64 protein-coding genes (1 of these 64 only partly in view) are annotated in these 53,337 nt (G+C 64.9%); 40 read left to right on the forward strand and 24 right to left on the reverse strand.

Annotated features, from left to right (window positions below):
* Nucleotides 1-270: 270 nt before the first annotated feature.
* Nucleotides 271-729, forward strand: coding sequence for a helix-turn-helix domain-containing protein (locus LX81_RS17410; protein WP_111538643.1), 459 nt, complete (start codon nucleotides 271-273; stop codon nucleotides 727-729).
* Nucleotides 729-1,301 (forward strand): PIN domain-containing protein, encoded by a 573-nt coding sequence (locus LX81_RS17415; RefSeq protein ID WP_111538586.1) that lies wholly within the window; start codon nucleotides 729-731, stop codon nucleotides 1,299-1,301. The genes LX81_RS17410 and LX81_RS17415 overlap by 1 nt, the downstream gene beginning before the upstream one ends.
* Nucleotides 1,302-1,346: 45 nt before the next feature.
* On the opposite strand, the gene LX81_RS17420 is transcribed toward LX81_RS17415, so the two are convergent.
* From LX81_RS17420 to LX81_RS17445, 6 genes are all read right to left on the reverse strand, one after another.
* Nucleotides 1,347-1,691, reverse strand: a complete 345-nt coding sequence (locus LX81_RS17420; RefSeq protein WP_111538587.1) for a TSCPD domain-containing protein — start codon at nucleotides 1,689-1,691, stop codon at nucleotides 1,347-1,349.
* Nucleotides 1,692-1,749: 58 nt separating this feature from the next.
* Nucleotides 1,750-1,944 (reverse strand): hypothetical protein, encoded by a 195-nt coding sequence (locus LX81_RS17425; protein WP_111538588.1) that lies wholly within the window; start codon nucleotides 1,942-1,944, stop codon nucleotides 1,750-1,752.
* 424 nt (nucleotides 1,945-2,368) lie between these two features.
* Nucleotides 2,369-3,046, reverse strand: coding sequence for a helix-turn-helix domain-containing protein (locus LX81_RS17430; RefSeq protein WP_111538589.1), 678 nt, complete (start codon nucleotides 3,044-3,046; stop codon nucleotides 2,369-2,371).
* 316 nt (nucleotides 3,047-3,362) lie between these two features.
* Nucleotides 3,363-4,079, reverse strand: coding sequence for a hypothetical protein (locus tag LX81_RS17435; protein ID WP_111538590.1), 717 nt, complete (start codon nucleotides 4,077-4,079; stop codon nucleotides 3,363-3,365).
* 57 nt (nucleotides 4,080-4,136) lie between these two features.
* Nucleotides 4,137-4,412, reverse strand: a complete 276-nt coding sequence (locus LX81_RS17440) for a hypothetical protein (protein WP_111538591.1) — start codon at nucleotides 4,410-4,412, stop codon at nucleotides 4,137-4,139.
* Nucleotides 4,409-4,975: a recombinase family protein gene (locus LX81_RS17445; RefSeq protein WP_234822676.1), complete on the reverse strand. Its 567-nt coding sequence runs from the start codon at nucleotides 4,973-4,975 to the stop codon at nucleotides 4,409-4,411. Before LX81_RS17445 ends, LX81_RS17440 begins: the two co-directional genes overlap by 4 nt.
* Before the next feature lie 308 nt (nucleotides 4,976-5,283).
* Between LX81_RS17445 and LX81_RS17450 the strand changes: the two genes are divergently transcribed.
* From LX81_RS17450 to LX81_RS17565, 26 genes are all read left to right on the forward strand, one after another.
* A complete protein-coding gene (locus LX81_RS17450) occupies nucleotides 5,284-5,610 on the forward strand; it encodes a hypothetical protein (RefSeq protein ID WP_234822677.1) in 327 nt (108 codons plus the stop codon).
* A 100-nt stretch (nucleotides 5,611-5,710) separates the two neighbouring features.
* Complete coding sequence (locus tag LX81_RS17455) at nucleotides 5,711-6,238, forward strand: lytic transglycosylase domain-containing protein (protein WP_111538592.1); 528 nt, start codon at nucleotides 5,711-5,713, stop codon at nucleotides 6,236-6,238.
* On the forward strand, nucleotides 6,235-6,522 hold the full coding sequence (locus tag LX81_RS17460) for a TrbC/VirB2 family protein (protein WP_111538593.1): 288 nt from the start codon (nucleotides 6,235-6,237) through the stop codon (nucleotides 6,520-6,522). Before LX81_RS17455 ends, LX81_RS17460 begins: the two co-directional genes overlap by 4 nt.
* 39 nt (nucleotides 6,523-6,561) lie before the next feature.
* On the forward strand, nucleotides 6,562-6,837 hold the full coding sequence (locus LX81_RS17465) for a VirB3 family type IV secretion system protein (protein ID WP_036181923.1): 276 nt from the start codon (nucleotides 6,562-6,564) through the stop codon (nucleotides 6,835-6,837).
* Nucleotides 6,827-9,193 (forward strand): VirB4 family type IV secretion system protein, encoded by a 2,367-nt coding sequence (locus LX81_RS17470; RefSeq protein WP_111538594.1) that lies wholly within the window; start codon nucleotides 6,827-6,829, stop codon nucleotides 9,191-9,193. Before LX81_RS17465 ends, LX81_RS17470 begins: the two co-directional genes overlap by 11 nt.
* Nucleotides 9,190-9,384 (forward strand): hypothetical protein, encoded by a 195-nt coding sequence (locus tag LX81_RS21950; protein WP_146259469.1) that lies wholly within the window; start codon nucleotides 9,190-9,192, stop codon nucleotides 9,382-9,384. The genes LX81_RS17470 and LX81_RS21950 overlap by 4 nt, the downstream gene beginning before the upstream one ends.
* Complete coding sequence (locus LX81_RS23190) at nucleotides 9,359-10,483, forward strand: lytic transglycosylase domain-containing protein (RefSeq protein ID WP_272939499.1); 1,125 nt, start codon at nucleotides 9,359-9,361, stop codon at nucleotides 10,481-10,483. Before LX81_RS21950 ends, LX81_RS23190 begins: the two co-directional genes overlap by 26 nt.
* 4 nt (nucleotides 10,484-10,487) lie before the next feature.
* Nucleotides 10,488-11,309 (forward strand): type IV secretion system protein, encoded by an 822-nt coding sequence (locus LX81_RS17480; protein ID WP_211322809.1) that lies wholly within the window; start codon nucleotides 10,488-10,490, stop codon nucleotides 11,307-11,309.
* 4 nt (nucleotides 11,310-11,313) lie between these two features.
* A complete protein-coding gene (locus tag LX81_RS17485) occupies nucleotides 11,314-11,814 on the forward strand; it encodes a hypothetical protein (RefSeq protein WP_111538597.1) in 501 nt (166 codons plus the stop codon).
* A gap of 3 nt (nucleotides 11,815-11,817) precedes the next feature.
* Entirely contained in the window at nucleotides 11,818-12,852 is a 1,035-nt protein-coding gene (locus LX81_RS17490; protein ID WP_111538598.1) for a TrbL/VirB6 family protein, read from the forward strand.
* The gene (locus LX81_RS17495; RefSeq protein ID WP_111538599.1) at nucleotides 12,849-13,502 is read left to right on the forward strand and encodes a VirB8 family type IV secretion system protein; all 654 of its coding nucleotides are present in this window, start codon (nucleotides 12,849-12,851) and stop codon (nucleotides 13,500-13,502) included. The genes LX81_RS17490 and LX81_RS17495 overlap by 4 nt, the downstream gene beginning before the upstream one ends.
* Nucleotides 13,499-14,257: a TrbG/VirB9 family P-type conjugative transfer protein gene (locus tag LX81_RS17500; RefSeq protein ID WP_111538600.1), complete on the forward strand. Its 759-nt coding sequence runs from the start codon at nucleotides 13,499-13,501 to the stop codon at nucleotides 14,255-14,257. The genes LX81_RS17495 and LX81_RS17500 overlap by 4 nt, the downstream gene beginning before the upstream one ends.
* 2 nt (nucleotides 14,258-14,259) lie before the next feature.
* Nucleotides 14,260-15,819 (forward strand): TraB/TrbI/VirB10 family type IV secretion system protein, encoded by a 1,560-nt coding sequence (locus tag LX81_RS17505; protein ID WP_111538601.1) that lies wholly within the window; start codon nucleotides 14,260-14,262, stop codon nucleotides 15,817-15,819.
* A complete protein-coding gene (locus tag LX81_RS17510) occupies nucleotides 15,820-16,827 on the forward strand; it encodes an ATPase, T2SS/T4P/T4SS family (RefSeq protein WP_111538602.1) in 1,008 nt (335 codons plus the stop codon).
* Nucleotides 16,828-17,188: 361 nt separating this feature from the next.
* The gene (locus LX81_RS17515; RefSeq protein ID WP_444543922.1) at nucleotides 17,189-17,668 is read left to right on the forward strand and encodes an urease accessory protein UreH domain-containing protein; all 480 of its coding nucleotides are present in this window, start codon (nucleotides 17,189-17,191) and stop codon (nucleotides 17,666-17,668) included.
* Between the two features lie 803 nt (nucleotides 17,669-18,471).
* A complete protein-coding gene (locus LX81_RS17520; protein WP_111538604.1) occupies nucleotides 18,472-19,911 on the forward strand; it encodes a multicopper oxidase family protein in 1,440 nt (479 codons plus the stop codon).
* A 35-nt stretch (nucleotides 19,912-19,946) separates the two neighbouring features.
* Complete coding sequence (locus LX81_RS17525) at nucleotides 19,947-20,402, forward strand: DUF411 domain-containing protein (protein ID WP_111538605.1); 456 nt, start codon at nucleotides 19,947-19,949, stop codon at nucleotides 20,400-20,402.
* Between the two features lie 66 nt (nucleotides 20,403-20,468).
* Complete coding sequence (locus LX81_RS23195; RefSeq protein WP_272939500.1) at nucleotides 20,469-20,603, forward strand: hypothetical protein; 135 nt, start codon at nucleotides 20,469-20,471, stop codon at nucleotides 20,601-20,603.
* A gap of 145 nt (nucleotides 20,604-20,748) precedes the next feature.
* Entirely contained in the window at nucleotides 20,749-21,177 is a 429-nt protein-coding gene (locus LX81_RS17530) for a c-type cytochrome (protein WP_111538606.1), read from the forward strand.
* A complete protein-coding gene (locus LX81_RS17535) occupies nucleotides 21,174-21,770 on the forward strand; it encodes a DsbE family thiol:disulfide interchange protein (RefSeq protein ID WP_111538607.1) in 597 nt (198 codons plus the stop codon). Before LX81_RS17530 ends, LX81_RS17535 begins: the two co-directional genes overlap by 4 nt.
* On the forward strand, nucleotides 21,767-22,279 hold the full coding sequence (locus LX81_RS17540; RefSeq protein ID WP_111538608.1) for a TlpA family protein disulfide reductase: 513 nt from the start codon (nucleotides 21,767-21,769) through the stop codon (nucleotides 22,277-22,279). Before LX81_RS17535 ends, LX81_RS17540 begins: the two co-directional genes overlap by 4 nt.
* A 79-nt stretch (nucleotides 22,280-22,358) precedes the next feature.
* Nucleotides 22,359-22,637, forward strand: a complete 279-nt coding sequence (locus LX81_RS17545) for a hypothetical protein (protein ID WP_111538609.1) — start codon at nucleotides 22,359-22,361, stop codon at nucleotides 22,635-22,637.
* A gap of 40 nt (nucleotides 22,638-22,677) precedes the next feature.
* Entirely contained in the window at nucleotides 22,678-22,959 is a 282-nt protein-coding gene (locus LX81_RS17550) for a hypothetical protein (RefSeq protein WP_111538610.1), read from the forward strand.
* A 61-nt stretch (nucleotides 22,960-23,020) separates the two neighbouring features.
* The gene (locus tag LX81_RS17555) at nucleotides 23,021-23,716 is read left to right on the forward strand and encodes an SCO family protein (RefSeq protein ID WP_234822678.1); all 696 of its coding nucleotides are present in this window, start codon (nucleotides 23,021-23,023) and stop codon (nucleotides 23,714-23,716) included.
* The gene (locus LX81_RS17560; protein ID WP_111538612.1) at nucleotides 23,713-24,201 is read left to right on the forward strand and encodes a hypothetical protein; all 489 of its coding nucleotides are present in this window, start codon (nucleotides 23,713-23,715) and stop codon (nucleotides 24,199-24,201) included. Before LX81_RS17555 ends, LX81_RS17560 begins: the two co-directional genes overlap by 4 nt.
* A 2-nt stretch (nucleotides 24,202-24,203) precedes the next feature.
* Entirely contained in the window at nucleotides 24,204-24,941 is a 738-nt protein-coding gene (locus LX81_RS17565) for a cytochrome c biogenesis CcdA family protein (RefSeq protein WP_111538613.1), read from the forward strand.
* A gap of 58 nt (nucleotides 24,942-24,999) precedes the next feature.
* Here the strand turns inward: LX81_RS17565 and LX81_RS17570 are convergent, their stop codons facing one another.
* A complete protein-coding gene (locus LX81_RS17570; RefSeq protein WP_111538614.1) occupies nucleotides 25,000-27,321 on the reverse strand; it encodes a heavy metal translocating P-type ATPase in 2,322 nt (773 codons plus the stop codon).
* 166 nt (nucleotides 27,322-27,487) lie between these two features.
* Here LX81_RS17570 and LX81_RS17575 point away from each other — a divergent pair, with 166 nt between their 5' ends.
* The 3 genes from LX81_RS17575 (at nucleotide 27,488) to LX81_RS17585 (ending at nucleotide 31,099) form a co-directional block, all read left to right on the forward strand.
* Entirely contained in the window at nucleotides 27,488-27,880 is a 393-nt protein-coding gene (locus tag LX81_RS17575) for a MerR family DNA-binding protein (RefSeq protein WP_111538646.1), read from the forward strand.
* 173 nt (nucleotides 27,881-28,053) lie between these two features.
* Nucleotides 28,054-28,620, forward strand: a complete 567-nt coding sequence (locus LX81_RS17580) for a class I SAM-dependent methyltransferase (RefSeq protein WP_234822679.1) — start codon at nucleotides 28,054-28,056, stop codon at nucleotides 28,618-28,620.
* 115 nt (nucleotides 28,621-28,735) lie between these two features.
* Nucleotides 28,736-31,099 carry a heavy metal translocating P-type ATPase gene (locus LX81_RS17585; protein WP_111538616.1) on the forward strand — a complete coding sequence of 788 codons (2,364 nt, stop codon included), beginning with the start codon at nucleotides 28,736-28,738 and terminating at the stop codon, nucleotides 31,097-31,099.
* A 62-nt stretch (nucleotides 31,100-31,161) separates the two neighbouring features.
* On the opposite strand, the gene lnt is transcribed toward LX81_RS17585, so the two are convergent.
* Genes lnt through LX81_RS17600 form a run of 3 tightly spaced genes read right to left on the reverse strand, consistent with a single transcriptional unit; the run spans nucleotide 31,162 to nucleotide 34,018 of the window.
* The gene (lnt, locus tag LX81_RS17590; protein WP_111538617.1) at nucleotides 31,162-32,733 is read right to left on the reverse strand and encodes an apolipoprotein N-acyltransferase; all 1,572 of its coding nucleotides are present in this window, start codon (nucleotides 32,731-32,733) and stop codon (nucleotides 31,162-31,164) included.
* An 11-nt stretch (nucleotides 32,734-32,744) separates the two neighbouring features.
* Nucleotides 32,745-33,230, reverse strand: coding sequence for a signal peptidase II (gene lspA / locus LX81_RS17595; protein ID WP_111538647.1), 486 nt, complete (start codon nucleotides 33,228-33,230; stop codon nucleotides 32,745-32,747).
* Nucleotides 33,231-33,235: 5 nt separating this feature from the next.
* Nucleotides 33,236-34,018, reverse strand: coding sequence for a ZIP family metal transporter (locus LX81_RS17600; protein WP_111538618.1), 783 nt, complete (start codon nucleotides 34,016-34,018; stop codon nucleotides 33,236-33,238).
* Nucleotides 34,019-34,239: 221 nt separating this feature from the next.
* Between LX81_RS17600 and LX81_RS17605 the strand changes: the two genes are divergently transcribed.
* Nucleotides 34,240-34,911, forward strand: coding sequence for a L,D-transpeptidase (locus LX81_RS17605; protein ID WP_111538619.1), 672 nt, complete (start codon nucleotides 34,240-34,242; stop codon nucleotides 34,909-34,911).
* 148 nt (nucleotides 34,912-35,059) lie between these two features.
* Here the strand turns inward: LX81_RS17605 and LX81_RS17610 are convergent, their stop codons facing one another.
* The 8 genes from LX81_RS17610 to LX81_RS17645 are packed head-to-tail and all read right to left on the reverse strand — an operon-like array spanning nucleotide 35,060 to nucleotide 39,976.
* Complete coding sequence (locus LX81_RS17610) at nucleotides 35,060-35,335, reverse strand: hypothetical protein (RefSeq protein ID WP_111538648.1); 276 nt, start codon at nucleotides 35,333-35,335, stop codon at nucleotides 35,060-35,062.
* Between the two features lie 30 nt (nucleotides 35,336-35,365).
* The gene (locus LX81_RS17615) at nucleotides 35,366-35,821 is read right to left on the reverse strand and encodes a DUF411 domain-containing protein (protein ID WP_111538620.1); all 456 of its coding nucleotides are present in this window, start codon (nucleotides 35,819-35,821) and stop codon (nucleotides 35,366-35,368) included.
* 3 nt (nucleotides 35,822-35,824) lie between these two features.
* Nucleotides 35,825-37,198 (reverse strand): M23 family metallopeptidase, encoded by a 1,374-nt coding sequence (locus LX81_RS17620; protein ID WP_111538621.1) that lies wholly within the window; start codon nucleotides 37,196-37,198, stop codon nucleotides 35,825-35,827.
* Nucleotides 37,195-37,824 (reverse strand): SCO family protein, encoded by a 630-nt coding sequence (locus LX81_RS17625; protein ID WP_111538622.1) that lies wholly within the window; start codon nucleotides 37,822-37,824, stop codon nucleotides 37,195-37,197. The genes LX81_RS17620 and LX81_RS17625 overlap by 4 nt, the downstream gene beginning before the upstream one ends.
* Complete coding sequence (locus LX81_RS17630) at nucleotides 37,824-38,288, reverse strand: copper chaperone PCu(A)C (protein WP_111538623.1); 465 nt, start codon at nucleotides 38,286-38,288, stop codon at nucleotides 37,824-37,826. Before LX81_RS17630 ends, LX81_RS17625 begins: the two co-directional genes overlap by 1 nt.
* A 37-nt stretch (nucleotides 38,289-38,325) precedes the next feature.
* Nucleotides 38,326-38,985 carry a DsbA family protein gene (locus LX81_RS17635; RefSeq protein ID WP_111538624.1) on the reverse strand — a complete coding sequence of 220 codons (660 nt, stop codon included), beginning with the start codon at nucleotides 38,983-38,985 and terminating at the stop codon, nucleotides 38,326-38,328.
* The gene (locus LX81_RS17640; protein WP_111538625.1) at nucleotides 38,982-39,407 is read right to left on the reverse strand and encodes a disulfide bond formation protein B; all 426 of its coding nucleotides are present in this window, start codon (nucleotides 39,405-39,407) and stop codon (nucleotides 38,982-38,984) included. The genes LX81_RS17635 and LX81_RS17640 overlap by 4 nt, the downstream gene beginning before the upstream one ends.
* The gene (locus LX81_RS17645) at nucleotides 39,404-39,976 is read right to left on the reverse strand and encodes an SCO family protein (RefSeq protein WP_111538649.1); all 573 of its coding nucleotides are present in this window, start codon (nucleotides 39,974-39,976) and stop codon (nucleotides 39,404-39,406) included. The genes LX81_RS17640 and LX81_RS17645 overlap by 4 nt, the downstream gene beginning before the upstream one ends.
* Nucleotides 39,977-40,189: 213 nt before the next feature.
* Between LX81_RS17645 and LX81_RS17650 the strand changes: the two genes are divergently transcribed.
* The 6 genes from LX81_RS17650 (at nucleotide 40,190) to LX81_RS17675 (ending at nucleotide 44,043) form a co-directional block, all read left to right on the forward strand.
* Nucleotides 40,190-40,618, forward strand: a complete 429-nt coding sequence (locus LX81_RS17650; protein WP_111538626.1) for a MerR family transcriptional regulator — start codon at nucleotides 40,190-40,192, stop codon at nucleotides 40,616-40,618.
* Nucleotides 40,619-40,682: 64 nt separating this feature from the next.
* The gene (locus tag LX81_RS17655) at nucleotides 40,683-41,297 is read left to right on the forward strand and encodes a cation efflux transmembrane domain-containing protein (RefSeq protein ID WP_111538627.1); all 615 of its coding nucleotides are present in this window, start codon (nucleotides 40,683-40,685) and stop codon (nucleotides 41,295-41,297) included.
* Between the two features lie 32 nt (nucleotides 41,298-41,329).
* The gene (locus tag LX81_RS17660) at nucleotides 41,330-41,671 is read left to right on the forward strand and encodes a YnfA family protein (RefSeq protein WP_111538628.1); all 342 of its coding nucleotides are present in this window, start codon (nucleotides 41,330-41,332) and stop codon (nucleotides 41,669-41,671) included.
* A 56-nt stretch (nucleotides 41,672-41,727) separates the two neighbouring features.
* Nucleotides 41,728-42,693, forward strand: a complete 966-nt coding sequence (locus tag LX81_RS17665) for a cation diffusion facilitator family transporter (RefSeq protein ID WP_111538629.1) — start codon at nucleotides 41,728-41,730, stop codon at nucleotides 42,691-42,693.
* The gene (locus LX81_RS17670; RefSeq protein ID WP_111538630.1) at nucleotides 42,665-43,027 is read left to right on the forward strand and encodes a SpoIIAA family protein; all 363 of its coding nucleotides are present in this window, start codon (nucleotides 42,665-42,667) and stop codon (nucleotides 43,025-43,027) included. Before LX81_RS17665 ends, LX81_RS17670 begins: the two co-directional genes overlap by 29 nt.
* 227 nt (nucleotides 43,028-43,254) lie before the next feature.
* Entirely contained in the window at nucleotides 43,255-44,043 is a 789-nt protein-coding gene (locus LX81_RS17675) for a heparan-alpha-glucosaminide N-acetyltransferase (RefSeq protein ID WP_111538631.1), read from the forward strand.
* Nucleotides 44,044-44,325: 282 nt separating this feature from the next.
* Here the strand turns inward: LX81_RS17675 and LX81_RS17680 are convergent, their stop codons facing one another.
* The 5 genes from LX81_RS17680 to LX81_RS17705 all read right to left on the reverse strand — a co-directional run bounded on the left by LX81_RS17680 (nucleotide 44,326) and on the right by LX81_RS17705 (nucleotide 50,885).
* Nucleotides 44,326-44,985, reverse strand: a complete 660-nt coding sequence (locus LX81_RS17680) for a Fe2+-dependent dioxygenase (RefSeq protein ID WP_111538632.1) — start codon at nucleotides 44,983-44,985, stop codon at nucleotides 44,326-44,328.
* 3 nt (nucleotides 44,986-44,988) lie between these two features.
* The gene (locus tag LX81_RS21955) at nucleotides 44,989-45,954 is read right to left on the reverse strand and encodes a 4-helix bundle domain-containing protein (RefSeq protein WP_146259470.1); all 966 of its coding nucleotides are present in this window, start codon (nucleotides 45,952-45,954) and stop codon (nucleotides 44,989-44,991) included.
* Nucleotides 45,955-46,217: 263 nt separating this feature from the next.
* The gene (locus LX81_RS17695; protein ID WP_111538635.1) at nucleotides 46,218-48,449 is read right to left on the reverse strand and encodes a type IV secretory system conjugative DNA transfer family protein; all 2,232 of its coding nucleotides are present in this window, start codon (nucleotides 48,447-48,449) and stop codon (nucleotides 46,218-46,220) included.
* A gap of 17 nt (nucleotides 48,450-48,466) precedes the next feature.
* On the reverse strand, nucleotides 48,467-50,356 hold the full coding sequence (locus LX81_RS17700; RefSeq protein ID WP_111538636.1) for a relaxase/mobilization nuclease domain-containing protein: 1,890 nt from the start codon (nucleotides 50,354-50,356) through the stop codon (nucleotides 48,467-48,469).
* Nucleotides 50,349-50,885 (reverse strand): helix-turn-helix domain-containing protein, encoded by a 537-nt coding sequence (locus LX81_RS17705; protein WP_111538637.1) that lies wholly within the window; start codon nucleotides 50,883-50,885, stop codon nucleotides 50,349-50,351. The genes LX81_RS17700 and LX81_RS17705 overlap by 8 nt, the downstream gene beginning before the upstream one ends.
* 757 nt (nucleotides 50,886-51,642) lie before the next feature.
* On the opposite strand from LX81_RS17705, the gene LX81_RS17710 reads away from it, so the two are divergent.
* Nucleotides 51,643-52,461, forward strand: coding sequence for a nucleotide-binding protein (locus tag LX81_RS17710; protein ID WP_111538638.1), 819 nt, complete (start codon nucleotides 51,643-51,645; stop codon nucleotides 52,459-52,461).
* A gap of 301 nt (nucleotides 52,462-52,762) precedes the next feature.
* Nucleotides 52,763-53,206 (forward strand): hypothetical protein, encoded by a 444-nt coding sequence (locus LX81_RS17715; protein WP_111538639.1) that lies wholly within the window; start codon nucleotides 52,763-52,765, stop codon nucleotides 53,204-53,206.
* Here LX81_RS17715 and LX81_RS17720 read toward each other — a convergent pair.
* Nucleotides 53,203-53,337: the 3' portion of a hypothetical protein gene (locus tag LX81_RS17720; protein ID WP_111538640.1), read on the reverse strand. It continues 282 nt past the right edge of the window; the window shows 135 of its 417 coding nt (coding positions 283-417); the start codon falls outside the window, past its right edge — the gene reads right to left on this strand; its stop codon occupies nucleotides 53,203-53,205. The two genes, LX81_RS17715 and LX81_RS17720, sit on opposite strands and share 4 nt — an antisense overlap.

Here is a 53,337-nt window from a genome sequence, read left to right on the forward strand (position 1 = left end):
GCCGGGCGCCCGTCAGGCCGCAGGGAGGGCAGGGGGTCGGGGCTCGGGGAGGGCCGGACCCGGCCCGACTAGAGCGCGGTGCCGCCAGGCGATAGGCTGACGGCAGGGGCCCAGGTGTTCTTGCCGGATGTCTGCTGGTCTCGCTGAGAGGCCGGCAGCTGACCAGCAACCAACGACCACATCGGATGCACTTGTTGCACTTATTTAACTTATTGCGTTTATGGTATCGGAAGCCTACATATGTCGAACCACTCAAAGGAGGCTTTCGTCATGTCCGCGTTGCGCCAAAACCGGTTCGACGACCGGCTGCCCGACCAGATCGAGGTGCAAGGCGCCGAACAACTGCTGACCATCCTCGCCGCGCAGGCGAAGGAGAATGGCGAGGTCGAGCTCGAGTTGACTGATGCGAAGGGTCAGCGAACGCCGATCACGCTCGCGCCCGCCCTGTCCGCCTCGCTGCTCGAGCTCTTGCGCCTCGTCGCGGACGGTCGGGGCTTCACGCTTGTGCCGCTCGAGGCGGAGCTGACGACGAAGCAGGCGGCCGATCATCTCAACGTCTCGCGGCCCTTCCTCATTAAACTGCTGGATGAGGGTGAGATCCCGCACCACAAGGTCGGACGGCATCGACGCGTTCGCGCGGAGGATCTCTTCGCCTACCGGGCCAGGCGGGACGCCGAGCGCAGCAAGGCCCTTGATGAACTCGCGCGTTTGGATGCCGATTTCATCTGATGCGGCGCGGGGACCAGTTCACGGCGCTGGTCGACGCCTGCGTGCTCGGCGGCGCGCTGCGGCGGAACCTGATCCTCAGCCTCGCCGAGGCCGGGCTTTTCCGCCTTCGCTGGAGCGACGCGATCCTCGACGAGACGGAACGGACCATCGCGAGGATCACCGAAGGCAAGGCAGACACGGCACGGCAGCGCGCAGCGATGGTCGCCGCCTTCCCGGAGGCCATGGTGCTCCATGACCGCACAATCGAAGCGCATCTCGCCCTGCCTGATCCGGGCGATGTGCATGTCCTGGCCGCGGCGATCAACGCGAAGGTGGACGTGATCGTCACCGACAACGTGAAGGACTTCCCAGCCGACCCCCTCGAAGCTTGGGAGATCGAGGCCGTGACTGCCGATGCCTTCATCGCCGACTGCCTCGACCTCGACAGTGCGGCCGGGGTTGAAGCGATCCGCCGGATGCGAGAACGCCTGCGGCATCCGCAATTCGATGCCGACGGGCTCATACGCAAGATGGAAGGGCAAGGCCTGGTCCACGCGGCGGCCGCTCTGCATCGCTACAGGACATTCATCTGATGACGCGCGCGACTGGAATATCCGGACTTCCGGATCGACAGATGCTCAGCGCGTCAGCTCATCCACGATAAGGCCGATGACGCTGGCATAGGCGATAGAGTGGTCCGGCTGTTCGGCGCGAGCGAGAGATTTCGCCACATCTTCCGGCCGGTGGCCATGTTGAAGGAGCAGCGACAGCAGCACGCAGGCGTCCTGAACCTGGAACTCCAGCTGGCTGCCGGATCGGAAGCCGGCCGAATAGAAGACCTCTCGCGGCCGCGTCGGCTCGGCTGGATCGAAGCCAATGGACAAATGGATCGTGTGCCCCTCGGGACTGACGATCTTGCGCGTCTCCACGAGCCGGCGGTCCGGGAGATCGTGGCGCGGCTCGGGATGATCGGGATAAATCATGGCGGCGGTCTCTCGTCGGGTGGGCGACTGGAGCGGGCCCGGAGGCCCGCTCTGCCCGTCACTCGGTGACGGGCTCGTCTTTCTTCGGGAAGGCGACCATCTCGACGCCGGGGAACATGTTGTGGCGGACCTGGATCGAGGTGATCTCGCCGCCGTCGTTGCGGTTGATGAAGAGGACCCCGCAGGTATCCCAGTAGTTTTTGCCTTCCTTCTCGCCGGCTTTCACGCGGAGCTTCAAGTTCTCGGTAGCCATCTGTCAGTCCTTTCTGGGTTCGTGTTTCGATGAAATTGCCCGGGCCGGGCAGAGGAAGCGGGTGTCAAAGGGTAATTTGCCTCGCGAGGAATGGGCCCTTCGGGGACAGGGGAAATTACCCTTTGAAGGGCAAGGCCCGTCGCGCGCGCTGCCCGCCAAGTTTCATCCCTTGGAAACACGGGCCCGAAAGGTCCAGGACGGCCACCGCGGACGGAGCCTCGTGGAGTGCGGAAGGAATGGCAGACCGGCGTAGTCTCGAGGTTTTGGTTCGTCCGGGAACGATACGAGAGGGCTGTTCGCTCGCTCTCGCGATCAGGCAAGGCCGCCGGCGTCGAGATGATCGCCGCTCCGAATAGGGGAGGGCATCGTCCAGGCAAGGTGGGTGATGTCGCAGCCCCCGGGCCGCTTGATGACACATGAGCCGTCATACTGGCCGCGCCCGTTTGCAGAACGCGATCCATCGTGCCGTGATCGAGGAATGATCGAGACCGATGGCGTGCGATCGCAGGTTCTCGCGGAACCTCTGCGCGATCACGTTGATATCGGGACGGCACCTACCGGATGGCAGATGCTTCTCTGCCAGATTTCGCCAGTAGGCATCGTAGCGAATGGTTCCGGTCGGGAAAGACGATGTAGCTGGCGGCTCTTCACAGGATTTTCTCTCACCTAGAGAGATATGATTCATATCTTTCTTATTGGGCGGACACTGTGCGACCGGAGCTTTCGTCAGCCGTTCCCGGAACCATCCCCAGAAGGCTGAGAACCGCACGCGGTTCAGCAGGTTCTTGTAACGGTGATGCGGGTTCTTCCGATGGACTCGCTCGACCAGGCCGAGGCGTTCGAGATGGGCGAACCATCTCCGAACCGTTCGGTCGGAGACGGCGAGCGCGTCGGCGATCCGCGCGTTCGACAGAGGCCGCGTCTGAAAGGCGCGATCCGCCGAGAAGTCGTACCGCTGCTGCTCTAGGAAGCGCAGGAGGTCGATCAGGACCGAAACTTGGGGTCGGGAGAAGTTCGCGATGAGAAGGGGGCGGACGTGGTCTTCAATCCACGCCGCGAAGGTTCGGGTAGAGGGGGTGGGCTTGTGCCCTTTTCTGCTCATGGTCTCTCGCCTCGTCAGGACAAGGCGGGTCGCAAACAGGCAAAGAAGAACCGGTCGCACGGATGCGGTTTTCACTTGCTCGGGTTGTCGGGAGAGTGCTAGAACCGGACCTGAAAATTGGTGTTAGGGCCGCTCGGGACGCCAATCCCGTGGTTCACAGCTCTCCCCCTCGCTTGGTCGCCGCCTTGCGGGGGGTTTGCTTTTTCGGGGTGTGGTTTCTGCTCCTCGTGATTCTCGTTTTTGTTACTGCACAGGCTTAAGGGTTCTTGATGCCTGCGGCAATTCTGGTGTGGGCAGTTGGTCTACCCCACAATTCCTAGTATCGAACGACCTCGTAGCCGTGATTGCCCTCATGGTCGCGCCACTCGACGCCGACGCCGCGGAACCGGCCGGCATGAGAGCAAGAGTTGTCGGCGCGAGTATGGAAGCCGAACCAGGCGGCGTCGCCGCTCTGGGCGTCGCCGGGTTCACCGTCCCGCCAGGAAAAGTCGCCCTGAAGGCCGTAGGTGCCAACCCGGACGCGCTGCTTCCAGCGGCGGCAATCGTGGTCTCCATGCTGGTTCTCATGATCGTATTCCCACCAGTCGACGTCGAAGACGCGGATCGAGCGCACGAAGTTGAAGACCGGATCGCTGATGTCGATGTCAGCACCCCCGCCAACGACGTTGTGGAGGATCGCGTCCTTAGCCGGGGCGGGAAGGCGGGTCGGCTCGTCCGTTCGCGGCGCCGGTGCCAGCGAAACGGCACTCTGAGCGTAGGCGGCGTCGTAGAGGCGGATCAGCGGCGATGCCGGCCGTGCGTCGAACGCCGCGCTCATGGGGCAGCGCCAGATTTGAAGTGGCGGCTCCACCGGCCAGGGGGTGATGCGGCGGATGAACTCGGCGCGTGCCGGGATACATGCGCCCGCCGACGGCCAGCCGCCTGCGAGGCATAGCAAGATGGCACAGTCGATCTGATAAGCGGCGGCCGGCGCGGCTCCGAACGGCAGGACACTGCAAGCGGCGATGGCAACAGAGGCTAGGAGGGACTTCATGGCGGGTCTCTCGCGCTATCGGATACGTATTACGCGCATGACGTGTTTATTGCATCCTTATTGATTTGGGAACATCGCTGCGTAGGCGGACAGGACCTCACTGACCTCGGCACGCGCCGTGTCGCTCGCTGCCTGAAGGCAGCGGATGTAGGTCTGGGCGTCGTCGAAATATTGGTCGAACTCCGCGCGGAGCTCGGGCCCGTAGTCTCGGATCAGCTCGTCGGACGCGGTGAGCTGCGGGATGAGCGGCGGCACGCAGTCCATCGCGGTCGTTCCCGTCTGCGCGCTGGCGAGAGCAGGAATAAGCAGAACCAAGGGGACGAACCGGATCATTCCGGTGACCGTGCCGCGCTCTGAAGCATCCGGTAGAGGGTCGCCTTGCTGATCTGCAGCGCCCGCGCGATCTCTTCTTTCGAGATCTTCGCATCGACCATCTTCTGCGCGCGTGCCTGGAGCTTTGAATTGATCTTGGATGGACGTCCGCCTTTCCGGCCGGCGGCCCTGGCGGATTCAAGACCGGCAAGAGTCCGCTCACGGATTCGCGCTCGCTCGAACTCCGACAAGGCGGCGAAGAGCTGCAACGTCAGCTTGCCGGCGGCGCTGCGCGTGTCGATGCTCTCCCGCATGGAGCGAAAACCGACCTTGCGCGCGGCCAATTCCTCGATCTGTGTCAAAAGGTGGACCACGGTCCGGCCGAACCGGTCGAGGCTGACAACGACGATCGTGTCGCCCTCCTGAGCATCCGTTAAGATCGCGTTAAGACCAGGGCGATTTGTGGTAGAGCCACTCGCTGTATCGGTGTAAATTCGGTCGCATCTCTCGCGTGTGAGGATGTCCACCTGGCTTTTCAGATTTTGTTCCGCCGTCGAAACCCGGGCGTATCCCAAGATGGCCACCGTCTCAAAACCTCCTTGTTGTGCGAAACGTATCATAACCCCGGCCTGCAAGAGGTTTTGAACGAAATTTCTCACATCTCTCCAAACCATCGTTTTTGAGACTCCACGCTAGCGGCGGAAAGACGCCGACGCAAGCAAGACGTATATTACGTGGCAAAAAACTGCCTATTGCGGTAGGACGTTCTTAGCGCTTACAACTAGCACGAGACGCAACACCGCCTATTCCGCGACTTTCAGAAGTTGGATACCTCGATGACGTCGGACAGATGTCGGAGAGGAACACGACAGTGAGAGAGACGAGACATCCCGTGATCCTCGCGACGCACATTCAGCCGGCGATCGAGGACGGGGCGTGGATCGAAGTCGAATGCGTGGAGGCGGCAGAGCCGAGCGGAAACACGCATAGAGGCGGATGGAAGATCTACGTTTGTGCCCTCGATCCCGATGGTGACGTGCAAAGAGCGGTTCATGTGACCGGTCGCAATCTCGAAGCGCGCATCTTCAAGACCGTCAAAGGGCTCACCAGCTTCGCACTCGAACTGGGCCTGCACGTGATCTCCTTCCCCGTCCTAGCGGGCAAATGGGGGATCTGGCGCTTTGGCACTTCCAAGATACCAGAGGATCATACCGTCTAGCGGACTTGTCGCGGCGCTGATCCTTCACGCCGGCCCGGTTCGGCCGGATTCGGTCATCGATCTCGACGCACCGAACTCCGTGCGGATCGCCGGGGCTGTCATGGACCTCGACGCACCGCCGCCGGGGCAACAGGAGCCGCCGGCAAAGGTGGTCGTTTCGACCTCCGGACCGGCCGCCCTGCGGATGCCCCGTGGCCATCGCCAGATCGAAGCGATGATCACCGACGTCTCGAGCGGATATATGGGCCATCACGGCCTGCGTCTCGCGGGGCTGTCGGCCTCCGAATGGATGATGTTCTTCCGGGCCAACATCGCGGTCGAGAGCGCCTTCGACCCGCGCGCGCGTTCCCATGTCGGCGCGATCGGTCTGGGACAGCTCATGCCAGAGACGGCCGCGGTGCTCGGCGTCGATCCGTATGATCCCCAGCAGAACCTCCACGGCTCGGCCCGTTACCTACTGGCGCAACTCGCGCGTTTCGGGTCGCCGGAGCTCGCGCTGGCGGCCTACAACGCCGGCCCCGAGGCCGTCGCGAGATATTCCGGCGTGCCGCCCTACCGCGAAACCCAAGGTCATGTCCGCAAGGTCATGGCGATCTTCCGCAAGTCCCTGAATGGAGAAAACTCATGAAGAACCTTCCCGTGGTCGTCCGGTTGGCGGCGCTTCTGGCGATCACCGCACAGCCGGCGCTCGCGCAGGACCTCGATCCGGTCTCCGACATGATCGACACCGTGATCGACGCGGTGACTGGCCCGATCGGTCGGGGCATCGCCGTCCTCGCGCTGGTCGGCGCGGGCGTCATGATGTTCTTCGGCCGCCTGAACTGGCCGATCTTCCTCGCGATCTTCGTGGGCGTCGTGCTGGTCTTCTCTGCGGAGACGATCGTGGACGGCTTTGGTGCGGCTGCGGACTGAGGAGAAACGGCCAGCCCGGAAGGGCTGGTCTCCGATATCATGCGCGAAACACCGCTCTTCCTGGGCCTGACGAAGCCGCCAAAGATCTTCGGACTGCCGATCGGGTACTTCCTGTCGCTCGTCTTCGCGAGCGTCATTCCGTTCGTGCTGCTCGACGACATGCGGTGGCTCTTGGTCCTCGTGGTGGGCTATCCGCCGCTCTGGATCGTGGCCGACCGTAATCCGCACCTCTTTCAGATCCTCAACGTCACGATCTCCAAGACCCCCCGAACGGCGAACCACGACGAGAACGGGGGTGATCGCTATGTCAGCTAAGGGCCTGCGCGGCTTTGCCGAGCGTCCGGCGGTCTCCGACATGCTCGGCACGGCGATCCTGCGGTCGGAACGGTTCGGGCGGCACCTGCCATTCGTGTCGGCCGTGCGGGACGACGTGATCCTGACGAAGCAGGGCGATCTGATAGCCTCCGCCGTCATCGGCGGTATCGACAGCATGACCTCGGACGACGCGGCGATCAACGAGATCGGAGAGGGGTTCGCGCGTGTCGTCGGACAGCTCGGCGAGCGTTTCGCGTTCTACGTCAACAAGGTCAGCCGCCCGGACCCGGCCGACCTTCCTTTGATCGACGGCGCGGGCTTCGCGGCGTCGGTCGATGCGGCCTGGCGCGCGACGCTGGCGGGGCGCGCGCTCAAGGCACGCGTCCTTATGGTCACGCTGGTCATCCGACAGAGCGCTGCCGACCGGTTCACCTTCCTGCCCGGGCGCGGCAAGAAGAACTTCCGCAGGGACATCACGGCACGCACGGCGGCGCTCGATGAGGCTTTGAACCTCGTGCGGGGCATCTACGCGCCCCACGGGTTCCGGCGCCTTGCCGTCTCAGACGGGGAGTGGCTATCGCTTCTTGGGTCCGTCCTGGGGCACGGCTACCGCAAGGTGATCGCCGAGCCCGGCCAGCTTCTCGCCGAGACCATGACGAACTTCGAGGTGACGTTCCGGAGCGGAACGCTGGTGCTCGAGAACGGGATGGAGACGCGTTTCGGCGCGATCTTCGGGATGAAGAGCTACCCCGCGCGAACCTGGCCCACGATGCTGGATGGGTTGCAGCTCCCCTATGATGTGACCGTTACGAACTCCTTCATTCCCCGGCGCGGGAACGAGGCGACAGAGAGGATCACGCGGATCTACCGGCAGCGCGGCGTCTCAGAGGACGCGGCGATCAGCCTGACCGAACAGCTCGTGCAGGCCGCCGACGACGTGGCGTCCGGGCGCACGAGCTTCGGCGATCATCATTGCTCGGTGCAGGTCTTCTGCGACAGCCCCGAGGAGCTGGAAGATGCGGCGTCGGAGGTCTGGCGCGCGGCACAGGAGGCCGGTGCGGTGATGGTCCGCGAACGCTGGGCGGCCAAGGCACTCTATTTCGCGCAGGTTCCGGGCAACTGGCCCTATCGCATTCGCGACGGGCTGGTCTCGGCGCACAATTTTGCGGAGCTGGCGGCGCTGCACAACACCAGCCGCGGCCGGGCGCCTGATGAGAGCCCCTGGGGCGTCAGCATCACCGCGTTCCCGACCGTCTCTTCCACGCTCCACCGGTTCAATTTTCATGAACGGGGCCGCGCGGGCGAGGAGCCGAGCGTGGGCCACACGCTCGTTCTCGGCCGGACGGGTTCGGGCAAGACGATCTCGACGGCGTTCCTCATGGCGCAGGCGAGGCGGGCCGATGCCCGGTTGATCGTCTTCGACAAGGACCAGGGCCTCGAGATGGCGGTGCGGGCGCTCGGCGGCTCCTACAGCGAAATCAGGATCGGCGAGCCGACGGGGTTCAACCCGTTCGCGACCGAGACCGATGCGCGCGGGGCCGCATGGCTGACGGACTGGCTGACGGACATTCTCGGCCGCACGGCACCACTCGACACGGTGCAGAGCGTGGCTCTGAACGAGGCCGTGCGCCAGATCACCCGCGCGGAGACGGAGCTTCGGACGTTCGAGGGGCTGGAAAGCCTCGTCGCCTCGACCGACGACGACGGCGATCTGGTGACGCGGGTGCGGGAATGGACCGCGCAGGGCCGTTTCGGATGGCTCTTCGCACGGCCCGCCCGGAAGTCGATCTCCATCGGCGAGGATGTCGTCGGCCTCGATATGACCGAGCTTCTGGATCAGAACGCCGAACGCAGCGCGCTCCTGGCCTATCTCTTCCGGCGGATCGAACGTGTGGTCGAGGACAGGCATCCGACGATCATCGTCATCGACGAAGCCTGGAAGATGCTCGCCGACGACATCTTCGTGAAGCGCCTTCACGACTGGCTCGTCACCATGCGGAAGCGGAATTGCGTCGTGATGATGCTGACGCAAACGCCGGGGCATCTCGTCGAAAGCTCGGTCGGCACGATCATCACCGAGAGCGTCGCGACTCAGCTCTTGTTCCCAAACCCTCGCGCGAACCCCGAGGACTACAAGATCCTACGGCTGAACGAGCGCGAGGCCGAGTTTCTGTCCGGGCCGACCGGAGGACAGCGCCTGGCGCTACTCCGGTCGGGGCCGGATAGCGTCTACGTCAACACCGACCTCTCGGGCCTCGGCGGCCTGGTGACGGTCCTCGGCGGCGGGAAGACCGGCGACGAGCGCGCGCCCATCGAGTGGCGGCAAACCCCTGAGTTTTGGAAGGAGATGACATGACGACACGCCTTTGCGTGGCCCTGATGGCGCTCGCCGCGCTCGCAAGCTGCGCGGGTGTCTCCACGGGCGTCCGCTCCCCGTGCTTCGAGCGCGGTGCGGTCGTGACCCGATCGGTGTCCTTCCTAGCCGATCCCGTGGCATCGGCTCCGACCGAGGATGTGGCCCATGATTGCGATTTCCGGTCGTTCTGATCGCATGATCCGGGCGGCCGTCGCGGCCGTGGTGACCGCCTCCACGGCGGCCGCGCAAGGCGTGCCGGTCATCGACGGCTCGGCCCTGGCCAATGCCATCTCGCGTGTCGAAGAACATGCGCGGGACTTCGGACTTCAGACCGAGAAGCTGACGGCGCGATCGCGCCAGGCAGAGCTTCATGAAGACCAGGGGCAAGCCTATGCGCGCTTTCTCGAAGAGACGACCGGCGCGACCGACCTGAGCGGGTTCGAGGACGGCGCGGGCGATTTCGCGAGCGCGGCCGAGACCTATCCCGCCGTCGAGACACATCCCGATGCCGAACGCCTGTTCGGCGAGGATCAGGATGTCGAGCGGATGATCATCACGGTCGCGCAGCGGCATCAGGGCCATCCCGGCGTGGCGGCGGGCGGGTTGAACCCGCTCACGTGGCGCATCCTCTTCCAATCCCTCATCAAGCAGGAAAGCCGCTTCAACAACGCCGCCGTCAGCCATGTGGGCGCGCGCGGGTTCTGCCAGCTCATGCCGGGAACGGCGAGCGACCTAGGCGTCGATCCGCGCGATCCGTGGCAGAACCTCGACGGGGGCGCGCGCTACATCCTCGCACAGCTCGAAAGGTTCGGGCGCGTCGACCATGCGCTCGCGGCCTACAATGCCGGGCCCGGCCGCGTGATCGAATACGGAGGCATTCCGCCCTTCGAGGAAACCCAGACCTACGTCCGCCGCATCCGGGGCTATTACGAGGAATATCTGGGCCAGATCACGAGCGCGGACATGACCGGCTCGCTTGCGGGCTTCGATGGCGCTTCGGCCGCCTGGGGCAACTGGTCGGACGCATCCGTCGGATATGGAGGCCATGTCGGCGGGCAGGTCGATCAGGCCATGGGACGCATCGCGGCCTTGCTCGACAGGGGCGCGCCGTCGAACGCCAAGGAAGCGGTCGATCTCAACACCTACATGCTCGGCGAACGCGCGCGCCTCATGGCGCTGACGCTCCGCCTGCGCGCGGCGCACGCGAAAGTCGACGCCGCCCGCGGCTTGACGGACGCGGCCGACGCCCTGGCCAAGTCCACATTCTGGAGGTTCATCGATGAAGGCTGAACGCATGTCCCGGTTCCTGGCCGGTCTCGCCACCTCCGCGCTCATCTCGGTGGCAGGGGCGAGCCCGGGTTTCATGCCCCGCGTGGCCGCGGCCCAGGGCGTACCGGTCATCGACGGCTCGAACCTGGCGCAGAATATCGAGCAGCTTCAGGCGGCGCTGCGCGACGCCAACAACCAGATCCAGCAAATCGAGGAGCTACGCCGGCAGATCGAGTTGCAGATCGAGCAGATCACGAACCTCGAAGGCATCTTGGGCTCGATCAGCGGACTGAACGAGATCGGGTCGCTCTACAATAGCGCCGAGGACCTGCGGTCCCGCGCGGCGAAGATCACCAACATGAACGGCTTTTTGCGCGCGGTTCAACTCGGCGATTTCGACAGCCTCGTGGACAGTCTTCTCGATGGCGACGTGACCATGGGCGACAAGCGCGCTGCCGAGGCATTGCAGGAGACCATGGAAAGTGCGGGCTTCACCCGTGAGCGCCTGGACGCACTGAACAACGCAGAAGACCCGCAGGGTGAGATCATCGCGCGGACGGCCGCGGCAAACGCCACCGGCATCGCCGCCGCGCAGCTTGCCTACGACGAGGCGGGCCAGAGCATCGAGCGGGTAGACGGGCTGGTCGACGAGATCGCCAACCAGGAGACGCTGAAGGAATCCATCGACCTCAACACGCGGATGGCGGCCGAAACGAATTTCATGCTCGGGCAGATGTGGCGGCTCAACGCGGCACAGGGTCTCGCGCAGGGTCAGAGCGGCATCGACTTCGCGGCCGAGCAGGCCCGCGCCCGTTCGTTCTTCGATTTTAGCGGCGCGGAGGAGTGACGCCATGATCCAGATGAGAATCCTTGCCATGGTGGCGATGACGCTGATGGCCGTGTCGGCGTCGGCGCAGGAAGCGTCCGACCTGTCGGACACGGGCGTCCTCGATGCGCTCCAGGAGGCGATCGACGCCAGCGACGAGGCCCGCGTCCTGGAACTGATGCAGGAAGCAGAGAGTCGCGGGCTGACGATCGAAGCGCGTGGTGGCGCGCCCCGTTGCGAACAGCCCGTGGTGCCGAAGGTGGGTGCCCTCGAGCACCCGTTCCGCTGGGGCATGGCCAAGCAGGCGCACGGGATCAGGCTGCGCCAGCTTGCGATGGAGCAGGGCTATTGCGGCTGTCTCTCGGAGCTCATGGATTTCGCCGAGTTCACCCGGGAACGGACGGGAAAGTCGCCGGAGGCGCTGACTGAAGATGATCTCGCAACGATCCGCGAATGGTATCATGGTATCCGGGGCGAAATCAGAGAGCCTTACATCGCCTATCGCAACCGTCAGTGCGGGGACTGACGGATGGCGGTTATCAACGATATACTTGATATGGTGGATGGTGTCGTCGTCGGCGTTGCCGGCGATACCTACGCTGACATCGCGAACATGGTGCAGCCGGTCGTCGCCACCAGCTCCGTTCTGATCGTCGCCCTGGTCGGCATCAACATCATCACGATGACCGTGGCGCTGGCGCCCTCGACCATCCTCGGGCTGCTCCTGCGGCTCGTGCTCATCAACATCTTCCTCGATTTCAGCAATCTCGAACCCGTCTATATGGCGCTCACGGAAGGACCTGCGGCGGTTGGTGCGGGAATGCTTTCAGCTTTGAGCGGGGGCGAAGCGACCAATCTATACGAAGGGCTCGACGATCTCTATGTGAGCTGCCTCGAAATCGGCGAGGCGATCGCTGACAATGGCGGCCTCTTCGCGGGGCCGATGACGGCGGTCCTGATGTTCTTGGTCGCGGCGCTCATGGCGGTCGCGACGATCATCATCCTCTCGGCCGCGAAGATCATGATCGCGGTGCTCCTGGCGATCGCGCCGGTCGCGATCGGCTGCACGATGTTCAAGCAGTCGGCACCCGTCTTCGAGGCATGGGTGAAGCTCGCGCTCGGCTTCGCCTTCGTTCCGCTCTTCGTGGCGGCCATGGCCGGCTTCACGATCGCGGCCGGGGAGACGGTCGCGCCGAGCGACCTGTCGGATGCCGAGACGATCGGCGACGTGATCTCCTTCGTGGTGGTGATGCTCCTGGGGGCCGGCCTGATGGCGTTGATCCCCGGTTTCGCGTCGAGTCTCGCGGCCACGAATATTGGGATCGCCGGCGTGAACGACAGGTTCACCGGAAGCATGAGCCGGGCCATGCGCGGGGCCGGCGGCGCGATCCGCGGCACCGACGATTTCCGACGCGGTGCGACGGCAGGTGCGCGTGGCCTCGGCGTGTCCGACCGCTCGTCGAGCGCCGCGCGGATCGGCAACTACACTGGCACCGGCATCGTGAGCGGTGCCGCCCGCGCACGCCAGCTTGCCGGCAAGATGAAGGGTGGTAAGCCGCAATGAGCGATTTCGACATTGATCTCGTGACCGGTCCCCGGCGATCCGCTCGGATCGCGTGGCTCGTGGCGGGCTGCTCCGTGATCGTGTCGGTGCTTCTTGCGATCGTCCTGGTCGTTCTTCTGCCGCTTCGCAGCACCGAGGTCTTCACTGTCCTGGTGGACAGTACGACCGGCGCCGCAGAGCGCATCTATCAAGTGCAGCCGACCGGCATCGAGGATGCCGAGGCAATGAAGCAGGCGTTGCTTGTGGCTTACGTCAACGACCGCGAGAGCTACTTCCGGGCGGGCATTCAGGAACGGCTCGAGAGCGTACGGCGCCGATCCGCGGGTCAGGCGCGCCGCACGCTCGTCGAGCTTTGGTCGGAGGACAGCGAGAGCTACCCGCCGCGCGTCTACGGACCCGGCGCCCAAGTCGATGTCGAAGTTCGCAGCATCACCTTCTTCGAGCCCGAAGTGGCGCGTGTGAGATTCACGAAGATCCTCCAGCGCCCCAACCGAGACACGGTGCGCCAGTCCTTCGTGGCGACCGTCGAGTTTGATTTCAGGCCTCGGCAGGAACGCTCGCTCGAGCGGGTCTGGGAGAACCCGCTCGGCTTCGAGGTCACGTCCTACAGGGTCGATGCGGAGACGCTGAACGGAGGGAGCAACGGATGAAAATTACCATAAGTTTCATTCTAGGTTTTTGTTTCGCCTTCGTCGTTCCGATGGTTTCGCATGCCGAACGCGCCCCGACGACGATGGGTCAGGACGCACGGGTACGGAATGTCCTCTACGCGCCGAGCGACGTGATCCGCATCGACACCAACCTCCTCGTGAACACGGCTGTTGAGCTCGGGCCCGGCGAGCGGATCAATCAGGTCCTGCTCGGCGATAGCGATAGCTTCGAGGTGCAAGTTCTATCGAACCGCAACGTCGTCTCGATCAAGCCGGTAACGGCCCGGGCTTCCACCAACATGACGATCTACACGGCTCGCCGGGCCATCGCCTTCCAGCTTACCGAGGGGCGCAGCGGCACGCCGACCTATCGCGTGGCGATCAATTTCCCCGACGATCGGCCGCGTTCGGGTCTGAAGACCGTGAGCGCACAGACGCTCGGGCCGCGTGACACCGCCTACCAGTATACCGGCGACACGCGGAGCCAGATCACGCCGGTTCGGGTCTGGAACGACGGGCGGTCGACGTTCTTCGAGTTCCGGGGGAACGTGCGGCCCTCTGTCTTCGGGCTGAACGCGCAGGGCTATGAGATCACTCAGAACAGCGCGACGCGCGGCAATATCGTGCGGGTGGACGGCGTCAGGAACGCCTACACAGTCCGGCTTGGCGAGGAATACGTCTGCGTCCGGCGGGTGCGCGGCACCTATGAGACCGACCCGACGACGGTCGCCTACCTCCGATCGAAGGAGTTCTGACCATGGCCGGCCCCGACGACGATCAGACGCAGCAATCAGAGAACCCATCGCGCCCGGTATACCGGATCGACTCGCCGCGCCAGCGCATGTCCGGCGGGTCGGCGTTCGTCGTCTCGGCCATGGTGATCGGAGGGCTCGCGCTCGTGGCATGGCCATATCTCACCGGCGAAGAAACCATCTCGATCGAGACATCCGAGACCGAGGAGTTTCAGGAGGCCGACGACGATCGCGGCTTCGGCGACATGGACCTGAGTGAGACAAATCCGCAGCAGGACGGAGAGCCGGAGATTGTCGTGATGGAACCCGAGCCGTTTGACGGCGGCGCGCTTCAGGCCCAGCTCGACGCGCAGCGCCGGGCGATCGAGGCGCAGAACGAGGATCTGGCTTCCGAAGTGACGCGACTCCGCGAGCAGCTCTCGGATTTGGCCGGTCGCGAGCCGGACGATAATTCGGCCGAGCTGGCGCGGGCTCTCCAGGACATCCAGCGGCAGAATGCTGACCTGATCGAGTCGCTGCGGAGCGATTTCGAGAACAGGATCGAGCAGGCCGAGCTTCAGGACCGCCAGCGGGAGGCCGACGCCGCATCGGCTCGTCAAACGGCCGAACAGCAGGCGGCCACGTTGCGTCAGCAGCTCAACTCGGTGTCGCAATCGATCGAGAGCCTGCGCCGCGAGAACCAAGCGCTCGAAGAGCAGTTTCAGCGCGGACTCGACTCCGCTTTGACCGAACAGCAGGAGCGCGATCGCCAGGCTGAACTGGAGGCGCAGCGGCGGGCCGAGTTGGAAGCGCGCCGCGCTGAGGCCGAGGAGGCGCGGCAGGCACGGATCGAATCCGAAGGCCTTATCTTCGATGCTGGCGGGCGAACCAGTGGTGCGCCGTCAGATGGGAATGAGGCTGTTCCGGCAGGCAGCGCCGGCGGGGCCCTGCGCGCCCCGTCGCGTGACGATCTCGAACGCGACTTCGTGACGGCTGCCCTGGAGCCGGTGCAAACGGCCGCCGCGGAAGTGATTGCCAACCCAGGCAGCACGGTGCTTCAGGGAACGATCATCCCCGCGACAATGGAGACGGCCATTTCGTCCGACATCCCGGGACCGGTCTCGGCTGTCGTGAACTATCCGGTCTGGAGCTTCGACCAGTCGCAGGTGGTGATCCCGCAGGGCTCGCGTCTTTTTGGCTCCTACAGCTCCGATCTCGCACTCGGGCAGAGCCGCATCCTCATCCGCTGGTCGCGGATCGTGACGCCTGACGGCCAGTCCGTACAGATGGCGTCCTTCGGGGCCGACGACCAAGGGCGGTCCGGCGTGACAGGCGATGTGAACCGGCGCTTCGGCCTACGTTTCGGGTCCGCTGCCCTGCTTTCGATCGTGGGCGCCGGACCGACGCTGGCGGCAGCGCAGTCGGACACCGAAGTGGGAGCGGAGGTTGCGGAGGACATCGCCGATGACTTTTCGCGAACGACGCAATCCGTCGCCAGCGAATACGCGCGTATTCCGCAGGAAATCTCGATCCAGCCCGGGGCTTCAATTACCGTCATCGTTGATCGCGACCTGGAGTTCTTCTGAATGAATACTTCGCCTGCCGATCACCAGACGTTTCTAGCCGCGTATCTTCGACCGCTGTCGGCCACGCTGACGGACCCGAAGCTGGTCGAGATCGCGATCAACCCCGATGGCGCGGTATGGGTCGAATGGCAGGGCTGCGCCCATATGGTCCGGCTCGACGGTGTGACGTTTTCCCCAGCCCAGGCGAAGGACCTGGCGGGCGCGATCGCGGGCGGCACACACGGTCAGATCAGCGAGAAGAAGCCGCTGATCTCGGGCAAGATCATTCATAGCGGGATGCCGATACGAGCGCAGGTCATCTACACACCTGTGGTGGAAGGTGCCGCTTCGATCACTTTGCGCCGGTATCAGACGAAGCGGCTTGGCCTCGACGGGTTCGAGCTCCTGCATGGTGGCCTCGTCGATCTCGATGAGCAACGTCGCGAGAAGGCCCGCGCCGTCGTCCAGGCGGTTGCACAAGGCGCCATTCGGGACGCCATGAAGATGTGCGTCGCCAACCGCTTGAACGTGATGGTAAGTGGCGGGACATCGACCGGGAAGACGACTTTCGCCGGCGGACTTCTCGAGCTGGTCGATCCTTCGGAGCGGATCATTACGATCGAGGATGCCTACGAGCTCTTCCCGCCGCAGGAAAACAGCGTGATGCTGAAGGCAGACCGCGCGGAGGGAAGCGAGAAGTCACCCGCCCGTCTTCTGGAAGCCGCGCTGCGGATGCGGCCCGATCGGATCATTCTCGGCGAGCTGCGCGGCGGTGAGTGCAAGACGTTCCTCGACGCGATCAACACCGGCCACAGCGGCTCGTTCACGACGATCCATGCGAACACGGCCCGGAAGGCGATCGACCGGCTTGCGCTCATGGTCATGTCGGTCGGCATCAACATGAATTTCGAGGAGGTTCGGCGCTATTGCGAGGGCTCGATCGACATGATCGTGCAACTCGGGCGCGCCGACGGCGCGCGAGGAATCGCGGAGGTCTATCTGCCGGACGTTGATCGAGAAGCCGCCTGAAGGTCCGCCCGCTGCGGTCGGCCGAGACGACCGCAGCGGGCGGACCTTCCGGGCATTCAAAGCGCGAGCACCAATGCCTGCTTCTGCGCCCTTTCATCGTTTTAGGGCGGATTACGCTTTAAGACGCGCGTCTACTACCGCACGCCAACCTTTTCGCCGATGAAAGGCAGTTATGGACCTCTCCTACCAGACTCTGCTGCTTGCCTTCGGCCTCGGCCTGCTCGGCTTCATCGAACCCTGCACGATCGGCGCCCACATGCTTTTTCTGGGAGGCCAGAGGGCTCGACCGATGGGTCGGCGGCTTGGAGCGGCGGCGATCTTCCTCTTGGCGCGGCTCGTCATAATGGGCGGGTTTGGCGGTATGATCGTCGTGCTGGGTCAGCGCCTTATCGGGGTTCAGACCGGCGCATGGCTCATTTTCGGGGTAATCTATCTTGGCCTCGGTTTTGCGATCTTCGCGGGATGGGACAGATCGATGCGCCACCGCATCGGGTTCGCGCCCGAGCGCTGGAAGGTGGCGTCCAACCCGCTCGTTCAGGGGTTGGCGTTCGGGCTCAACATTCCGGCCTGCGCAGCCCCGATCCTGTTTGGATTGATGGGTGCCGCAACCGTAAGCGGGTCGGCTCTGACCGGCTTCGTGATGATGGCGGCTTTCGCCTTTGCGCTGTCGCTCCCACTGTTGCCGCTCTCTGTCGTTCCCGGCCTTGCCAGGCCTTTGGATCGGCTTGCCGATTGGCTACGGCCGCGTCGATGGTTTTTAGGCGCGATCTTCATCGGGCTCGGAATCTGGTCCGTCTGGTTCGGTTTGTTTGTCGAACCCGTCAATTGGAGCGGGACATGACGCCCGGCCGTTGCTTCTGGCCCATGGCAGCCACAGACACCGCATTCAGGTGAGATCGGCGGATGCAGACAGTGCAATTGGGATGTCGACGCTGGTCTACCAAGCGACGGACAGTCCGGTCGCCGCCGTCGCAGTCTCCAAAAATTCTGCGGCTCGCTTGGCTTCGGCCCCTGCGTATTCTTGGCAATTTCCGAGGGACGGCGGCCATCGAACCTCAGTTTCCTTGCAGCTGGTTCTACTTGAGTGCCGGTCCAGTTCGACGGACTAGCGCGCATCGTTATCGGTCGACGTACCTCGCAGTGATGTGAACAGCAGCTGCTTGGCATCCCCCTACTGGAAGGTTGCATGGTGTATGCATGCGTCGTGTCGTTCACCTCGTTCTCATTCTCGCGGTCTCCTTCACCGCCTTGTGGGCGCCTGAAAGGTCGTCAGCGACCGCGAACGATCTGCCGATGCTCCAGATGGATATTGGTGAGGTGGCCGACCGGAGTTGTGACGGTTGCGTCTCCACCGGGTTCGCCGACGGCATCCTTTGTGAGGGCGGATGTCCTGTTCCATGTGGAGCGAGCGGGTCCGCAGCCCTGACAGCTCCCGAGACTTCCTCGGGGGTCTTCCCCATAGCACTCGGTTCTCTCCACACCGAAGGCGAACAACTCATTCTCCCCGGCATTTTCCTGTCACTCGATCCGTTTCCTCCAAAACTGCCCGTCTGAACGCGATTCCGGCCTAGCACGATGCAAGGGCCGAGCGGTGCGCTGGCCTTATTCGGCCAAGCGCCATTCCTTCAGATCAGGACAGTTCCGATGACCAGCCAAGGACCGATTTCACGACGAGGCTTGCTCCGCGCCGGCGCGGCGCTCGCCTCCGTCTCCCTGCTGTCTCCGATGCGTACAGCGTGGGCTGATACGTCCGGTAGCCCGCTCCGACTTCGTGCAGCAGCTGGAACAGCCGGGCTGCGCTCAGCTCCCTACGGCTCGACCGATATCTGGGGCTATGACGGGATCGTCCCCGGGCCGGAGATACGGGTTCGGCAGGGCGACCGGATCCGGGTCATGGCCGAGAACGGGCTGGATGAGGAGACCACGATCCACTGGCACGGCATCCGCACACCCAATGCGATGGACGGGGTGCCGCACCTGACGCAGGCGCCGATCCCGGTGGGCGGCGAGTTTCTCTACGCGTTCGATGCGCCTGATGCGGGCACGTTCTGGTATCATCCGCATCAACGCAGCTTCGAGCAGGTCGGCCGCGGCCTCTATGGCCCGCTGATCGTCGAGGAGGCCAATCCGATCCGTGTGGATCGCGACCTGACCTGGATGCTGGACGATTGGCGGATGACCGAGGACGGTCAACTGGCCGACGATTTCGGCAGCCGGCATGACGCCATGCACGGCGGCCGGATCGGCAACACCGTAACCATCAACGGCAAGATACCCGAACGGATCGCGGTGCGGTCGGGAGAGCGCCTCCGGCTGCGTCTGATCAATGCCGCGAATGCCCGTATCTTCGGCCTGGACTTTGGCGACCTCGAACCCGTCATCGTCGCGATGGACGGGCAGCCCGTCGCGCCGCATGCCCCACGAGACGGCATCGTCGTGATCGGTCCGGCTATGCGGCTCGACCTCGTCCTCGACCTGACCGGGCGGCCCGACGCGGTCGAGACCGTCACCGACGTCTTCTACGACGGTCTGGAATATCGCCTTGTCGATCTCGCCTATGACCCGGACATGCTGCGCGCTTCTGTGCCGGACTGGTCGATGGTTCTGCCGCCGAACCCGCTGGCAGAACCGGACGTGGCCGCGGCCGCCCGCCATCGGATCGTCTTCAATGGCGGGATGATGGGACAGATGATGATGGGTGATGCCATGGGGTCGATGATGGGCCAGATGCGCCAGGGCAATATGTGGTTCATCAACGGCGTGGCTGCGACCGGGCACATCATGGACCCGCTGCTGACCCTGCCGCTCGGATCGTCGCAGATCTTCGAGATGGATAACCGCACCGCCTGGCCGCACCCGATCCACCTGCATGGCCATTCCTTCCGCGTGATCGCACGAAACGGCCAACCGACCCGCCATCGCGAATGGCAGGATACGGTCCTGATGGCGCCGGAGGAACGGGTGGAGATCGCGTTCGTCGCGGACAACCCGGGCGACTGGATGTTCCACTGCCACATTCTTGAGCACCAGGCCGCGGGCATGATGGGCGTCATCCGCGTCGATTCCGGCACGACGAAGACCTGAACACGCAAAACGAACCCTCGAAAGGAACCAGAACCATGAACAAGATTCTCGGATTCTCCAGTCTCGCCGCCGCCGGCGGTGCCGCCATCCTAGCGATGCCCCTGACCGCAGCACCGGCCGCGGCCGAAGAAGTGACGCTCTACAAGAACCCGCAATGCGGCTGTTGCGAGAGCTACGCTGACTACCTGCGCGAGAATGGCTTCACCGTCGAGGTGAAGCCGACGCACGACTTGGCGAAGATCAGCCGGGATGCCGGCATTCCGGACGATTTCCAAGGATGCCACACGGCCTTCATCGGCGATTACGTCATCAGCGGGCACGTGCCGATCGACGTGGTCGACCGGGTGCTGGAGGACCGCCCCGAGATTGCAGGCGTGACGCTTCCGGGCATGCCGATGGGCTCGCCCGGCATGGGCGGCGAAAAGCAGGAACCCTTCAAGATCTACACTGTCGAAGACGGCGTGAATCCGACGGTCTACGCCGTCGAATGATCCGACACTTCGTCCGGCACGATGTCGTGCCGGACCCGACCCGGGAATGGCCTGAGGATGAACTGCATGATGATGGACGGTGGAATGATGGGTGGCGGCATGATGATCGCCATGGGACTCGTGTGGCTGCTGATCGTGGGCGTGCTGGTCCTCGCGGCGATTGCGCTGGTCAAATATATCCGCTCGGGCCGCGAGAGATAGGAATGACGGTCGATGCGCGGGAACGGCGCCAGCATCCTGTTGATCGGGTTGGTCTGGGGCTTGTGCGTGCTGCTGGTCCTGATCGGCATCGGGACGCTCGCCGTCCTGTGCATGTGGCTTGGAAGAAGAGGGAGGCGGAGTTCGAATGATACGCTCCACTAGTCTGTCCGCCCTCGTTCTCGCGATCACGATCGGACCGGTTGCGGCCCAAGGGGGAACGCCGGGCACGGGCGAGCTGCTCTACCGGGAAAACTGCGCCAGTTGTCACGGGGCCGATCTGGAGGGCCAGCCCGACTGGCGGTCGCGGTTGCCGAGCGGCAGGCTACCCGCCCCACCGCACGATGGCTCGGGACATACATGGCATCATCCGGACCGGGCGCTGTTCGACATCGTGAAGCGGGGACTGGCCGCCATCGTCGGCGACGGCTACGAAAGCGACATGCCGGGCTTCGATGGCACGCTGACGGATGCCGAGATCACGGCGATCCTCGACTACATCAAGAGCACCTGGCCCGAACGAATGCGCGTCTTGCAGGAGGGGCGCACCCGCGCCGATCAAGAGGCGCGGCCATGACAGAAGTGGCCGAAGCCAATAGAGACCGGTCCTCGCGACGCAGGATATCGGGCTTCGCTGCAGTCCCCGTGGCCGCCTTTGCGCTGATGGCGCTGTTTGGCTGGGGACTGCTGAACGGCGGGGACGACCTGCCCTCGGCCCTGATCGACAAGCCGGTGCCGGACTTCTCGCTTCCGCCGGTTCTCGGCCGGGACGAGGGGCTGTCGACCGAGGACCTGGCCGGACATGTCTCTCTGGTGAATGTGTTCGCCTCCTGGTGCGTGCCGTGCCGCGCCGAACATCCGCTGTTCATGGCGCTGAGCGAAAGCGGTGAGGTGCCTCTTTACGGGATCAACTACAAGGATCCGCCGGAGCAGGCCCGCGCCTGGCTCGACGAGCTGGGAGATCCCTATACCCGGATCGGCGCGGACCGCGATGGCCGTGCGGGGATCGAGTGGGGCGTCTACGGCGTGCCGGAAACCTACGTCATCGCCGCCGACGGGACGATCGCCTACCGCCATGTCGGGCCGATCACGGAGGCGACCCTGCGAGAGACGCTCATGCCGATCGTGCGCGATCTGCAATCATCGGCCGTCGGAGAGGTGCCCGAATGAGCCGGTTGATCCTGATACTCGTGATCTCTCTCGCCTGGTTCGGCGGCGCCAACGCCGGACCACAGGGCTTTGCCGTTCATGACGAACCCCAGCCGATCGCCAATGTCCGGTTCGTGACCGGGGACGGCACCCGCATGGACTTGGAGGATTTCCGCGGAAAGGTCGTTCTGGTGAATGTCTGGGCGACCTGGTGTGTCCCATGCCGGGAAGAGATGCCGACGCTGGACGCCTTGCAGGCCGAACTCGGCAGCGACCATTTCGAGGTCGTGGCGCTGTCGATCGACCGGGCCGGTCCGCAGATCGTGCGGCGCTTCTATGACGAGATTGGCGTGACGCACCTCGGAATCTATGTCGACGAGACCATGCTGTCGGCCACGGCCCTGCGCACGGTGGGTCTGCCCACCACGCTCCTGGTCGACGCGGATGGACGGGAGCTCGGCCGTCTCGTCGGCCCCGCCGAGTGGGACGATCCCGAGATGGTGTCCTTCCTGAGGAGCTTTGTCGAATGAGCCGGAAGAAAGCGGCGTCGCGCCTTGACCTTCCAGTTACTGGAATGACTACCTGTCAGATATCGAAAGGAAAAGCGAGATGACGGACATTTCACCCGGCGCTGCCGGACTGTCGGACACATCGTCCGCGGGCACTTGGCCGAAATGGCTCACGCGCAGGCGTCTGATGTTTGTCGGCGCGGCGAGCGTGATGGGTGGCGGCATGGCCCTGAACTGGGGCTGGCTGACCGCCATCGGTCTCGCGCCAATTCTCGTTTCGCTCGCGCCTTGCGCCGCGATGTGCGGGCTGGGGCTGTGCATGAAGGGCGGCTCCGGCAAGGGATGCTCGAAGCCGACCGGCAATCCGTCATCCGACTGACCCTTTCGACAATCCTCGAACCCACCCAAGGAGAATTACCATGAAGAAGACCCTGACCACACTCGCCGTCGTGACGACCTTCGCGGCAGGCACCTTCGCCGTCAGCGCCCAGGAGCAGGCGACACCCGGGACGGGTGGGACAATGCAGACCGACGGCGCCATGCAGGGCGGCATGATGGACGGCGACATGCAGGGCATGAGGGAGATGATGTCCGAGATGAAGCCGATGATGGAAGCGTGCACCGAGATGATGGCCTCCATGAACGAGAAGATGGATGGCGGCATGATGCCGTCGGAGCAATCGGACCAGTCCAAGGGCTGATATCCGCTCCATCTCTGCCGGTCTTCGGGTCGGCAGGGATCGAATGCGAAGGACGAAGACATTGAGACCACTCACACGGCGCGCCGCCCTGGCAAGCCTCGCCGCCCTTCTGTCCGGCCCGGTCCTGGCGGACCATCCCGGAGAGAACTTGGATGCCCGCATGATGGAGATGGAAGACTATTTCCAGATCATCGACACAGCCGAGGCTCCTGCCTTCGAATTGCAGGACGCCGAGGGCAATCTCGTGCGCCTGTCCGACTTCAGCGACAAGGTCGTCGTTCTGAACTTCATCTACGCGAGCTGTCCGGACGTCTGTCCGCTCCATTCCGAGAAGATCGCCGCGATCCAGGCCTCGATAAACGACGGGCCGATGAAGGATCGCGTGCAGTTCGTCTCGATCACCACGGACCCCGTGAACGACACCCCGGATGTCTTGCGCGACTACGGCGACCTGCACGGTCTCGACCCGGTGAACTGGGTCCTGCTGACCAAGACGCCGGAGCAGCCGGACGATGCGACGCGTCTGCTGGCGCAGGATTATGGGCTCGAGTTCACCATGACGGCCGACAGCGACATGATGATGCATGGGGCCGTGACCCATGTCATCGATGTCGGGGGCCGGTTCGCCGGCAAGTTCCACGGCATGGAGTTCAGCAACGTGAACCTGATCCTTTACGTGAGCGAGCTTCTCAACAACGCGCAACACCGGCGTCGTGAAACCGGCTGGTGGGACCGGCTGACTGGCGCGTTTCGATGAGCCTTGCGGCGGTCGGCTCACGCCCACGATACGAGGCGGATATATCCCTGGAGGCTTTGCGCCGCTATTTTGCGGTGATCATTCCGGCGAACCTGGTCTGGGAGTTCGCCCATATGCCGCTCTACACGATCTGGAACGACGGCAGCTGGGGTGAGATCGTCTTCGCGGCGCTCCATTGCACGGGGGGTGACATCCTGATCGCCATGTCCGCACTCATGCTGGCGCTGATGCTGACCGGTCATGGCTGGCCTCATGTTCAACCCGCGCGACGACGGGTCATGATCCTCGCGGTCGTGTTCGGTCTTGGCTACACCCTGTTCAGCGAGTGGCTCAACATCGTGATCCGCGCGGCCTGGGCCTATTCGGATCTGATGCCGATCATTCCGGTCCTCGATGCGGGGCTCTCGCCCGTCCTGCAGTGGATCGTGATCCCGATGGCCGGGTTCTGGTGGGCCGCACGGCCCTTCCGGCCGAAGGCGGCGTAGCCATGGATATCGCAGGAATCGGCATCCTTGCGGCGTTCCTGGCGGGCGCCATCTCCTTTTTGTCCCCCTGCGTCCTGCCGCTGGTGCCGGGCTACGTCTCCTACATCGCCGGCCAGCCCGGCTTGCGGACGACACGGTCCGTCGGCCTGCGCGCGCGGGCCGGGGCCCTTGGGCTGAGCAGCTGTTTCGTCCTCGGATTTTCCACGGTCTTCGTCCTGCTCGGCGCCGGGGCGAGCGTGCTCGGGTCGCTTCTGCTGACCTGGCGGACGGAGCTGAACTATCTCGGCGGTGCGATCATCATCCTCTTCGGGCTGGTCATGCTGGGCCTGTTGCGCGTTCCGGCGCTGTCACGGGATACCCGGCCCAATCTCGACATCCCGGGAGGCCGTCCGCTGGGGGCCTATGTGCTCGGCCTCGCCTTCGCGTTCGGCTGGACGCCTTGCATCGGGCCGATCCTCGGCGCGATCCTGACGCTCAGCTCCACCTCGGCCGGCATGTCCGACGGCATCTGGCTGCTGGCGATCTATTCCGCCGGGCTGGGCGTGCCGTTCCTGCTGGCAGCCTTGTTCACAGACTCCATCGCCGCGCGTATCCGGGGGATCGGCAAGGCCGGGCGCTGGCTCTACAAGGGTGCGGGCATCGCCATGGTCTTGATGGGGCTGGCCATCATGACAGGGCAGTTGTCGCGCCTGGCCTACTGGCTGCTCGGCACCTTCCCGTTTCTCGCCTCGATCGGTTGAGCAGGCTTCGGTCGGCCCTCTTTGGTGCTGCCAATATCGCAATTCAGTTGTCGTCCGACTAAAGCTTCAGGCTCCGCAATCTGAGCGCGTTGGCGATCACCGAGACCGATGACAGGCTCATCGCGGCCGCCGCAATCATCGGCGACAGTAGAAGACCGAAGACCGGGTAGAGCACCCCCGCGGCCAGTGGCACCCCGAGGGTGTTGTAGGCGAAGGCCCAGAACAGGTTCTGGCGGATGTTGCGGATCGTCGCTACGGCGAGCGTGCGCGCCCTGACGATCCCGGTGAGGTCGCCCTGCAACAGCGTGATCCCGGCGCTTTCCACCGCCACGTCGGCGCCGGTGCCCATGGCGAGCCCGACATCCGCCGCGGCGAGGGCCGGGGCATCGTTCACCCCGTCTCCCGCCATCGCGACCTTCCGGCCTTCGGCATGCAGCTCGTCCACCAGGGCCTTCTTGTCCTGAGGCAGGACGCCGGCCCGGACCTCGTCGATGCCGAGCGCACCGGCCACGGCCTGGGCCGTCCGTTCGTTGTCGCCTGTGGCCATGATGATCCGCAGGCCCGCAGCGTGCAGCGCGCGGATCGCATCGGCCGTCGTCTCCTTGATCGGATCGGCCACGGCGACGATGCCCGCGAGCTTTTCACCGATCGCCACGAACATCGCGGTCTTGCCCTCGGCGCGCAGAACGTCCGCCGCATCCTCCGCCGTGGACGTATCGAGCGACAGGTCCCGCATCATCGCGGAGTTCCCAAGGGAAACGGCGCGCCCCGACACGGTGCCCCGGACGCCTTTGCCGGTGACGGCCTCGAAGTTCGTGGCATCGCCGATCCGGATGTCCTTCGCCTTCGCGCCTTCGACGATGGCTTCCGCCAGCGGGTGCTCCGACCCCTTCTCCAGAGCGGCCGCGAGAGTCAGGATCGTCTCCTCGCTCTCGTCGGCGAGTGCGGTCACGTCGGTCAGCCTGGGCTTGCCTTCGGTCAATGTGCCGGTCTTGTCGACGATGAGCGTGTCGACCTTGGCCATGCGCTCGAGCGCTTCCGCGTCCTTGATCAGAACGCCGGCCTGCGCCCCCCGTCCTGCGGCGGTGGTGATCGAAATCGGCGTCGCGAGGCCCAGAGCGCACGGGCAGGCGATGATCAGGACCGAGACCGCCGAGGCGATCGCGAATGCCAGGGCGGGCTGCGGCCCGAAGGTCAGCCATGCGACGAAGGCGAGCAGCGCGATCACCACGACGGTCGGCACGAAGTAGGACGCGACCTTGTCCGCCAGCCCCTGGATCGGCGCGCGCGAGCGCCGCGCGTTCGAGACCATCTCGACGATCTGGCTCAGCATCGTGTCGGCGCCGACGCGCGCGGCCTCGATCACGAGCGAACCGTTCTTGTTAAGCGTGCCGCCGGTGAGCGGATCGCCGGGCCCTTTCTCGACGGGCAGGGGTTCGCCGGTGATCATGCTCTCGTCGACCGACGAGGTGCCCTCGATCACCGTCGCATCGACCGGCACCGCATCGCCAGGCCGCACCCGCAGGCGATCGCCTTCGACGATGTTCTCCAGCGGCGCGTCGTACTCGGTTCCGTCCGGCAGGATCCGTCGCGCCGTCTTCGGCGCGAGATCGAGCAGCGCCCGGATGGCATCCCCGGTTCGCTCCCGCGCGCGCAACTCTAGCACCTGCCCGACGAAGATCAGCGCGATGATGACGACCGCTGCCTCGTAATACGTCCCGACACCCTCGCCCATCCGGTAGGCCTCCGGGAACACGCCGGGCAGGAAGGTCGCCACGAGCGAGTAGAGATAGGCCGCGCCAACGCCGATGGCGATCAGCGTCCACATGTTCGGCGACCGGTTCACGATCGACGACCATCCGCGCTCGAAGAACGGTCTGGCCGCCCAGAGGACGATCGGCGTCGCCAGCACGAACTCGACATAGGTGGCGATACGGTGGCCGATCCAGTCGCGCACCGGCAGGCCGACCATCTCGCCCATCGTCAGGATGACGAGCGGCACGGCAGCGGCGGCGCTGATCCACATACGCCGGGTGAAATCCGTCAGTTCTTCGCTTGGCTCGTCGGACGGCAGCATCGGCTCCAGCGCCATGCCGCAGATCGGACAGGCGCCGGGTTCGTCGCGCACGATCTCGGGGTGCATGGGGCAGGTATACTGCGTACCGGCCGGGGCCGTCGTGTTGCGGTCCGAGGCTGTGCCTGACGCGTAGTAGACAGGGTCGGCCTCGAACGTGGTCTGGCACTTGGCGGAGCAGAAGTAGAAGGTTTCATCGCCGTGTTTGGCTTGGCGGGCATCCGGGATCTTGGCGACCTTCATACCACAGACCGGATCGACCGCTTGCGCTGTCCCCTGCGCTGTCAAATCCGCTGCCTGTTCCATGTCCGGCCTTTCCCTGCATCGGTCTGATGCGCTGAAGGTGGGGCTTCCAGTTAGTGGAAGGTCAAGCCTCATGTCAGCATAGGCGGGCAGATACTGCCCTTGACCTTCCAGCTAGTGGAGGCCCCACATTATCCGAGAGATTGGGACTTGCATGGAGGATGCCGTCATGAATATCGGAGCTGCCGCCGAGCGAACCTGCCTTCCTCCGAAGACGATCAGGTATTACGAGGATATCGGGCTCGTCGCAGCGCCTCGTGATGCCAATGGCTATCGCGCGTTCGGCGCAGCGGAACTGCACAAGCTCGCATTTCTCGGTCGTGCACGGACCTTGGGGTTCACGATCGAGGACTGCCGCACCCTTCTCGCGCTCTGGGAGGACAAACGTCGGTCCAGCGAAAACGTAAAACGTGTCGCCGAAGTTCACCTAAAGGCGATCGAGCAGAAGATCGCCATGCTTCAAAGTTTGAAACAGACACTCTCCGATCTTGTCGAGAACTGTGCGGGAGACGAGCGACCGGAATGTCCGATACTGGACGACCTGGCGGGGAAACGCATTTAGCTGCGCGTTCTTCGGCCGCTGCCGCGAAGAAGACTTTCGGGATTTCGGCTGGTGTCGGCGTTGTGCAACGTGTTGTTGCATGATGCTCGACGCTCCCCGGTTCTTGGGCAGATCGGCTTAAACAGATGCGAGTATACGAAAATTACATTCTCCCTCGACTGACGCATCTGGCGATGCGCCAGGATCAGCTTGTTCCCTACCGGCGGCGCGTCGTTTCCGGTACGAAGGGACGCGTGCTCGAAGTCGGGATCGGCTCGGGCCTGAACCTTGCACTCTACCCCGAGGCCGTGCGTACGGTCATTGGTGTCGATCCCTCGCCCGAACTCCTTCGTCGGGCCGGACGGCTCGCTCATGAATCCATGCCGGCGATCGAAATGATCGAGGGCGTGGCCGAGGCTTTGCCGATGGAGGATCGCAGCGTCGACTGCGTCGTCGCCAGCTGGACGCTTTGCAGCATGTCGGACCCGCGCGCGGCGCTCTCCGAGATCAGGCGCGTTCTCAAACCGGACGGTGTTTTCCACTTCGTCGAACATGGCTTGGCGCCGGATCCGCGCGTCCGACGATGGCAGCGCCGGCTGACCCCCGTCTGGAGGAGATGCGCGGGGAACTGCCATCTGGACCGCTCGACGGGCATTCTCGTTGAGAAGAGTGGGTTCCGGATCGATCGACTTGAGACGGGCTATGCGGCCGGTCCGAAGCCTTTCGTCTTCATGTACGAAGGGCTTGCCCGTGTCGGATAGCCGCCGACTAGGGCGCTGCCCGTCGAATATCGCGCAGGGCGCGCCGATTTCCCTTGAAGCTCCAGTGGCTGTAGGGGCTATCTGGGACGGGCATTGGACAATCCGAGGCCCGATCATGCCATCTGACACCCTCCGCAACCTGGACCGGGACGATACGCTTCAACCCGAGGCACAGCGACGAGAAGGTGCCTGCTGCGGCTCGGCGGCGGCTTGCGGTGACGCTGCGCCGCCCGCGGCCGGTCCGGTCAATGGACGGAGCTTCCAGGTCAGTGGGCTCGATTGCGCTGAGGAAGTGTCGATCCTGAACAAGGTCGTCGGCCCGGCGGTCGGCGGGGCAGAGCACCTGGCCTTCGACGTCATCAACGGACGCATGACCGTTCTCGATGGCGCGGAGAGCGTCTCGGACGACAGGATCGTCAAGCTGGTCTCCGATACCGGGATGAATGCCCGTCCGTGGGACGCGGACAACGCGGCTGCGGATCAGGCAGCCCATCTCGCCCGGCAAAGGTGGTTCACGGGTGCAAGCGGCGGGTTCTGGCTTGCGGGGTTCCTCTGGCACATCGTCGAGATAGGCACGGGCGGCGCACTCAATCTCTTCGCGGGGCATGGCGAGGCGCCGATGCCCGTGGCCGAGATCGGTCTCTTCGCACTCGCGATCCTGTTCGGTGTCTGGCTGGTCGCGCCGAAGGCCTGGTCCTCGGCGCGCCGGCTGTCGCCCGACATGAACCTGCTGATGGTGGTCGCCGTGGCGGGGGCTATCGGGCTCGGCGAGTTCTTCGAGGCCGCGACCGTTGCCTTCTTCTTCTCGCTCTCGCTCTACCTCGAGAGTTGGAGTGTCGGGCGCGCGCGCAACGCCGTCTCGGCGCTTCTGGATCTCGCGCCGCCCACGGCACGGCTGATCCGGCCCGATGGCAGCGAGGCGACCGTACCGGCGGAAAGGGTCGCCATCGGTGACCGCTTCGTGGTGCGCGGCGGGGATCGCATTCCGCTCGACGGCGAGGTGGCGGACGGGGCCGGCGCCGTCGATCAGGCGCCGATCACCGGCGAGAGCGCGCTGGTTCCCAAGGAGGCCGGCGACGAGGTCTATGCCGGGACGATCAACGGCGAGGGCACGCTGACGGTACGCGCCACCAGGACGGCCGCGGACACAGTGCTTGCCAAGATCATCCGTATGGTCGGCGATGCGCATTCCCGCCGCGCCGAGGTCGAGCAGTGGGTGGCGAAGTTCGCTCGCATCTACACCCCCGCCGTCATGGTCCTGGCCGTCGCCATAGCCTTGGTGCCGCCCCTCGTCACCGGTGCGTGGGGGTTCTGGTTCTACAACGCGCTCGTGCTGCTCGTGATCGCCTGTCCCTGCGCGCTGGTGATCTCGACGCCGGTGTCCATCGTGGCGGCACTCGCCTCGTCCGCGCGCGCGGGCGTGCTCATCAAGGGCGGTGCCTATGTCGAAGCCCCGGGCCGGACCACGGCGCTGGCGATGGACAAGACCGGCACCATCACGATGGGCGAACCGGAGGTGGCCGCGGTCCATCCGCTTGGCGAAGCGTCGGAGGCAGAGTTGATTGCGCTGGCCGCATCGCTGGAGGCGCGGTCGTCGCATCCGCTGGCCCGCGCCATTCTGGCGAAAGCCGAGCTGGACGGCGTGCGCGTCGCCGCGGCGGAGGAGACGCGGACGGTGCCGGGCCGCGGGCTCGAGGGACGCTCCGGCGAATTCACCATCTGGCTCGGCTCCGACCGGTTCGCCGGGGAGAAGGGGTTCGGCGCCGCCATTCCTTCTGACCTGCGCGACCGGATCGAAGGCGCGGGCAGCACGCTGGTCGCCGTCGGCGACGAGACGGGCGTGCGGGGGGTGCTCGAACTGCGCGACCGCATCCGGCCGGATGCCCGGTCCATCGTCGCCCAACTCCATGCGCAGGGCGTCAGGACCATCGTCATGCTGACCGGCGACAACGAACGCACGGCACGGGCAGTGGCGGCCGAGGTCGGGATCGACGAGGTTCGGGCCGAGCTTCTGCCGGAAGACAAGGTGGCCGCCATCGAGGAGTTGGTGGCGAGGCACGACGTGGTCGCGATGATCGGCGACGGGGTGAACGACGCGCCGGCCATGGCGCGCGCGCATTACGGTATCGCCATGGGCGCGGTCGGCTCGGACGCGGCGATCGAGACGGCGGATATCGCGCTGATGACCGACGACATCGGCAAGGTGCCCTGGCTCATCGGTCATTCGCGCCGGACCATGACCGTCATCCACCAGAACATCGGCATTTCGCTGGTGACGAAGGCGGTCTTCGTCGGGCTGACCGCCTTTGGCCTGGCCTCGATGTGGGGCGCCATCGCGGCCGATGTCGGGGTGTCGCTGGTCGTCGTCGCCAATGCACTGAGGCTCCTGAACGGCGCCGATCGCGCGCCCCGACCGCCCAAGCGCGGCGGGCGGGTGGGCGAGCGCATGGCGGAAGGGGCATTGGCGCACGGCCATTGAGCGGACTGTCCGGCGCATCTTGCCCAGCCTTCGTGCCCTCCAGTCTCCACCGCGGCTCGGTGTCAGCTGTGTCTTCGGTGGCGGCGATCGGGATGCGGGTTCAAGCGGTTCAGCCCGAGACCAAGCACCCAGGCGGCCAAGATCAATGGCAGCAGCATGACATCTCCGAACCTCGCGTAGAGCGTCGGGGACAACGCGGGTGGTAGTTCGGCATCGAAGGCGCCTGTCTGTTCCAGGCCAAGCCGATGCAGCACGCGGCCCCTGGCGTCGATCACCGCGGAGATGCCCGTGTTCGCGGCGCGGACGACCGGCAAGCCTTCTTCGACGGCGCGCATACGGGCCGAAGCCAGATGCTGCTCGGGCCCGATGGAGGTGCCGAACCAAGCATCGTTGGTAGCGTTGAAGATCCAGCCGGGACGGAACCTGTCGTCGACGGCATGGCCCGGGAAGATGATCTCGTAGCAGATCGTTGCCGCAACCAGCGGCAGCCCGGCGATGGCGAGCGTTCGTGGTCCGGGCCCCGAGGTGAAATCGCCGAGACCCACGGTCAGGCGGTCCAGTGGCAACCAGCCCCGCAGCGGAACGTATTCGCCGAAAGGCACGAGGTGGTGCTTGGCGTAGCCGGTCAGGGCCTCGCCTGTTCGTCCATAGGCCTGGATCGTGTTGAAATAGAGCGCTTCCGTCCCGTCCATGACCCGATCGGGCACGCCGGTCAGAAGGACGCTCCCTTCGGGCAGAACCACCGAGATCCGCCGTCGTGCTGACGCGTCCTCGTCCAGAAATCCGGGAAAGGCGGTTTCGGGCCAGAGCACGGCATCGACAGGTCCGCCCTGTGCGGAAAGGGCGAGGTAGCGCGACAGGGTGGCTTCGGCGTTGCCGGGCGCCCACTTCTCTTGCTGGGGCACATTGCCCTGGACGACGCGCAGCGAAATTCCCGGCGGCGCCGGCAGGGGCAGCGCCAGGCGAGCGAGTCCGGCGCCCCACGCGCCAGCTACTACAATCCCGGCGAAAAGGAGCGATGCGCGGCGGAAGGTGCCGCGGGCGACGATTGCCTGGGCCAGGACGGCACTCGCAAGGAACACGAGGAAACCGAGACCGTAGCTGCCGACCCAGGCGGCAGGCTGGCGCAGGGGGGCATAGTCCGTCAGCGCATAGGCCGACAGGTTCCACGGAAACCCGGTCAGCGCGTGTCCGCGCAGCCATTCCGCTCCGGTCCAGCATGTCGCGAACAGGACTGCTGCCGCCGCTCCTTGAATACGGGTTCGGCGGCAGAGGATGCCGAAAACCGCCATCGCCAATGCCGGAAAGATGGCGAGAAGGGCGCTGAGCCCCGCAATGGCCGGGATCGCCAGCGCGCCGAACCGCTCGGCGTCCACCTGGAAGCTTTCGCCGATCCATGATAGCCCGAACCCGAAATAGCCCAGACCGAAAACCCATCCGATCGCGCAGGCTGCCGAGGGAGCGCGGCCCCGCACCAGAAGGAACAACGCGCCGTAGGCGACGGGAACGAGAGCGAGGATCGAATAGGGTGGTAGCGCCAGGACGGCCGCCGCGCCTGCCGCGAACGCCGCGAACGCCGCGGCGCCATATGGAAGAAGCGCCTGCCGAAGGGCGCGTTTTGAACCGACTTGCATAAGGCGTCTGATCAGATGGCGTCCGTCCGCCGCTGGACGTGGCGCCGCGGCCAGAGCAGGAGCACGACCACGCCGCAGAAGATCGCGCTGTCGGCGAGGTTGAAGGCGGGCCAATGGGCCTCACCGATGTAGAAATCGAGAAAGTCTGTCACGCCGCCCAGCCGCAGCCTGTCGGCGACGTTGCCAAGCGCGCCGCCCAGGATGAGCCCATAGCCTGCGGCATCGCCCGACCGTTCGGCCCGAAAGGTGAGGACCGCAAGCCACACGATAATGATCAAGGCGAGCGCCACAAGGGCGAGCGGGGGCACGTTGTCCAGCATGCCGAAGCTCACCCCGGTATTGCGGTGCAGGACGAGATTAAAGCCGGGAGCCACAGGAAGGCCGGCGGCGAGGATTTCAGTGTTGGCGATGGCCATCGCTTTCGTCGCCTGATCGAGCACGAAGGCCGTGACGGCAGCCGAAGCCCCGAGTGCCGATGGCCGGATAGGCGAGGTCATCCCCATCACCCCAGCCAGACGTCGAGGAACAGCATCAGGACAAGACCGATGGCGAGGCCGAGCGTTGCCCGGTTCTGGTGCCCGCTCCGGTGGGTCTCGGGAATGATCTCGTGACTGATCACATAGAGCATCGCGCCGGCTGCGAAGGCCAGCCCCCATGGCAGGAGTGGCTGCGACAAGGTGATGATCCCCGCACCGAGAAGGCCGCCGACAGGCTCGACGAGCCCGGTCAGGGCGGCAATGCCCCAAGCGCGGGCTCTGGGATAACCCTCGCCGAGCAGCGAGACCGCTACCGCAAGCCCCTCGGGCGCGTTCTGGAGACCGATGCCGATCGCGAGCGGCAGACCGCCGGACAGCCCGTCCGCGCCGAAGCCCACCCCGACGGCGAGACCCTCGGGGAAGTTGTGGATGGTGATCGCGATGATGAAGAGCCAGACGCGCCTGAGCGATGCGGCTTCCGGCCCCTCGCGCCCCGTCTTGAAATGCTCGTGCGGCAGGCGCTCGTTCATCAGCGCGACCGCCCCCATGCCCAGCAGGATCGAGATACACACGATAGCGGCGGGCATTGCGCCGTTCTCGAACATCGGCTCGGCCGCATCCAGCGCGGGGATGATGAGCGAGAAGAAGGAAGCGGCCAGCATCACGCCCGCCGCAAAGCCGAGCGCCATGTCCCGCGTGGCCCGCGACGGGACTCGGCCGAATAGTACCGGCACAGCTCCGATGGCGGTCAGCGACCCGGCGGCCAAGCTGCCCAGGAAGCCAAGGGCGATCGGAGACAACTCGGTCATGATCGCTCCCGGGAACACGGAGAAATTGAACGGGACGGCGAGGTGAGCCTCGGTATTCCCTGCCCTACGGAGCGGTCCGCGGGGTACGGCCTGGCCTTTGGCACTCGCGATGTCACACCCATGTGACGGGGCAGGACATCCACGGGCATCTTCTCTATTCTCAGCAAGAGTTTCGCAAAAAGCTCTGAAATGCCAGAGACCTCTAGGAGCGGATCTTCGCCATGCTGACCAGACGCCATTTCATTACGACGACCGCCGCGATGGTCTCCGCGCCGATTGCCGGCCCAGCCTTGGCCAACTCCTGGCCAACGGACGCTGAGAAGGCCGCCTGGGACGCGCAGGTGACGCCGCCGGGCTACGATCCGGCCACTACGAACCCCTGGGGCCTGCATCCGCGTTTGCTGCCGCAGCGGGTCGAGGCGCGAGTCGGGCTGGTGCCGGGTGACATCCATGTCGATGCCACGGCGCGGTATCTTTACCATATCGAGACGGGCGGAACGGCCATGCGCTATGGCGTGGCCATCGGTCGGGGCGGCCTCTACGAGCCGGGCACCTACACGATCCGGCGCAAGGTGGAGTGGCCGCACTGGACGCCCACGCAGACGATGATCGAGAGGGAACCGGAAGCCTACGCCCAATACGAGGAAGGAATGGAACCCGGGCCCCGGAACGCGCTCGGGTCGCGGGCGCTCTATCTCTATGTCGGTGACCGCGACACCTACCTTCGGATTCACGGCACGCCCTACCCGCGGTCGATCGGCTCTCGGGCGAGCTCGGGATGCGTGCGCATGGTCATGCCCCACATCAACGACCTCTACGAGCGGGTCGAAACCGGGGTGACCGCCTTTCTCTACCCGGCCGCCGGCGACGGCATGGCGACTGCGATCAGCTGACAGTCTCGGAGGACAGCGCTGGCCGCCAGTCTCACTTGGCATGGGCTCGATCTTGTCGCCGATTCCAGTTCGACCACCGGTCGGCAGAGAACGAAGGCACCGTAGATCTTCCGGGATCGATCGGCAGGCGGCGGTCAGCTTCATGCCTTCAGCCCGCTGCCTGTGCCATATCTTGCGCGCAAATGGGCCGGCCCTCGATCGTGCGGAGCGGCAGCAGGGTCGTTTCCACCGGTCCGACATGGCGATACCAGTAGCACCCGTCCTCGGGCCGCAACCGTGCCGAGTTCAGATCCTGATAGGGTGCGGCCACGGCGCTCAGCTGCTCCAGCACATCCTCTGATAGAGCTCCCTCAGGCTTCGACGCGTCGCCGAACGGACCGGCGCAAGCCCCGAGCGCCAGCAGGCCCGCGAAAAGCACGATCATCTTGCCCGTGGCCCGTGCGCGCGACACCGATCAATTCCCTTCGTAGCTTGCGAAGACGTCTTTCGAGCCATCCTCGCGAATGAGGAAGACATCGTAGGCATCGCGTCGGTCGCCGAAATCCATGCCCGGGGAACCCAGAGGCATCTCCGGTACGGCAAGACCGACGGCTTCGGGACGTTCCTCGAGCAGGCGACGGATGTCGCCTGCTGGCACATGTCCCTCGATCACGTAGCCGTCGACCATCGCGGTATGGCAGGAGACCATCCGCTGCGGCACGCCGTTGTCGAGCTTGAAGCGCACGAGCGCGCCGCCAAACATGTCCTGTCCGGTCGGCGCGAAACCATTCTCTTCCAGATGCTCCATCCAGGCGAGGCAACAGCCGCAGCCGTTGGTCTTGCGCACATCGATCGGTGTCGCTTCGGCCAGAGCCTCAGCGGCGGGAAGAAGGGCGATGGCGGTCGTCATCGCGGCGAGCAGCTTTCTCATGGTTCAGAGCCTTTCGGTGGGGTTGGATGCAGGATCGCCGTTGAGTGCGTTCTCGAGACGCGCCCGCGCCTCGGTCAGCCGGTTCAGGTCCGCCCCGTCCTGAGCGTCACCCAAGACCGCCTCAGCAAGGCGCTCATCGGAAAGCGGATCGGTCGGACGGCCGTCTACGCGCACCTCGTAGTGCAGGTTCGGCCCGGTCGCCGTTCCCGTCGCACCGACCCGACCGATCGTCTCGCCCGCCGCGACACGCTGGCCTTTGACGAGGCCACCGGGCACTGCGCTCAGATGCGCATAGCGCGTCATGGTCTCCGTTCCGTGAGCGATCTCGACGACGCGCCCGTAACCACCCCGACGGCCGATGAAGGCGATGCGCCCCGGCGCCGTCGCGCGCACCGGCGTCCCGCGGGATGCGGCGAAATCGACCCCGGTATGCATGCGCACATTGCCGTAGACGGGGTGCTTGCGCCGGCCGTAGACGGAACTGAGCCGCGCTCCTTCCACGGGCTGGGCGAAGATCCGAACCACCTCGCCATCGAGGTAGATCGTGGCACGGCCGGTGCCGTCCTCGGGCCAGACGACCTCATAGAGCGCGTCGCCGAGATCGAGGGAGGCGAAGGCGATCTCGGGTTGCCCGATCATGTCACCATCTACACGGGCCTCTCGCCAGAGGAGGCGCAACGCCTCTCCACCGATCAAGTCGCGCCGGAAATCCACGGTGCCGCTCAACATCTGTGCGAGATCGACCGCGAAGCGAGCCGGAATGCCCGCCTGGTCGAGGGCCGCAAAGATCGAACTCTCGACCCGGGCTTCTCCGGCGAGGACCACGATGTCCTGCTCGGGCTCGACCACGCGGGCCGTGAGGCTCTCGCCGAAGATCGCCTCGATCTGCACGCCGTCCTCGACCTCGAGCGCGACGCGGCGTGGGCTACCATTCGACGCCGTCTCGACGGTCAGCACATGACCGGGACGCAGGCGGCGCAGATCATATTCCGCCCCGAGCGCCAGCGATATCTCCGCTCGGTCCGGCCCGCTGAGACCAGCTTCTGCTAGCAGCCCGTCGAGCGTCTCGCCGGAGACGATCTCGCGCGACCAGATGGCGAGGGACGGCTTGATCTGGGATGACGGAACATCGGCCGTCGGTGCAACCGGTGGGGATGGGGCTTGAACCTCGGTAGGCGGGGTCGACGACGCAGAGACCTCTTGGAGCGCCACCGGCTTCACCTGCGCCGGGGATGCGACGAGTTTGGGAACCCAGAGCCCCGCTTCTGCCGGACCGGGCGGCGCCACATCGCTTTTTCTCGCGCCTGTCGCTGCGGCGGCCATCGCCAGGGCACTGCCGGTCATCGCCAATCCTACCGCCCAGTATCTCAACCTCATGTCGCTCCCTCTGTTTTTTCTTCGTTCATTGCGCGGCGGATCTTCGGAACCGCGAAGTCTCTCGGTTCGTGGTAGTCGATGGTGGTCACGAAGCGTCCCTCCGCGTCGAACAGGAAGACGCTCGCCGTGTGGTTCATTGTGTAATCACCGCCGTCGGTCTGGACCTTTTCGTAGGTCGCACGGAAACCTTCAACCGCCAGAGCAATCTGCTGCTCCGTACCGGTCCAGCCGCGGATCGCCGGGTGGAAATAGCCGATATACTCCGCCATCGCCTCCACATTGTCCCGTTCCGGGTCGACCGTGATGAAGACGACGTTCAGTTGCTCGGCATCCTCTCCCAATGCGTCCAGCCAGCCGGAAATGTCCGCGAGCGTGGTCGGGCACACGTCCGGACAATACGTGAAGCCGAAGAAGATTAGTGTCGGCGATCCAACCAGCGTATCGGGGCCGACCGGACGTCCTTGGTGATCGGTGAGGTCGAACTCCATCGCGGTGAGCGGCAACGGCCGTCTGCCGTCCGGTTCAGGCCCTCCGGGGCCGTCGACCTGCCACCAGCCGACGAACAGAGCGAGCCCGAGCGCACCGAGCGCCGCGGCACCGTAGCCGAGAACCGATCTGCGCTCCATCAATCCTCCGGCCCGCGCGCTGCGATCCCGAGGATCGGCACTTCGACCGTTGTCTCGCCGCGGTCGGAGAATGTCAGCGTCAACAAAAAGCTCTCGCTTTCTTCCATCGGGCGTTGAAGCTGCATCAGCATGGCGTGCAGTCCGCCGGGTTCGAGCGCGACGGTCTCGCCAGGTGCGATGACGATCTCGCCCACTGGGCTCATCGAGCTCACGCCCTGCTCGTCGGTCGCGGTCCGGTGAATTTTGGGCATCATCGCGAGATCCGTCTGGAGCCCGGTCAGCGTGACCGGCTCGTCGCCCTTGTTGCGGATCTCCATGTAGACGGCACCCGGGCGGCTTGTTCCGATGGAAGCCCGCGCCCAGGCGTTCTCGACGACGATATCGTCGGAATCTGCCAGCGCGGAGGTCGCGATGCCAAATGGCAATGCCAACGCGACGAGCAGAGCGATGCGGTGCGGCTTCATTTTGGTCCTTTCCGGTTTTGGCCGACTTCTGGCCGGATCAGCTTCCCGCAGCCGCGACTTCCGCCGCGACCAATGCCCGTAGCTCCACCTCTCCGAACGGATCGAGCGGCTTGCCATTGACGAAGAAGGTCGGCGTCCCGCTCACGCCTACGGTTTCGACATCCGCGCGGTCCTGGTTGAGAATGCCGATGACATCGGGCGCCAGCATCTGCGTTTCGGCGGCTTCAGCGTCGAGACCTGCCGTCGCGGCGACCTCGAGGATCAAGCCCGGTTCCGGCGCGCCATGGGATGCCCAGCGGGGCTGCTCGCGCAGGAGCGCTTCCAGCACCGGCTCGAAGACGCCCTGCATCCGAGCGGCTTCCAGAACCCGGATCGCCTCTTCCGACGCCTCCCCATGGAACGGGGTGTAGCGGATTGCCACGCGCACAACGTCGCCATGCTCGGCCATGATGTCCTTCACCACGGGATAGAAGGCGCGGCAGGCCTCGCAGGCCGGGTCGAGGAACTCGACGATGGTGACGGGTGCCTCCTCCGGGCCCAGGATAGGCGAATAGGGGCGCAGCAGGGCCTCGGCCATCTCGGGTGCGACGGGCGCGGCGTCGGCGACGGGCGCGGGGCGGGTTCCGAACCAGGCCGCGGCAGCGAAGACGGCGAGGGCAAGCGCGAGCGCGCCGAGGATCAGGGATTTCCGGGTCATCTCTTGGTATCCGTGAGCGAAGCGGCCGAGAGGCCGGCGATGAGTGCGAAGGCGAGAAACGACAAAAGCGGGATGGGAACACCAAGAATGAGTTGGTCGGCGTCGGTGCAGGACGGACCTGTCGCGGTGCAGGGCTGGATACGCTCGGGGATGAGACCGGCGTAGAGTCCCAAATGCCAGAGCGCGACGGCGCCGCCGGCAAGCGCGAGAACCACGCCGTAACGCCCGACGCGACGGTCCTGCCACCACAGCCCGAGGCCCAGAACGATGGTCAGCGGGAACATGAACGCGCGCTGATACCAGCACAGAAGGCACGGCGTCTGGCCCAGCACCTCGCCGACGAACAGCACGGCGAGCGAGGCGGTGAGGGCCAAGATCCATGCGCTGGCGAGCGCGGCGTCGCCGAAGAGCCTCGGTGTCATTGGGCGATCCGCTCCCGCAGATCGGCGAGGATCTCCTCTGCCGGTGTGCCATAGGCCCAAGAGGCGACGTAGCCCGCCTCCCGGCCGAACAGGAACAGTTGGGACGAATGGCTCATCGTGTAGCCATCCGGTGTCGAAGCTTCCTCGATCTTCTCGTAGAAAATCTTGAATGTGTCCGAGGTCGTCGCGATCTGATCGGGCGTTCCGGTTAGTCCGATGATCCCTGCCTCGAAACGCGGCACGAAGTCCGCCAGGGCCGAAGGGGTGTCGCGCTCGGGGTCGATCGAGATGAAGAGCGGCTGGACCTGCTCCGCATCGTCGCCGAGACCCTTCATGATGGCGGCGACCTCGGAGAGGGTGGTCGGGCAGACATCCGGGCAGTTGGCGAAGCCGAAGAAGACCAACATCCATAGGCCCGTGAAATCCTCCTGCGTGCGGAACATCCCCCGGTGATCCGTCAGCTCGAAATCAGCCTGGAAGGCCGGTTCCCTTTCAGCCCGCACAAGATCAGCGCGATAGTCGGCCCAGAGGAGTAGCCATACCAGTGCGAGGGCCGCAACACCCGCCAGCGCCCAGAGCGCTTTCCGAAAGAGTGTCAGCGTCACGCGACCCGCCTGCCTGCCGTTCTTGGTTAACGACGCGGATACATCCTCTAGCCACTGGAGGTTCAACCACTTTCGCCCGGGCTCCGCAGCCCTGTCACGCGCATGTGAAAGGCTGGACGCCCTTGCCAATCCATTCCCGTAAACCTACTAAGACTATACGTTTGGTGGAGCTCCCGGATGTTGACGATTGGCAATCTGGCGAAGAAGACCGGCACCAAGGTGCAGACGATCCGTTACTACGAGCAGATCGGCCTGATGCCCGAGCCCGGCCGGACCGAAGGCGGGCAGCGCCGCTACGGCGAAGCCGAACTCGACCGGTTGTCCTTTATTCGGCATTCACGTCAGCTGGGCTTCTCGCTCGACGCGATCCGCGAACTACTGGATCTCGGCGATCACCCCGACCGGCCCTGCCAGGAGGCCGACACGATCGCACGGCGACAGCTGAAGCAGGTGGAGCGGCGGATGGCGCGGCTCGAAGCGCTGCAGACCGAGCTTCGACGGATGGTGCGCGAATGCAGCGGCGGCAGAACGGCGGATTGCCGGGTGCTCGAGGTCTTGCGCGACCATTCCGAGTGCCTGACGGATCATGAGGAGATCGGGGTGTGAGGTTCTGCAACCGGACCTGCGCCTCGTCCTCCTCTGTCCGGGTGTCAGGCAAGAGGCGCACGGTATGAGCGAGAAGATCAATCCGCGAGACGCCCGGCAACGCCGCATCCTGTGGATCGTCCTCGGGCTGAACGTCGCCATCGCTGTCGGCTTTTTCGGCAGCGGTGCGTTCGGCGATTCTTCAGCCCTGATCGCCAACGGGCTCGACAACACCTCCGACGCCTTCGTCTACGCGCTCAGCCTTTTTGCCATGTCGCGGTCCGACCGATGGAAGCGCATCGCCGCGACCGTTTCAGGCAGCCTCCTTATTCTCTTCGCCATCGGGATCCTTTTCGATGCGGGACGACGCTTCCTGGAAGGATCGGATCCCCTCGGTCCCATCATGATCGTCATGGCGATCATCGCGGCAGTGGTGAACCTGGCCTGCGTGATCCTGCTGCGCCGCATCCGGGAACCGGACGTGAACGTGCGCGCCGCCAACACGTTCAGCCTGAACGATTTCGTGGCCAATCTCGGTATTCTCGTCGCGGGCGGGCTGGTGGCCTGGCTGGGCAGCAACTGGCCCGACCTGGTCGTCGGCGTGGCGGTGGCGGCGGTCGCGGCCTGGGGTGGCGTCGAAATCCTGCGGGATGCCCACGGAGAGCACCACAAGGCCGTCCATGACGATCCGGTGGGATAGCGGGCAAAACCGCAATTAGAGCCGCGCCTGACATGCCCGCCGCACTTGCCTATCCGCTTGCCGCGCTGGCCGAGATCGCCGGTTGCTTCGCCATCTGGGCATGGTGGCGCCTCGGCGCCTCGCCGCTCTGGCTGGCCCCGGGCCTTCTTGCACTCGCGCTCTTCGGATGGCTGCTCGCTCAGGTCGACACCGTCGCGGCGGGGCGCGCCTTCGCAGCCTATGGCGGCGTCTATATCGCGGCATCGGTTCTCTGGATGTGGCTGGCCGAGGGAGAGCGTCCGGACAGGTGGGATCTGATCGGTACCGCGATCTGCCTTGTCGGTGCGGCGATCATTCTGGTTGCACCGCGCGGCACGTGGCGAAACGGGTCTTGAAGCTACAGCCGCTGTAGCCATTACATCCCTCCTCGAACGATTCGAGGAGCTTTTCCGTGCCGCACGATCATGGCCATGCCCATATCGACCCTGAATCCGGCGACCGCCGCGTCTCCATCGCGATCTGGGCCAACGGGCTCCTGACCGTCGCACAGATCGTCGGCGGCATCCTGTCTGGTAGCCTCGCGCTGATCGCCGATGCGCTGCACAACTTCTCCGACATGGCCTCGCTGGTGATCGCCTTCGCGGCGCGCAAGATCGCCCGGCGGCCGGCGGACGAGCGCATGACTTTCGGCTACGGCCGCGTCGAGATCGTAGCCGCGCTCATCAACTACACCACGCTGATCCTGATCGGGTTCTACCTGATCTACGAGGGAGGCATGCGGATGATCGACCCGCCCGAGGTGGCAGGGTGGACGGTTGTGATCCTCGGCGGCGTGGCGCTGGTCGTGGATACGCTGACGGCATTGCTCACCTATTCGATACAGAAGGGCAGCGCGAACATCCGCGCCCTGTTCCTGCACAACCTCTCCGATGCGCTCGCCTCCTTGGCCGTCATCATCGGCGGATCGCTCATCATCCTCTACGACATGCGATGGGTCGACCCGGCCATCACGATCGGAATTGCGCTCTATATCCTGTACTTGGCGTTCACCGAGATCGGCGGCCCCATCCGGACGCTGATGCTGGGCAGCCCTCCCGAGATGGATTGCGACACCGTCCTCGACGCGATGCGTGACGTCGAGGGGGTCGAGGACGTCCATCACGTCCATCTCTGGCAAATGCAGGAGCATGAAGCTGCGCTCGACTGCCATGTCGTTCTCACGAAGGACGGCTGGGCGCGGATCGAAAGCATTAAGTCGGAGATCAAGACGCAGCTGAAGGATCGGTTCGGGATCACTCATTCGAGCCTGGAGTTCGAGCATACCGACCGTGCCCACGAAGACGCTGACCTCTACGGTCACGGAGGTTCGACAAAGAAGGAGGAGACCCATGTTCACCGAAACGCAGACACCGCATGACGATGTCGTCGGGATCGCCTGTGAGGGCAAGCTGACGAAAACCGAACTGGAGCGGATGCACGCGCTTCTGCACGAACGGCTCGGAGGTGCAGACAGGCCCGGCCTCGTCCTCGACCTGACGCGGTTCGAAGGCTACGACGGGCCCGCCGCGATGCTCGAGGATCTGAAGATCGACATCGCGCACGCGCGGGATTTCCGCCGCATCGCCGTCATCGGCGAGAGCACATGGATGGAGTGGGGCACCAATTTCGCCGGCCTCCTGACCCGCGCCGAGATGCGCTGGTTCGATCCGGCAGAGATCGACGCCGCCAGCTCGTGGGCGCGCGGTTCGTGAGCCGGCGCTTGCCAGCGACGCTCAGAATCGGCCCAGGGGACGACATGAGAAACCGGGTTTTTCGGAGGCCGCGGCGTTTCTCACAGAGCCATCAACCGTCGCCACGGACCGTGATGGCTTAGGGGTGGTGGAGCAGCCGGCCGAGGATCGTGGTGGTCACGATGGGCCGTGGTGATGGGGGCGAACAATGAGGGTCAAGTCTTCCAGCGCGGCGACTTACTTCCAACATGGATAATCGACCCCATAGATACGCCGCCGACCGTTCGGCGTCGGCACGGAAGCCGATTCCCCGAACAATTGCGATTCCACGTCTCGACATCGTCGACGTCGTGCGCGGCCTCGCGATTGCAGGCGTGGTGCTCTTCCATCTTGTTTGGGACCTGTCCTTTCTCCGCGTCATTCCACTCGAAATCGCATCCCACCCGCTCTGGCTGCTGTTCGGCCGCGTGCTGGCGGGGACCTTCATGGTGCTGGTGGGGGTGAGCCTCGTTCTCGCCGCGGCGGGCGGTTTCCGGCAGAAGGCGTTCATGCGGCGCCTCGCCATTCTGATAGCAGCGGCGCTCGCCATCACACTCGTGACCCGCGTCGCCTTCCCGCAGACCTTCGTCTATTTTGGCATCCTGCACGCCATCGCGGTGGCGAGCGTCGTTGGCGCCCTCGTGCTGCGTCTGCGTCCATCCATGATCGCAGCGCTCGGCATCGCAGCCTCGGCTGTCGGTTTCTCATGGGCGTCGCCAGCCTTCGATCCTCGATGGCTGGCATGGACCGGCTTTGCCTCCTCACCCCCATCAAGCAACGACTTCGTTCCCGTTTTCCCATGGGTCGGACTGACGCTGCTCGGCATGGCTGGAACGCGGCTGGCTCTCGCACGGGGCTGGGTGCAGCGCGCACGGCCGCTCGACGGAAGTCTTGCCCGATCTCTAGTTTGGCTTGGCCGGCACAGCCTCTCGATCTACCTCATCCATCAACCCGTGCTGCTTGCCGTTCTGATCCCGCTCGTTTGGCTGGCGCGATGACCGGCCATTCATGAATCCATAGCGCGGATGGAACGGCAAAGCCGCCATTCGTGCCGGGCGCAGAACTCGTCGAAGTGGGCTTTTTGCCGCTGTTCGGCGCCGGCTCGGTGTGCGACCGCTCCGATGAGGCTCGACAATGCTCGGCGCCGCCGCAGTTGCCAAGAGGACGACTGGGATGGTTCAATGTGGGATCGACATTCGAGTCTTTTGCCTGAATGAATGGGGCCGTCGATGTCGCTCGGACCTGATTACCCTTCTCGAAGATCGAGCGGCAACTCTGCGTCAGTCGTCGTACCACATACGTGAGAGATTGGCCTTTGCCTTGAAGAGCCGGTCGAAGGCCGGCGTCTTGCCATACTGCTCATGCGTGGCCCGAGCAGCAACGTCGAGGTCGTGCAGGATCTCGCGTCGCGCGGGGTCGCGCACCCAGCTGGTGATCCACCCGACGATGGCGACCCGCTCGCCCTCGGTCACCGGCTCGACCCGGTGCAGCGCCGAGGTCGGGTAGAGGACCATGTCGCCGGCCTGAAGCCTGATGGCGCGATCCTCTAGCATGTCCTCCATGACCAGTTCGCCGCCGGTATAGGTGTCGGGATCGGTGAGCGAGAGCGTGAAGGAGAGGTCGGTCCGGTTGCCGTTCATCACCGGGTCGTCGACATGGGTGCCGTAGGCCATCCCGCCTCGGTAGCGCGACAGCAGCATGCGCGCGTATCTCTTGGGCCGAGCGATGGACGTCACGACCTCATTCGCATTGAGCGTTTTGCGGATCGTTCCGAAGATGGCGTCGAGCGCCGGTGACTTCCTGGCTTGGAGGTTGGCCTTGACATCGCGCGCGTAGCGTCCGGCGGTCGCGCGCCCGTCTTCGTACTCGAGCGCGTCGGCGGCCTCTCGCAAGGCCGCCAGGGCATGTGCGTCAAGCACGTTCGAAATCACGACAACCATGGATCAGTGGCTCTCGCCTTCGCCTTCACCTTCGCCCTCGGCACTGGCTTCGCCCTCTTCCTCGCTTTCGCCGCTGGCGGCGGATTCACCTTCGGCGCGGGCGAGTTGGGAGCTGGCCAGGTCCATGCGTGCCGCGGCGCCGTAGATGATGGAGGGATCCATCTCGAACGCGCCTTCGCCCTGCAGATCACCAAAGGCTGCGCCGGTGGCTTCGACCTGCTCGAGGAGCGATCGGCCGACCTCGGCGACCAGGGCGTCTTCGCTATTGGCCATCTCGCGCGCTTCGGTCTCGACAACGCGCAGGAAGCCCCAGCTGTCCTGATACTCGTGAAGGTTCGAGAGCTGGCCGCCCTCCACCGCCACCGTGTATTCCTCGCCGGCGACGCGTGTGAGATCGATCAGGCCCGCGACTTGCTGCGCAGGCGAGAAGCCTTCGCGGACGGCCTCGAGCGTTTCGCGCATGGCGGCATACTGCTGCTCGATTTCCGCGTACTCGGCCTCTGCCTCGGTTGCGGCGGCCAGTGCGGAAATCTGCTCCTTGAGGGTATCGAAGCCTGTCTCGGCGAGACGTTCGGCGACGGCGTCGTATTTCTCCTCGATGGGATGGCCCATATGGGTCTTCGCCGCCTGGAGATCGCCTTGCTCGTAGAGGGCGAGGCCGGCGCGAATATGCCCTTCCATGAAGGCCAGCCCGCTCAGGAATGCGGTGTCTGGATCGGCGCTCGCGCCGCCTTCGGCTTCACCCTCTCCGCCGACGCTCGCCGCGCCGTCCCCTTCAGCACTGGCGCTAGCCTCGCCTTCGCCTTCTGATTGGGCAAGGATGAGGCTCTCGTCAGCGGCACTTTCGCCCTCGGCTTGGGCTTCGGAGGAAGAGATAACTCCGGCAGCTGCAAGAGCGGCAAGTCCGGTGAGAGCCGAGACCCGGCGTGCGGTGACGAGGCGTGGCCCGTTAGGATTGCGTTCTGCCATGGGATCGGATCCTTGATAATTGGAGTGCGGAACAAACCTGAGTAAAACGGTTACCGGGGTGCGTGCGCCGGGTCAATTCAGACTGTTTAAGTCGGATAATGCCTGGTTGCGTCAGATATCGGTCGCGGGGGCACCTTGTAGGTACCTCCAGCCAGTTCTCCGGGATCAGCATCGGCACTAGGTCAATCGCCCGCCGGGCCGCTCGCGCCAGATCGAGCCTGCCTTGCGCGCATGGCGTCGAGCCCTGTAGCGTCTGATCCGGCTTAGGAAGAACCCGCAATCCTTTTGGGACGAGAACGCGTTCCGGCGGGTCGAGCGGGTTCGCCACCTGTGGCGCCGTCGGCAGAGCGACTATCGTTGAGGGTGTCTCGGCTGCTTCCCCTCTGGCCTTCGGCCTCGAACGTCGCGGCTATCGTCGCGGCGCTAGGTGCATCGGCACGCTTCAAAGGTGCGCGCCTGCCCTGCCCGACAGTTGGCGTGGACCTTGATGCACCGCTGGTATTCGGAGTTCCGCTTTCCTCGGCATCGTGTGCAAAATCTCCGAACTCGGCAGCAATTTTTTTCGCAGTATGGGCGCCATCGCGTTTCGCCGGAGCCGCGCGGCCGGCCGACGCGGAAGGCGTGGGTCGCTGCTTCTGCTCCGCCTGACCCGCAAGGCCGGCATAGCCGCTCTGCTGTTCGGCGAGACCGGAGACCATCTGCTCCTGCGTGAGCGGTTTCGTCTCGGCAGGCGCTACGGCGACGATCTTCTTTGCCCGCTTGGTGGGTTCGGTGAGCGGCGGATAGGGTAGATCGTGGCCTGCCCGGGCCGCGTAGATGCACTCGAAGTGATGATCCTCGAAATACCGGATGTGGTGGGCCAGGATCGGGTATTGTCCCTCGGGCAGCACCAGAACGCGATCGAGCGGGAAGCGCAGGATTTCGGCTGGCGAGATCAGCGGGCGTTCCTCCGACCGGCGGCTGACGTTGCCGCTCTCGTCGAACTTCCGGATCACCGATTGCGATCGGGTGGTGCTGACTGTCGTCCGCTTGCCGAGCGCATCGGACAGAACCTGAGCGGTCCGGTCGTCTTGCGGCGTCATGTAGATCTGCACCCCGGCCCCCGCGAGAAGCGCTCGGCGGTCGGTCTCCCCGTAGATGCTCTCGAGACCGGGGATCGACTGTGTGATGATGAAGAACCGGCCGCCATATTGCCGGATCGTCTTGATGCTGTTGAGGACCATTGGCTGGCGGCCAAGCTGGTCGAACTCGTCCATCAGGAACATGACCGGATGCGGTTCGTCCGGTCCTGGCAGCTTGCGTTGCAAGCTGGCGATCGCGTCGGCGAAGAGAAGGCGGATGAGCGGCGCCAGCGTCTTCAGGTGCTCGGGCTGCACGACGATGTAGAGCGACTGCGGCTCGGATCGGAACGTTGAGAAGTCGAAATCGCTCTCGCTCGTGGCCCGATCGACGGCGGGGTCAAGCCAGAGCTCCAGCCCTGCCCCGCGGATCACGCTGACATAGCTGTCGAGGATCTTGTCGGTCTCGTCCGCCATCGTCAGGAAAATTTCCGCAACGGTCGGGTTGGACGTGGACTCGGCGATGGCGACGTAGCTGTCCTTCTTCGACCCGCCCCCGGTCATCAGCCGCAACGCCTCGCCGATCGTGGGTCGGCCCTTTTCGATCGCGTAGAGGCAGGCGCCGACAAAGAGGCTGCGGCCGGCCTGGAAGAAGCTCTGCGCGTTCACACTCTCGACGATGAGGAACAGGTCGGCCATCGCGTTGATCGCGGTGTATTGCTGCTCCCAGCTCGGCAGCGCGGCGATGCGGGCGAGCGGATTGAACCGGTGCGTGCGTGTATAGACCGGGGTCGTGTCGTCGGCCCCTTCGGGCATCACGTAGTCGAAGGGCGAGAAGTACCAGATCCTGTTGCCCAGCCCGCGCTCCCGATGGATCGCGGTGTTCTCGAAATTCTCGCCTTTCTGGTCGAGGACGATCGCGCTGCCACCGAACTTCAGGAGGTTCGGCGAGACGAACCCGACGCCTTTCCCGCGGCCGGTCGGACCGATCATGATCGCGTGCGGGAACCGGTTCGGCTCCGCCGACACGAACGGCCCCGGCCGCTGCGGCTTCGTCATCTTCGCGTAAACGAACCCGGGACGCTCCACCGGCGCGGTCATCTTGTTCCGCTTGAGTTCGGTCCGGGTCTGAAAGTGGGAATCGTCGTAGGACGAGAGGCGCCCGCGCTGGACCGAGTTGATGCCGACGCCTGCCAGCACGACGGCCGGAAAGGCCGTGATGAGCCAAATCGTGTATCGAACATCCGGATTGGCAGCGATCCGCGCCGGCGAATATCGCAGGAACCAGGGCTCCAGCACATTCCACGTGTTCACGCCGTCCCCGAAGACGAAAATCGCGTAGAGCGTGGCGAGGACCGCTCCGATATAAGTGCCGGCGGCCAGTCCGACCGTGGCGGCGATCGGGAACCGCCAGGCGCTGTCCATGGATTGCAGCATGTCGCGGCTCCTTCGCCCTAGAAGTCGATCACGTGGTCCATGTCCTCGTCACGCCCCCTGCCCCGCTCGGCCCGATGGGCCGCGCGTTCATGGACACTCGCGAGATCACGATACCGTCCGACCGGTTCGCTGTCGCGCACGTCGAGGTCCTGGCCATCTTCGACGCGTCCCATGTTCCGCAGCTCCGATCCGACGGCGGCGCGTAGACCCGGATCGTTGATCTTCTCGATGAGCGGGTCCATTTCCCCTCGCCCCACCCGGTCCAGATCACCGTCGCTCATGTCGGCGCGAACCTCCTTCGCCAGGCGGTCGAGCGCGGCGATATCGGACAGACGGTCGGTCCGCTCGGCCTCCATCAGCTCCTGCCGTGCCAGATCCTCGAGGAGGTCGCGGCCGACGGGAACCGACGCGACGATCTTCTCGGCCTCGGCCCGCATTTCGCGTTCCATCTCGATCCATTCGGCCCGACGATCCGGATCGTCCGGCCGCCACTCATTGATCTGCGCCGCGCTCCGATCGGCGGCGGCGAAGCGCGCCGCCATCTCCTCGGCATTGGTGTCGCCCCACTCGAACCTGCTTTCGAACCGCTCGAAGGCGTCGGCGAGCCGGTCACTTATGGCATCGAGCGCCGCATCGGCCTCGGCCGCAAAGCGTCCGTCACCTCGCGCGCGCTCCTGAAGGAGCGCCACGGGTGCGACGGCGTAGGGATCTCTCTCCCTGTCGAGGCCTTGGGCGTAGGACTGGAAGAACGGGTCCTGTCCGATGAGATGCGTGGTGGACCGCGCCTGGTCCGCGAACTGTCCTTCAAGCTCTACACGCTCCGGACCCGGCTCCATGTTCCGAATCTTCGTCCAGGCCATCTGCGCCTCGGAAATCAGCGCCTCGCGCGCGGCCGCGATCCTGCCCGCCGGGTCGATCGTGTCGGCGGGAATGTCGTTCACATCGGCAAAATCGGACACGATCGGTTCTCCTTTCAGAAGATGCGCGGCGGCCGCGCTGGCGCCCTGGAACAGGCGGGCCGCGAACCCGTCGCCTTCAGTGTCGTCCAGCATCGACGCGATCCCGGCCAGCGATCGGTAGTCGGCCGCGTAGGACCGAAGGGATGCCTCGCGCTGGATGCGCTGGACGAAGGACAGCGGCTCGACATAGGGCTCCCGTCCCTCTTGCAGCGCAGCCTGCACATCCGTCTCACGAGGCGCGTTCTCTATGAGCCCGCGCGACAGGCGGGGCGTCGCATTGAGCGCCAGACCGTGCTCGGACGCGATTTGCGCGTGCAGCTCGCGCATCATGTCGTAGTTGATCTCCGAATAACGGCTGATCGACAGGAACGCTTCATGATCCATGCCCACCTTGTCCACGACGAAATGCGCGTGGACGTGCTCGGTGTTGTGGTGCAGCGCGGCGACGTAGCGGAACCTGTCGGCGTAGAAGCCGCTCCCGAACACCTCCTGCCCCCATTCCCGCGCGATCTCCTCGGCCAGCCCGGCATCGGTGCCCTTCGGGAACGACAGGATGATGTGGTCGGTATGCCCGCGCTTCGGCGCACCGACCCAGGATCCACCCCAGTCTGCCACAACGCGCGCGATACCCTCTTCCTCGAAGCTCCGCTCGACACCGATCTGGTTCGACCATGAGGCCGTCAGCGCCTCGTCCCGGAGGACATAGGACATCTGCCGAGTGAGCTCCTTGCGGCTATGGCAACCGCCGGCGGATACGCGCTTCACGACGCTCTGCGGCACCCGCGCGACGTTCTTGGTCAGCCCGACGGCCTTGTCCGCCCTGCCCCGACCGACATCGGACTTTTTATATCGGGGCTTCGGGAACGCGCCCATCGAGCGATTGCGCCGGCCGATATCGGGCAGCACCTCGCCAATGACGGCCTGCTGAACTGTTCTCCAGTCAGGCATGGGCCCCCTCCCCTGCCTCTTCGGCGGGCCTGATCGCGCCCCGTGCGCCGGCCGCCTTCACGGCCTGGAGGTCTCTCGCCACGTCCTCGACCCGATCGAGAAGCCTGACGACGAGCTCGCCGTCGCGACGGTTCCAGCGCAGCCGACCCGCTCGCGCGAGCTGGAGCATCTGCACGAGGTTCCGCGCCAGCGCGTTCATCTGGTTCGAACTCTGACGCAACGCGTCGATTTCCTCACGGCGGAAATCGGCGAGACCGGCCGAAAGCCGCATCAACCGGCGAAGCATCTCCGATGCGGACATGTCCTCGACGTCGAGCACGGCATCGAAGGCGTCGGCCTCTCGTTGCGAGACCCGGACCTGAAGGACGCGGCCGCGGGTGGTGCGATCCGTCGCGATCCCGCGCCGACGCAACCGCGAAACCGTCGGCCTTGAACATCCGACGATGTCGGCGACATCCGCGTCCTTCCGCCCCTCGGCGACCAGACGCAGGATGTCTTGCTTCGTCTTGAACGTGAGGCGTTTCGGCATGGTATGACCGGAAGCGACAGGCGTTCAATAACTGTCATACACAATACTATTCCTGTCAACGTCCTTTCAGTCCGTTGTCGCTCCTTCGGAGAAGGGTCACGCGCGACAGCGAACAGACTGAAAGGACTCCACCAGCGCCCGGCGTGACCCGCTCGCGGGGCACTCGGATGCCGGGCGGCAAGACTCGCCAGATGGCGAGGCGCGCAGACGGACCATGGGTCCGTCGGAGAGAATGCCCCTTCCGGCTCCTACGGAGGCCGGTGGAGGGCGCCATACATCTTCCTCACCCCTTTGACGCCCAGAAACTTTCTGGGCTCTCCAGCGCCGTCGTTGCAAAGCCAAATCGCCTAAACGGCCAGACGTCCATGATGACAACCTATCGACCATGCTACACGGACGTTGGGCCACACGGCCAATCGGCCATGTTGCATATCGCAACTGGGGGGCCAGCTAGCATAGGCGGCCACTACGCCAACGCGCCAAGTGCATTTGTGGCCATGTCGAACATCACGCCAAACGAATATTTAACCAAGATGCCGAAGGGCCGACATGACAAGCGGCAAATGGGCCACGCGGCCATACGACCGAGAGCCCGGGCGGCCAAACCGCCTAGACCGCCGCACGGCCAATTGGATATACTGCCATCACGTCAAGATGCCGGGCGGCCATTCGACTACGCGGCCATGAGAACACCCGGCCAACAATACGCTGCGCCGATCGGCCAGACCCGCTCGGTGCGAAACGATGAGGATGAGCAATGATCGTAGTGACCGCGATGTCCACCAAGGGTGGATCAGGCAAGACGACGCTGATGATGGCGCTGGCCACGGGCCTTCTCGAGAGAGGGATGCGCGTGCACATCATGGATTTCGACAACGACAGCCAGATCGCGCTCTGGGAACAGAACTCGGACAGATTTGCCTGGGACGAGACGGCCCCGCGCGTGTCTTGGCCCGACGCGCTGACGCTCTCTGTCGCGCCGGTGGCCATCGAGGATGTCTACTCCCAGTTGAACGAACTGGAGAGCAAGGGCGTCGATGTGGTCCTTCTCGACAACCGTCCCGGCAACCTCGAAGAGAACGAGGACGTGGTCCTGGCCGCGGACATCGTCCTGCTTCCGGTCCGCCCGGAGCACACGGACTATCAGATGGCGGAGCGCACGCTGCGATGGGCCGAAGCGACGGTGGCCACCCTCGAAGAAGGACAGCCCGCGCCGATCTTCCGGTGCGTCGTAACCCAGCTCTCGACGCCGTTCTACAACCTGCTGACGGCCGGAACGCCGGAGGAGATCGCACGGGCGACCGCCAAGGTCGCCAATGCCGACCGCGCGATGATCGACTTCCTGCGCCAACTGCCATGCCTTCCGACGCCGATCAGGGACACCAAGCAGCTCTTCCGGATTTCGGCGACGGGACCGCTCACGGTCGCGCGCGACACGTTCCTGAACGGGCAGGGGACCGCCCGGCACGCGCATGTCTTCAAGGAGGACATCGAGATGTGCGCCGACCTTGCCGACGACGTGATGGATGCCGTGAGAGCCACGAACAAGGCAGCCGGGGAGATGGCCGATGCCTAGAGTCCCGCCTGCCCGGAAGAGCCCGACGCCACAGGACCCCGAGCATCCGACGAAAGAGAAGAAAAAGCGGGCGAAGCTCGCACCTGTCTCCCGGACAGGCCCCTTGCCGATCGCGTCACTAGTGGATCGAAACGACGTGGAGCCAGATACGCCGAGCGCGCCGAAGGGCAGGCGTACCCAGGCGGCACCCGCATCCGAGCAAGAGCTTCCGATCGAGACAATTTCGGAAGCGACGATCAAGACATCATCCCCGGCCGTGGCGCCGCCTCGAACGGAGGTGGACGAAAGGGCAGGGGAGGCGATGACGCCTGCGCCGACCGAACCTGAACCCGAAAAACGGCAACCCCAGAGTCGGAAGGCGGCCGGGCCCCGCAAGCCACGCAGCATCCGCCTCTGGTTGACCCGGATGCAGGAGGCGCAGCTTCGCGAGCTGGCGAAGGAGCTCGACATTGAAGTCGATTACCTGATCGACGGTCTCGCCACCCGCGCGCGGCATCGCCTCGCCGCCCTCCGCGATGCCTCCGGATGGCGGGAGCTTTCCGGTGCCCTGATCGTGACGAGCCGCCGGACCGACGATGGCAGGCGGGCGAAGCACTCGTCGATCGCGCTGAGCGACGCCGAGTTGCGCGAGGCCACGGCCCCCATCCGTGATCCTCTCGGGGTGCTGTCCGACACGCTCGTCCTCAACGCCTATTTCGACGCGGCGTTCGCGGCGGAGGCCGAGATCGTCCGCAACGATGCCTAGTCGCAGCGCAGCTCCGGCATGGGATCGGCCGTCACGGTGAAGCTGTCGTCTTCGGTGACGACGGCGATCCGTCCGCCGGCCTGCGCCATCGCGATCAGGTCCGACCATTCCTCCGCGTCGGCATCCTGCTG

This window comes from Palleronia aestuarii (assembly GCF_003253995.1).
GTDB lineage: Bacteria > Pseudomonadota > Alphaproteobacteria > Rhodobacterales > Rhodobacteraceae > Palleronia > Palleronia aestuarii.

Excerpts from the sequence above, each read along its gene's own strand:
- LX81_RS17675 (WP_111538631.1), top strand. The coding sequence starts at position 43,255 with ATGGATAATCGACCCCATAGATACGCCGCCGACCGTTCGGCGTCGGCA.
- LX81_RS17535 (WP_111538607.1), top strand. The coding sequence starts at position 21,174 with ATGACAGAAGTGGCCGAAGCCAATAGAGACCGGTCCTCGCGACGCAGG.
- LX81_RS17500 (WP_111538600.1), top strand. The coding sequence starts at position 13,499 with ATGAAAATTACCATAAGTTTCATTCTAGGTTTTTGTTTCGCCTTCGTC.
- LX81_RS23195 (WP_272939500.1), top strand. The coding sequence starts at position 20,469 with ATGATGATGGACGGTGGAATGATGGGTGGCGGCATGATGATCGCCATG.
- LX81_RS17455 (WP_111538592.1), top strand. The coding sequence starts at position 5,711 with ATGGACCTCGACGCACCGCCGCCGGGGCAACAGGAGCCGCCGGCAAAG.
- LX81_RS17575 (WP_111538646.1), top strand. The coding sequence starts at position 27,488 with ATGAATATCGGAGCTGCCGCCGAGCGAACCTGCCTTCCTCCGAAGACG.
- LX81_RS17705 (WP_111538637.1), bottom strand. The coding sequence starts at position 50,885 with ATGCCGAAACGCCTCACGTTCAAGACGAAGCAAGACATCCTGCGTCTG.
- LX81_RS17650 (WP_111538626.1), top strand. The coding sequence starts at position 40,190 with ATGTTGACGATTGGCAATCTGGCGAAGAAGACCGGCACCAAGGTGCAG.
- LX81_RS17670 (WP_111538630.1), top strand. The coding sequence starts at position 42,665 with ATGTTCACCGAAACGCAGACACCGCATGACGATGTCGTCGGGATCGCC.
- LX81_RS23190 (WP_272939499.1), top strand. The coding sequence starts at position 9,359 with ATGATTGCGATTTCCGGTCGTTCTGATCGCATGATCCGGGCGGCCGTC.
- LX81_RS17430 (WP_111538589.1), bottom strand. The coding sequence starts at position 3,046 with ATGAGCAGAAAAGGGCACAAGCCCACCCCCTCTACCCGAACCTTCGCG.
- LX81_RS17695 (WP_111538635.1), bottom strand. The coding sequence starts at position 48,449 with ATGCTGCAATCCATGGACAGCGCCTGGCGGTTCCCGATCGCCGCCACG.
- LX81_RS17520 (WP_111538604.1), top strand. The coding sequence starts at position 18,472 with ATGACCAGCCAAGGACCGATTTCACGACGAGGCTTGCTCCGCGCCGGC.
- LX81_RS17420 (WP_111538587.1), bottom strand. The coding sequence starts at position 1,691 with ATGATTTATCCCGATCATCCCGAGCCGCGCCACGATCTCCCGGACCGC.
- LX81_RS21950 (WP_146259469.1), top strand. The coding sequence starts at position 9,190 with ATGACGACACGCCTTTGCGTGGCCCTGATGGCGCTCGCCGCGCTCGCA.
- LX81_RS17610 (WP_111538648.1), bottom strand. The coding sequence starts at position 35,335 with ATGATCGTGCTTTTCGCGGGCCTGCTGGCGCTCGGGGCTTGCGCCGGT.
- LX81_RS17415 (WP_111538586.1), top strand. The coding sequence starts at position 729 with ATGCGGCGCGGGGACCAGTTCACGGCGCTGGTCGACGCCTGCGTGCTC.
- LX81_RS17640 (WP_111538625.1), bottom strand. The coding sequence starts at position 39,407 with ATGACACCGAGGCTCTTCGGCGACGCCGCGCTCGCCAGCGCATGGATC.
- LX81_RS17715 (WP_111538639.1), top strand. The coding sequence starts at position 52,763 with ATGACGCCTGCGCCGACCGAACCTGAACCCGAAAAACGGCAACCCCAG.
- LX81_RS17635 (WP_111538624.1), bottom strand. The coding sequence starts at position 38,985 with ATGACCCGGAAATCCCTGATCCTCGGCGCGCTCGCGCTTGCCCTCGCC.
- LX81_RS17470 (WP_111538594.1), top strand. The coding sequence starts at position 6,827 with ATGTCAGCTAAGGGCCTGCGCGGCTTTGCCGAGCGTCCGGCGGTCTCC.
- LX81_RS17620 (WP_111538621.1), bottom strand. The coding sequence starts at position 37,198 with ATGAGGTTGAGATACTGGGCGGTAGGATTGGCGATGACCGGCAGTGCC.
- LX81_RS17680 (WP_111538632.1), bottom strand. The coding sequence starts at position 44,985 with ATGGTTGTCGTGATTTCGAACGTGCTTGACGCACATGCCCTGGCGGCC.
- LX81_RS17460 (WP_111538593.1), top strand. The coding sequence starts at position 6,235 with ATGAAGAACCTTCCCGTGGTCGTCCGGTTGGCGGCGCTTCTGGCGATC.
- LX81_RS17585 (WP_111538616.1), top strand. The coding sequence starts at position 28,736 with ATGCCATCTGACACCCTCCGCAACCTGGACCGGGACGATACGCTTCAA.
- LX81_RS17480 (WP_211322809.1), top strand. The coding sequence starts at position 10,488 with ATGTCCCGGTTCCTGGCCGGTCTCGCCACCTCCGCGCTCATCTCGGTG.
- lspA (WP_111538647.1), bottom strand. The coding sequence starts at position 33,230 with ATGACCTCGCCTATCCGGCCATCGGCACTCGGGGCTTCGGCTGCCGTC.
- LX81_RS17615 (WP_111538620.1), bottom strand. The coding sequence starts at position 35,821 with ATGAGAAAGCTGCTCGCCGCGATGACGACCGCCATCGCCCTTCTTCCC.
- LX81_RS17630 (WP_111538623.1), bottom strand. The coding sequence starts at position 38,288 with ATGAAGCCGCACCGCATCGCTCTGCTCGTCGCGTTGGCATTGCCATTT.
- LX81_RS17660 (WP_111538628.1), top strand. The coding sequence starts at position 41,330 with ATGCCCGCCGCACTTGCCTATCCGCTTGCCGCGCTGGCCGAGATCGCC.
- LX81_RS17485 (WP_111538597.1), top strand. The coding sequence starts at position 11,314 with ATGATCCAGATGAGAATCCTTGCCATGGTGGCGATGACGCTGATGGCC.
- LX81_RS17435 (WP_111538590.1), bottom strand. The coding sequence starts at position 4,079 with ATGAAGTCCCTCCTAGCCTCTGTTGCCATCGCCGCTTGCAGTGTCCTG.
- LX81_RS17505 (WP_111538601.1), top strand. The coding sequence starts at position 14,260 with ATGGCCGGCCCCGACGACGATCAGACGCAGCAATCAGAGAACCCATCG.
- LX81_RS17515 (WP_444543922.1), top strand. The coding sequence starts at position 17,189 with ATGATCGTCGTGCTGGGTCAGCGCCTTATCGGGGTTCAGACCGGCGCA.
- lnt (WP_111538617.1), bottom strand. The coding sequence starts at position 32,733 with ATGCAAGTCGGTTCAAAACGCGCCCTTCGGCAGGCGCTTCTTCCATAT.
- LX81_RS17530 (WP_111538606.1), top strand. The coding sequence starts at position 20,749 with ATGATACGCTCCACTAGTCTGTCCGCCCTCGTTCTCGCGATCACGATC.
- LX81_RS17490 (WP_111538598.1), top strand. The coding sequence starts at position 11,818 with ATGGCGGTTATCAACGATATACTTGATATGGTGGATGGTGTCGTCGTC.
- LX81_RS17540 (WP_111538608.1), top strand. The coding sequence starts at position 21,767 with ATGAGCCGGTTGATCCTGATACTCGTGATCTCTCTCGCCTGGTTCGGC.
- LX81_RS17570 (WP_111538614.1), bottom strand. The coding sequence starts at position 27,321 with ATGGAACAGGCAGCGGATTTGACAGCGCAGGGGACAGCGCAAGCGGTC.
- LX81_RS17560 (WP_111538612.1), top strand. The coding sequence starts at position 23,713 with ATGAGCCTTGCGGCGGTCGGCTCACGCCCACGATACGAGGCGGATATA.
- LX81_RS17525 (WP_111538605.1), top strand. The coding sequence starts at position 19,947 with ATGAACAAGATTCTCGGATTCTCCAGTCTCGCCGCCGCCGGCGGTGCC.
- LX81_RS17710 (WP_111538638.1), top strand. The coding sequence starts at position 51,643 with ATGATCGTAGTGACCGCGATGTCCACCAAGGGTGGATCAGGCAAGACG.
- LX81_RS17625 (WP_111538622.1), bottom strand. The coding sequence starts at position 37,824 with ATGGAGCGCAGATCGGTTCTCGGCTACGGTGCCGCGGCGCTCGGTGCG.
- LX81_RS17425 (WP_111538588.1), bottom strand. The coding sequence starts at position 1,944 with ATGGCTACCGAGAACTTGAAGCTCCGCGTGAAAGCCGGCGAGAAGGAA.
- LX81_RS17600 (WP_111538618.1), bottom strand. The coding sequence starts at position 34,018 with ATGACCGAGTTGTCTCCGATCGCCCTTGGCTTCCTGGGCAGCTTGGCC.
- LX81_RS17580 (WP_234822679.1), top strand. The coding sequence starts at position 28,054 with ATGCGCCAGGATCAGCTTGTTCCCTACCGGCGGCGCGTCGTTTCCGGT.
- LX81_RS17655 (WP_111538627.1), top strand. The coding sequence starts at position 40,683 with ATGAGCGAGAAGATCAATCCGCGAGACGCCCGGCAACGCCGCATCCTG.
- LX81_RS17700 (WP_111538636.1), bottom strand. The coding sequence starts at position 50,356 with ATGCCTGACTGGAGAACAGTTCAGCAGGCCGTCATTGGCGAGGTGCTG.
- LX81_RS17465 (WP_036181923.1), top strand. The coding sequence starts at position 6,562 with ATGCGCGAAACACCGCTCTTCCTGGGCCTGACGAAGCCGCCAAAGATC.
- LX81_RS17410 (WP_111538643.1), top strand. The coding sequence starts at position 271 with ATGTCCGCGTTGCGCCAAAACCGGTTCGACGACCGGCTGCCCGACCAG.
- LX81_RS17440 (WP_111538591.1), bottom strand. The coding sequence starts at position 4,412 with ATGATCCGGTTCGTCCCCTTGGTTCTGCTTATTCCTGCTCTCGCCAGC.
- LX81_RS17550 (WP_111538610.1), top strand. The coding sequence starts at position 22,678 with ATGAAGAAGACCCTGACCACACTCGCCGTCGTGACGACCTTCGCGGCA.
- LX81_RS17545 (WP_111538609.1), top strand. The coding sequence starts at position 22,359 with ATGACGGACATTTCACCCGGCGCTGCCGGACTGTCGGACACATCGTCC.
- LX81_RS17605 (WP_111538619.1), top strand. The coding sequence starts at position 34,240 with ATGCTGACCAGACGCCATTTCATTACGACGACCGCCGCGATGGTCTCC.
- LX81_RS17565 (WP_111538613.1), top strand. The coding sequence starts at position 24,204 with ATGGATATCGCAGGAATCGGCATCCTTGCGGCGTTCCTGGCGGGCGCC.
- LX81_RS21955 (WP_146259470.1), bottom strand. The coding sequence starts at position 45,954 with ATGGCAGAACGCAATCCTAACGGGCCACGCCTCGTCACCGCACGCCGG.
- LX81_RS17510 (WP_111538602.1), top strand. The coding sequence starts at position 15,820 with ATGAATACTTCGCCTGCCGATCACCAGACGTTTCTAGCCGCGTATCTT.
- LX81_RS17495 (WP_111538599.1), top strand. The coding sequence starts at position 12,849 with ATGAGCGATTTCGACATTGATCTCGTGACCGGTCCCCGGCGATCCGCT.